Below are 57,671 nucleotides of genomic sequence, written 5' to 3'. Positions count from 1 at the left end.
GATGTCGTCTCCCCACTTCATGAACGTGCGGATCGCGGTCGGCGCCGTGTAGAGGATCGTGACGCCGTACTTCTGCACGATCTCCCAGAACCGGCCCTGGTGCGGGGTGTCCGGGGTGCCCTCGTACATGACCTGCGTCGCGCCGTTGGCCAGCGGGCCGTAGACGATGTACGAGTGCCCGGTGACCCAGCCGATGTCGGCGGTGCACCAGTAGACGTCGGTCTCCGGCTTGAGGTCGAAGACGGCGTGGTGGGTGTACGCGGCCTGGGTGAGGTAGCCGCCGGAGGTGTGCAGGATGCCCTTCGGCTTCCCCGTGGTGCCCGAGGTGTAGAGGATGAAGAGCGGGTGCTCCGCCTCGAAGGCCTCCGGGGTGTGCTCGGCGGACTGGCGGGCGACGATGTCGTCCCACCACACGTCGCGGCCCTCGGTGAAGGCGGTCTCCTGGCCCGTACGGCGGACCACGAGGACGTGCTCGACCTGCGGACACTTGGCGACGGCCTCGTCGATGGCGGGCTTGAGGGCGCTCGGCTTGCCCCGGCGGTAGCCGCCGTCGGCCGTGACGACCAGCTTGGCGTCGGCGTCCTGGATACGGGAGGCGACGGCGTCGGCCGAGAAGCCGCCGAAGACCACCGAGTGGGCGGCGCCGACGCGGGCGCAGGCCAGCATCGTGATGGCGGCCTCGGGGATCATCGGCAGGTAGACGGCGACCCGGTCGCCCTTGCGGACGCCCAGCTCGGTCAGGGCGTTGGCCGCCTTGGAGACCTCGTCCTTGAGCTCGGCGTACGTGATCGCGCGGCTGTCGCCCGGCTCGCCCTCGAAGTGGATGGCGACCCGGTCGCCGTGGCCGGCCTCGACGTGGCGGTCGACGCAGTTGTACGCCACGTTCAGCTCGCCGTCGGCGAACCACTTGGCGAACGGCGGGTTCGACCAGTCGAGCGTCTCGGTCGGCTCGGTGGCCCAGGTCAGGCGCTTGGCCTGCTCGGCCCAGAAGCCCAGCCTGTCCGCCTTGGCCTGCTCGTACGCCTCCGCCGTCACGTTGGCGTGCGCGGCCAGCTCGGCGGGCGGCGAAAATCGACGCTCTTCCCGAAGCAGATTGGCCAGGCTTTCGTTGCTCACGACATCTCCCTTTCCCAGGGCGTCCTCTGTGCGTATGTGTCCCGCGTCATAGCTCATCAGTCAGATGCCCGGGTGACAAGAGCCTCCGGACAATTGGTTTAGACCTGTTGGGCGAATGGCGTGCGGGGGCCCCTTCTTCCCGAGCGGTGGGAGAAGGGGCCACACAGTCTCACGGACGGGGGAAGCGGAAGGTTCAGGGCACGCGGGTTCCGGCCGCGGCCGCGGGCGCGGCCGGAGGTGAAGCGTCCGGAGCGCCCGTGCGGTCAGGACGCGCGGGCCGTCTCCCGCGGGCCCGTCGGCATGACCTGGGTGAACACGTCGTCGTAGCTGTGCACCTCGTCCGTCCCCGAGAGCAGGTACGCCTGCGCCTCGCCCACGTGGAAGTACATGCCGTGCAGCGTGAGCGTGCCCTCGGAGAGCCGCCGCGCCACCGGCTCGTACGCCCGCAGGTGATCCAGCTGCTGGACCACGTTCGTCAGGCAGAGCTGCTCGACCGCGTCGGCCGGAAGGCGTCCGGAGATCCGGGCCCAGGCGTGTCTCCGGCTCACCATCCGCTCCAGGCTGGGCCGCCCGTGGCGCAGCCAGCGGCGGAGCGGAGTCGGCGGGTCGTCGGGACCGCTGTTCAGGAGAGCCTGCATCGCGCCGCAGCCGGAGTGGCCGCAGACGGTGATCGACGCGACCCGCAGCACCTCCACCGCGTACTCGATCGCCGCCGCCACCGAGTCGTCGCCGCTCTCCTCGCCGGGGAGGGGGACGAGATTGCCGACGTTGCGCACGGTGAACAGGTCACCGGGACCGCTCGACGTGATCATGCTGGTGACCAGCCGGGAGTCGGCACAGGTCAGGAACAGCTGTGAAGGCGTCTGGCCCTCCCGGGCGAGCCGCGCCAGCTCGTCCCGTACGAGCGGGGCCGTGTTCCGCTGGAACTGGCCGATGCCGCTGGCCAGATGCAGCCCCGTCGCGCGCCGGGGCTCGGCCGGCTCCGTCGACTCGTCGGGCGCGTCCGGCCGGTCGGCCGGCTGCACCCCGCACTGGTGGTTGTGCCACGGCGTCCAGGGCCGGCAGCAGGTGTGCGCATCGGCGGCCGACGCGGTGGCGGGGGCCGGCTCGGCGATCCGGGTGCCGGACGGTCCTGTCGTCTCGACCGTCCCGCCGTGGGCGAGGTGCCCGGCGGTCCAGTCGCTCAGCGTCTCGTACGCCGCGTGGTCCATGAAGGACCCGTCGAGCTCGACCACCACGTCGGAGCCGTACGGCAGTTGGTGCAGGGCGCGGCTCAGCCGGGGGACGGCGAGGAAGGTCAGCTGGCCCCGCACGCGCAGCAGGTGGCGCCCGTCCTTGTCGTCGCGGGTGATCCGGGTGCGGGCGAGCCGGTGCAGGGCGACCGCGACGGCCACGGCGATGCCGAGGGCGACGCCCTCCAGGATGCCGACGAGGACGACGCCGGCCACCGTCACCGCGTAGACGACGACCTCACGGTGCTGGGTGACGGTACGGATGTGGGTGATGCTGACCATCTGGATGCCGACCACCATGACCAGCGCGGCGAGCGCGGGCAGCGGGATCAGATCGAGCAGGGGGACGAGCAGCAGGGCCGCGAGCACGATCCACAGGCCGTGCAGCATCGTGGAGGCGCGGGTCTTCGCGCCCGCCGACACGTTGGCGACGCTGCGGACCGCGACACCGGCGACCGGCAGCCCGCCGAGCGCCCCGGAGACCACGTTGGCCGCGCCCTGACCGGCGAGTTCACGGTCGAGAGCGGCACGCGGAACACCCTGCCCGCCGTCCGGCCGGGCGGCGACCAGCTTGTCGACCGCCACGGCGGACAGCAGCGACTGCACACTGGTCACCAGCGTGATCGTCAGCACCCCGGCCGCGATGCCGAGCACCGGGCCCTCGGGCAGGCCGGGCAGCGCGTGGCTGCTCCAGGACGGCAGGTCGACGCGGGGTACGGCGATCCCGGCGAAGGTCGCCACCGCCGTGGCCCCGGCCACCGCGACGAGCGCGGCGGGAAGCTTCCGGGCGAACCGTCCGGCGCGGCCCGGCAGCCGGGGCCAGCACAGCAGCACGGCCACGGTGAGGGCGCTGAGGGCGAGGGCGGCCGGGTGGATGTCCGCCAGCTGGGCGGGCAGGCCCAGGACGTTGTCCACGGCGGAGCTCTGCGGAGTGCCGCCGAGCACGATGTGGAGCTGGGCGAGGGCGATGGTGACGCCGATGCCGGCCACCATGCCGTGCACGATCGCGGGGGAGACGGCGAGCGCCGAGCGGGCCACGCGGAGTGCGGAAAGGGCGAGTTGGGTGAGTCCGGCGAGGACGGTGATCGCGCAGGTGGTGCGCCAGCCGTACCGCTGGATGAGCTCGGCGGTCACGACGGTGAGGCCGGCGGCGGGGCCGCTCACCTGGAGAGGGGCGCCTCCGAAGCGCCCGGCGACGATGCCGCCGACGGCGGCGGCGACCAGACCGGCCTGGAGCGGGGCTCCGGTGGCGAGCGCGATGCCGAGCGAGAGCGGCAGGGCGATCAGGAAGACGGCGACCGAGGCGGACAGGTCGGCGCCGTGGATGCGGAAGCGGCGGGGTCCGTCCGGCGGGCTGTGGGGCCGCTGGACTTCGGGCCGGTTGGTGATGCGGTCAGGGGTGCAGAGGGTCATTCCCGTCTCCTCCGGGGCAGCGCGGTCGCGGTTCGTGCGGGACGAACTGGGGGGCTCGCGGCCGTGGGTCACGGCGTGCAGCGGCGGGATTCCGGCGGGACCCCGCCCAGGGCGAGGATCAACGCTCGGTAAATGGATCGTAATGGAGAGTAAAGTCTCCGGCATTATTTTCGGGGCAAACAGGGCAATGATTCACCGGTTCCGGTGATAGGCGAACGGATTGCCGCTTGTCGTTTCATCTCCCCAGGGCGAGTGGTGCGACGTTGACGCGGCTCGTACGGAACGTGCTCTGAGGAGAGGTGGGCGGATGCCAGCCGCCGGGAGAAGGACCGCAGTCCACAAGGCAGTCCCCAGGAAGACGCTCGCCGCCGGTGCCCTCGCCGTCGCCCTGATCACCGGCCTCGCCGGCTGCTCGGGCTCCGACGGCGACGCCACGAAGGGGGCGCCGGGCGGCGCGGGCGCCAAGAAGGGGCCGGCAGCGGCCCCGCCGAACGCGGTCCAACTGATCGGCGACGGCTCCACGGCCTTCACCGGCGCCCAGCCCCGCCAGCCCGTCTGGCAGCGCCTCAAGCCGGGCGAGACCCCGCCGCAGTTCGTCGTCTTCTCGTGGGACGGCGCCGGCGAGGACAGCCAGAAGCTCTTCTCGCACTTCCGCTCCGTCGGCAAGAAGTACGACGCCGCCATGACGTACTTCCTCAGCGGCGTGTACCTGCTGCCCGAGGAGAAGCGGAAGCTCTACCAGCCGCCGCAGCACAGGGCCGGGCGCTCCGACATCGGCTTCAACGACACCGAGGGCATCCGCGCCACCGTCCGCGAACTGCGTGCCGCCTGGCTGGAGGGCAACGAGATCGGCACCCACTTCAACGGGCACTTCTGCGGGAAGGAGAGCGGCGTCGGCAACTGGTCGGTCGAGGACTGGAAGAGCGAGATCGACCAGGCCAAGTCCTTCGTCAAGAACTGGAAGACCAACGCGGGCCTGCGGGCGGAGCAGCCGCTGCCCTTCGACTACGAGAAGGAACTCGTCGGCGCCCGCACCCCCTGCCTCGAAGGCCGGAAGAACTTCGTGCGGGCGGCGGCGCAGATGGGCTTCCGCTACGACACGAGCGGCGTCAACGACCAGATCTGGCCCAAGAAGGACACGGGCCTCTGGGACCTGTCGATGCACCTCGTGCCCGTCCCGGGCCGCGCCTTCCAGACGCTGGCCATGGACTACAACTTCCTGGTCAACCAGTCGCCCGGCACCACCCAGGGCGACCCGTCCCAGCACCGGTACTGGGGTGACCAGATGCGGGACGGCCTGGTGCAGGCCTTCGAGCGCTCCTACCGGGGCAACCGCGCGCCGCTCGTCATCGGCAACCACTTCGAGTCCTGGAACGGCGGCACGTACATGCGCGCCATCGAGGAGACCATCGCCACGGTGTGCGTGCAGAAGGACGTCAAGTGCGTGTCCTTCCGCCAGCTCGCCGACTGGCTCGACGCCCAGGATCCCGACGCCATCGCCAAGATGCGCACCCTGAAGGTCGGCGAGGCCCCGCCGGGAGGCTGGGCGGGCTTCCTCGCGGCCCCGTCGGCCGTCCCCGCAGCGGGCGCCAAGCAGGCCGAACGGCCCTGATCCCTTCGCACCGCCGCACGATCCCGGGGGCCGACCTGCGCCGGCAGGTCGGCCCCCTTCGTGGGCGGTGCGGCCGTCAGCCGAGGCCGGGTGCGGCGGCCATCGGATCGCCGAGCACGAACTCGGGGTCGACCTGCGCCGCCAGATCCGCTCCCGTCTTGGCGTTGCCCCAGCTCTCCGCGTTGCGCAGGTGGAAGTGGACCATCTGGCGCGTGTAGCGGTCCCAGTCGCGGTCGGGGTACGAGTCGTCCGCCGCGTCCTGGAGGGCCTGGAGCGACATCCGGTTCTCCACCTCCAGGTGCTCGAAGCGGGGCGGTCGGCCCTTCTCCATGGCGCGGACCCAGTCCGAGTGGCCGACCGTCACGAGCAGGTCGTCGCCGACCTCCGCACGCAGGAAGTCGAGATCGTCCTCGCCCTGCACCTTGTTGCCGACGACCTTGAGCGCGACGCCGAAGTCCCGCGCGTACTCCTTGTACTGGCGGTAGACCGAGACGCCCTTGCGGGTCGGCTCGGCGACCAGGAAGGTCATGTCGAAGCGGGTGAAGAGGCCGGAGGCGAAGGAGTCCGAGCCCGCGGTCATGTCGACGACCACGTACTCGTCCGGGCCGTCGACCAGGTGGTTGAGGCAGAGCTCCACCGCGCCGACCTTCGAGTGGTAGCAGGAGACCCCGAGGTCCGACTCCGTGAAGGGACCGGTCGCCATCAGGCGGATGTCGCCGTCGTCGAGCCGGACCGGTCGCGCGCAGGCCTCGTAGACCGGGTTCTCCTCGCGGACCCGCAGCAGCCGCGAACCCTCCCCGGGCGGCGTCGTCTTGATCATCGTCTCGGCGGAGACGATCCGCGGATTCGTGCCCCGCAGGTACTCCTTGATGAGCGGGAGGTGCGCGCCCATCGCGGGCAGCGCGGCGGCCTCCGCGTCCGGCAGGCCGAGCGCGGCGCCCAGGTGCTGGTTGATGTCGGCGTCGATGGCCACGACCGGGGCTTCGTTGGCGGCGAGGTGGCGGATGAAGAGCGAGGACAGCGTGGTCTTGCCGCTGCCGCCCTTCCCCACGAAAGCGATCTTCATGTTCACCTAGGGTAGCGGCATGAACGCGGCCCGTGGTCAAGGTGCGTGAAGAAGACCACTCCATCGTGGGGCGGAGCGCCGGGGCGCGTAGCCTCCCTACCTATGAGTACGCACGCCTCTGACCCCTTGGCCGCCCTCGGCTCCCTGCCGGGCGTCGCCGACGCGGTGGACTCCGTACGCAAGGCCGTCGACCGGGTCTACGGCCACCGTGTGATGCGGCGCCGCAGCAACGAGATCTCCTCCGAGGCGGCCCTGCGCGGAGCGCGCGGCTCGGCCGCCCTCTCCGGCGCCGACTGGGCCCTGGAAGAGGTCCGCCGCCGCACCGACTTCGGCGCGGACCCCGAGGCCCGCACGGTCGGGGCCGCCCTGCGGCTCGGCGCCGAGGCCGGGCAGCTGCTCTCCATCTGGCGCCAGTCGCCGCTGCGGGTGCTCGCCCGCCTCCACCTGGTCGCGGCCGGCGACCCGGGCTCGGGCGCATCCGGCGGGGGCGCGGCCGGTGACTCCGTGGGGCGCCCGCGGCTGGACGGCGAGACGGTCGACGAACCGCTCGTCACGTCCCCGCTGCCGTCGCCCGACGAGGTCGCGGGACGGCTCGAAGGGCTCGCGGAGCTGATCGTCGCGGGCAGCGAGGCTCCGGCGCTCGTGACGGCCGCCGTGGTCCACGGCGAGCTGCTCGCGCTGCGCCCCTTCACCTCGTACAACGGTCTGGTCGCGCGGGCGGCGGAGCGGATCGCGCTGGTCGGGAGCGGCCTCGACCCCAAGGCGGTCTGCCCGGCGGAGGTCGGCCACGCGGAGCAGGGGCGGGCGGCGTACCTCGCGGCCTTCGAGGGGTACCTCTCGGGGACCCCGGAGGGCGTGGGCGGCTGGATCGCGCACTGCGGGCGCGCGGTCGAACTCGGTGCCCGTGAGTCGACGGCCGTCTGTGAGGCGCTTCAGCGCGGCGCGGCCTGAAATGGGTTGCGGCGGTACCAGTTCTGGTACCGCCGCTGGCACGTCCACCCAGTTACCATGCGTCCTCGATATGTGCCCATCAGGCCGGGTGCTTTGCCCTTGGCCTGGTGCGGCTGGCCCGTAATCGACGGGTCGACGTCGCGTGGGTGCTTGGTTTCTGTGCTAGGTCCGTGGGGCCTTCATGCTCAACAGGTGATCCTCTCGGATGTCCTCGGTCTCGCGGGCCTGATTCCTTTCTACTCCTGTCCGAGTGGAAGCGAAAGTGCTGGCTCCGCTTCTTTGCTTCTCATTCAAATCCGGGCAAAGGCCTCGGCCGGTCGAGGGGCCCGGGCCGCCTGTCGCCGGCGCGAGGCGTACCAGACCAGTCCGGCGCCCAGGGCCGCCGCGCCGACGGCCGCCGCCGCGACGAGCGTGGGGCGGGGCGGCATCCGGAACGCGGGAAGCCGCTGCTTCAGCCGCACCGGCTTCTCGAAGGCGAGAACCGGCCATTCCCGGGCCACGGCCTCCCGGCGCAGCGCCCGGTCGGGATTGACCGCGTACGGATGGCCGACGGCCTCCAGCATGGGGATGTCGGTCGCCGAATCGCTGTACGCGAAGCAGCGTGAGAGGTCGTAGCCCTCCGACGCCGCGAGGTCGCGGACCGCCTCGGCCTTCGTCGGGCCGTAGGCGTAGTACTCCACCTCCCCGGTGAAGCAGCCGTCCTCGCCGACCACCATCCTGGTGGCGACGACCCGGTCGGCCCCGAGCATCTCGCCGATCGGCTCGACGACCTCGGCGCCCGAGGTCGAGACGATCACGACGTCGCGGCCCGCGGCGTGGTGCTCCTCGATGAGCGAGGCAGCCTCGTCGTAGATGATCGGGTCGATCAGGTCGTGAAGGGTCTCGGCGACGAGCTCCTTCACCTGGGCGACGTTCCAGCCTTTGCAGAGCGCGGAAAGATATTCGCGCATCCGCTCCATCTGATCGTGATCGGCCCCGCCCGCCAGGAAGACGAACTGGATGTACGCCGTCCGCAGGGCGGCGCGGCGGCTGATCAGTCCGCCCCGGTAGAAGGACTTGCTGAAGGTCAGCGTCGAGGACTTCGCAATGACCGTCTTGTCCAGGTCAAAGAAGGCGGCTGTGCGCGGCAAGGAGTGGTTTTCCACAAGGCTGAGCATAGGTGGCGGCCATTCGGCGTACGCTGGGGCGTGTGGGTTTGCCTGAGAAGGCTCTCGGGTACACCATGGAAGTCACGGATCGTTCGCGACCGTGCTAACCCGGCCCGGCTCCTCCCCCCCCGAGTCGGCCGGAAAGACGACCCCCGCTCTCCCCCCCGGCGGGGGTCGTCGCATGTCCGGAGCCGTTTCGGCGCTGTGGGACATCGTCCACTCCCTTCCTTTCGGCCGTCGGCCGTGATCCGGCCTGAGCTCGGCCCGACCCTCGATTCATCACTCACGGTAACCGGCGGGCTGCGTTCCGGGCAGTCCCCGGAGAGGTGACGAAGATATTCACAGGGCTTCGGATATCCACAGTTTTTCGGTGACATCCCCAAGATTTCCGGTACGGCCCCACGGTGATTCCTGTCGCGAAGTTCGCGGTCGGCGGGAATCACGAGAGGGCGTGTGCCATGGAGACGTTCAGGACATCCAGGACCGGGGCGGCGGCGTCGGCTTCGGCGCCGGGCAGAGCGGAGGCGCAGGGCGGACCGGAGGCGCAGGGGGCCGACGAGCCGCGCCGCGCCGGGCCGCTGATCGTCACCGAGGATCTGGGGCTGCTCGACGACCTCCTGCGGCTGTGCGCCGCTGCCGGAGTCGAGCCCGAAGTGCACCACCGGGTGCCGGAGCGGCGGGCGAGCTGGACCGATCCGCCCCTCGTCCTGGTCGGCGACGATGTCGCGGCCCTCTGCCGGGGAGCGGTGCGCCGCCCCGGGACCGTTCTCGTCGGCCGTGACCACGACGATCCGGCGGTGTGGCGACTGGCCGTCGAGATCGGCGCCGAGGGCGTGCTCAGGCTGCCCGACGCCGAGGCCGTCCTCGTCGACCGCATCGCCGACGCGGCCGAAGGCGTGGGCCGGCAGGCGCTGACCGTCGGGGTCGTCGGCGGGCGCGGGGGCGCCGGCGCCTCCACCCTGGCCTGCGGGCTCGCGCTCGCCGCCGCGCGGACCGGGCGGCGCACCCTGCTCGTCGACGGCGATCCGCTGGGCGGCGGACTCGATGTGCTGCTCGGCGGCGAGCGCGAGGAGGGCAGGCGCTGGCCCGACTTCGCGGCCTCGAAGGGCCGGCTGGCCGGCGGCGCCCTGGAGGAGTCCCTGCCGTCCGTGCGGGGAGTCCGGGTGCTCAGCTGGGGCAGGGAGCCCGTGGACGCGGTGCCGCCCGAGGCCGTGCGGTCCGTGCTGGCCGCGGCTCGCCGCCGGGGCGGAGTCGTGGTCGTCGACCTGCCGCGCGGAACCGACGCAGCGGCCGCGGAGGCGCAGGCGCAGCTCGACCTCGGACTGCTCGTCGTTCCCGGCGAGTTGAGGGCCGTCGCGGCGGCCCACCGGGTCGCCTCGACGCTCTCCGTGGGCGTGCGCGACCTGCGGGCCGTGGTCCGTGGCCCGTACGCGGCGGGACTCGACGAACGATGGGTGGCCGACGCCCTGCGGTTGCCACTGGCCGGTGAACTGCCCTACGACCCGGGGATCGTGGAGGACCAGGACGCGGGGCTGCCGCCGGGCGCCGAGCCCCGTGGGCCGCTCGGCCGGTTCTGCGACGCGTTCTGGACGCGGGCCCTCGGCTCCGGCGGTGCGGTGTGACCGGGGCGGGAGGCGCCGTCGGCGGCGGTGCCGGGCTGCTCGACGCCGTGCGGCAGCGACTCGCTGCCAGCGGGTCCGATCCCACCCCGGCCCGGGTGGCGGCGGCGCTGCGTGCCCAGGGGCGGCTGCTCGGCGACGCGGAAGTGCTCGGCGCCGCGGAGGAGTTGCGGTGCGAACTGATCGGCACCGGCCCCCTGGAACCGCTGCTCGCCGACCCTGCCGTCACCGACGTCCTGGTCTCGGCGCCCGACCGGGTGTGGGTGGACCGGGGCGCCGGTCTCGAACGGGCCCCGGTGTCCTTCTCCGACGCCGCCGCCGTACGCAGGCTCGCCCAGCGTCTCGCGGCGGTGGCCGGACGCAGGCTCGACGACGCCCGGCCCTGGGTCGACGCGCGGCTGCCCGACGGCACCCGGATGCATGCCGTGCTGCCACCGGTGGCGGTCGGCTCGACCTGCCTGTCGCTGCGGGTGGTGCGGCCCCGCGCCTTCACCCTGGAGGAGCTCGCGGCGGCCGGCACCGTGCCGCCCGGCGGCGCCCCGATCCTGCGCGCCCTGATCGACGCCCGGGTGTCGTACCTGGTCAGCGGCGGCACGGGGACGGGCAAGACCACGTTGCTCGCCTCGCTGCTCGGCCTGGTGGGAGAGCGGGAGCGGATCGTCCTCGCCGAGGACTCGGCGGAGCTGCGGCCGGACCACCCGCATGTCGTGCGTCTCGAGGCGCGGCCCGCGAACCAGGAGGGCGCCGGTCTCGTCACGCTGCGGGACCTCGTCCGGCAGGCGCTTCGGATGAGGCCCGACCGGCTGGTGGTCGGAGAGGTCAGAGGGCCCGAGGCGGTGGACCTGCTCGCCGCCCTCAACACAGGTCATGAAGGCGGCTCTGGAACTGTCCACGCCAACACCGCGGCGGACGTACCGGCGCGACTCGAGGCCCTGGGGACGGCGGCGGGGCTCGACCGGGCCGCCCTGCACAGCCAGTTGGCAGCCGGTCTGTCGGTCGTGCTGCACCTGGCGCGGGACCGGGGCGGGCGGCGGCGGATCGCCGAGGTGCACGTCCTGGAGCGGGACCGGGACGGTCTCGTGCGGACGGTTCCGGCGCTGCGGTGGGGCGCGTCCGGTTTCGCGCGGGAGCGTGGCTGGGAGCGGCTGGGCTCGCTGATCGGAGCGGGCTCGTGGTGACGACGGAACTGCTGCCGGTCCAGGCCGTGGCCCACGGCGCGGCGGGGCTCTGCGCGGGCCTCGCGCTGGGGTGGGCGGCCGAGCGGCGCCGTGGGGTGAACAGGGCACGGGCGGTGCTCGTAGGCGGCGGGTCCGACGGCTCCGGCGCTCGCCGAGCCCGGGGTGGCCGGTGGCCGGCCGTGGGCGCGCGGTGGTGGGCCGTGGTGCGCGGACATCGGGCGTGGCTGTGTCTGCCGGTGGCGGGGGCCGTCGCGGTGCTCGGCGCGTCGCCGCTGCCCTTGGTCGCGGGGGCGGTCGCGGTGCCGCTGGTGGCGCGGCGATGGAGGGCGGTCGAGCGGCGGAGGGAACGGGAGGCGAGGGGCGAGCGGGTGGTGGCCTTGTGCGGGGCGGTCGTCGGGGAGCTGAGAGCCGGGTGGCAGCCCGCCCAGGCACTGTCCTTCGCGGCCCGGGAGACGGGAGCGCTGGGCGGTGAGGAGGCGGCGGTGCTGGCGGCGGCCCGGTTCGGCGGGGACGTGCCGGACGCGCTGCGCAGGGCGGCAGGCCAGGACGGCGCCGGCGGGCTCGCGGGCATGGCGGCCTGCTGGCAGGTGGCCGTGGACGGGGGCGCGGGCCTGGCCGCCGGGCTCGACCGGCTGGAAGCGGCCCTGCGGGAGCACCACGAGCGGCGGGAGCGGTTGCGGACCGAACTGGCCGGCGCCTGGGCGACGGTGGCGGTTCTCGCGCTGCTCCCGGTGGCGGGCGTCGCCCTCGGCGCGGCCCTTGGCGCCGACCCCCTGCGGGTGCTGCTGCACACGCCGGCGGGCCTGGGCTGCCTGGCGGTGGGCGGGGCGCTGGAGGCGGCCGGACTGTGGTGGGCCGCACGGATCGTACGAGGAGGGGAGCGGGCGTGATCGCGGCCTTTCAACTGGCGGTACTCGTGGTCCTGGCGCTGGTCTGCTGCGCGCAGGCCGCCCGGGAGGTGGTGAACGGCCGGCGGGCGCGTGGCGTGCGGCGGCGGGTGAGAAGCCTGTTCCCTGCACCGGCGCCACGGGCCGTGAAGTCCCGGGCGGGGCTGCCCCGGTGGGTGGGGCACTGGCTGGCGCCACTCGCGGCGGCCGGCCTCGGCTGGGCGCTGTTCGGCGGGCTCGGCGGCCTGCTCGCCGGGGCTCTGGTGGCAGCCGGGGTGCGGCGAGGCGAGGCCAAGAGTTCCGCCACCTCGGCGATCGACGACGAGGAGGCGGCACGGCATCTCCCGCTTGCGGCCGACCTGCTGGCCGCCTGCGCCTCGGCGGGAGCCGGACCGGGGGAGGCGGCGGAGGCCGTCGGCCGTTCCGTCGGCGGGCCGCTGGGTGAGCGTCTGACCCGCACCGCGGCCGAACTCCGGCTCGGCGGTGAACCGGCCGAGGTGTGGCGGAGGTTCGGCGCGACACCGGGCGCCGCAGGGCTGGCCCGCTGCATGGAGCGGGCCGGTTCCTCGGGTGCGCCGGCGGCGGAGGCCGTCGCCCGGCACGCGGCGGCGCTGCGGTCGGCCCGCGCCCGTACGGCGGAGGCCAGGGCGCGCCGGGCGCAGGTCCTGATCAGCGCCCCCGTGGGGCTCTGCTTCCTGCCCGCCTTCCTGGCGGTGGGAGTGGCCCCGGTGGTGATCGGCCTCGCGACGGGACTCCTGGACGGATGAACGGCGAACACGGCGGACACGGCGGACACGGCGGACACGGCCGGGCACGGACGGACGAGGCATGACGAAACGCGACAGGCGACGACGGAACGAGGAGCACGGCATGGCAGGCACGGGAGACATGGCAGGCAGGGCGGCGGCGGTGGTGTGTGGATGGTGGGCGCGGCGGAAGGCGGCGGCGCGCCGGGACGCGGGGATGACGACGTCCGAGTACGCGGTGGGAACGATCGCCGCGGCGGCGTTCGCCGCGGTTCTGTACAAGATCGTGACGAGCGGGGCGGTCTCGGGGGCGCTGGAGTCGGTGATCGGGAAGGCTCTCGATGCGTCGTTCTGACCGGGGGTTCGTGACCGTGGAGGCGGCGATGGTGCTGCCCGTCCTGGCCCTGTTCACGGTGACGCTGCTCTGGGCGCTGGCGGCGGCCGCCGCGCAGATCCGGTGCGTGGACGCGGCACGGGCCGGAGCACGGGCGGCGGCCCGCTCCGAGCCGGTGTCCTCCGCCGAGTCGGCCGCCCGGGCCGCCGCGCCCGAGGGAGCACGGGTGTCGGTGACGCGGGCGGGGGAGCTGTGGCGGGTGACGGTGGAGGCCAGGGCGCCCGGTCCCCGGGGCCTGGGCGTCACGTTGCGGGCGGACGCGGCGGCCCTCGCGGAGGACACGGTGGCCGACGGCGCGGCCGGCGGAGGTCCGGGGCCCGGAGCTGCGTGGTGACCGGCTCGGCTCCGGGCACGGGAGGCCGGGGGTCCGACCGGGGTGCGGCGACCGTGTGGGCGGCGTTCGCGGCCTGTGCGCTGTGCGTGGTGTTCGGGGCGGTGCTCATGCTCGGACAGGCGGTGGCGGCCCGGCACCGGGCCGGCGGGGCCGCCGACATGGCGGCCCTGGCCGCCGCGGACCGGGCGCTGTGGGGCGAGGCCGAGGCGTGCGCCGTCGCCGCCCGGGTGGCCGCCGCGCAGAGTGCCGAGCTGGTGCGGTGCGCGGTGCGGGGCGAGCGCGCGGAGGTGACCGCCCGGGCGGCGCGCGGCCCCTACCGGCCCGAGGTCAGGTCGCGGGCGGGCCCTGGGGGCCCTGCGGGGCCGCGGCAGGGCCTGCGGGACCCTCCGGGCCTTCCGGGGCCGCAGAGGGCTCCGGGGCCGCCGGGGCCGCCGGGGCCTCCCGGAGGATCTCCGTGAGGAGGCGGACGGCGCCCCGCTTGTGGAGCGGATCGTTGCCGTTGCCGCACTTCGGGGACTGGATACAGGAGGGGCAGCCCGCCTCGCACTCGCAGGAGGCGATGGCCTCCCGGGTGGCGGTCAGCCAGGCGCGAGCCGTGTGGAAGGCGCGCTCGGCGAATCCCGCGCCGCCCGGATGGCCGTCGTACACGAAGACGGTGGGCAGCAGGGTGTCGGGGTGCAGCGGCACGGACACGCCGCCGATGTCCCAGCGGTCGCAGGTCGCGAACAGGGGCAGCATGCCGATGGAGGCGTGTTCGGCCGCGTGCAGGGCGCCTCCGAGGATCTCCGGGGTGATCCGGGCGGCGTCGAGCTGGTCCTCGGTGACCGTCCACCACACCGCCCGGGTGCGCAGGGTGCGGGGCGGCAGGTCGAGCTTCGTCTCGCCGAGGACCTCGCCCGTGATCAGCCGACGGCGCAGGAAGGAGACCACCTGGTTGGTGACCTCGACGGAGCCGTAGCAGAGGCGGCCGGCTCCCCAGGGGATCTCGGTGTCGGTGTCGAGTACGGCGATGGAGGTGGTGTCGCGGGCGGTGGTGGAGTACGGCGGGACGGCCCCCTCCACGAGGGCCACGGAGTCCTTGAGGTCCAGCTCCCGCACCAGGTAGGTGCGGCCCTGGTGGAGGTGGACGGCGCCCTCGTGGACGGCGGTGTGGGAGGCGGCCTCGTCGACGGTGCCGAGGAGGCGGCCGGTGCCGGCCTCGACGATCCGGACGGGGCTGCCGCCGCCGCCCCGGATGTCGGTGAGGTCGGCGGCCCGCTCGCGGCGGGTCCAGTACCAGCCGGTGGAGCGGCGGCGCAGCAGACCGGCGCCCTCCAGCTGGGGCAGCAGGTCGGGGACGGCCGGGCCGAAGAGGGCCAGGTCCGGTTCGGTGAGCGGGAGCTCCGCGGCGGCGGCGCACAGATGGGGGGCGAGCACGTAGGGGTTGTCGGGGTCCAGGACGGTCGACTCGACCGGCTGGTCGAAGATCGCCTCCGGATGGTGGACCAGGAAGGTGTCCAGCGGGTCGTCGCGGGCGACGAGGATCGCGAGGGCGCCCTCGCCCGAGCGGCCGGCGCGGCCCGCCTGCTGCCACAGGGACGCCCGGGTGCCCGGGTAACCGGCGATCAGGACCGCGTCCAGGCCCGAGACGTCCACGCCCAGCTCCAGGGCGGTCGTGGCGGCCAGGCCCAGGAGCTCGCCGGAGTGCAGGGCCCGCTCCAGGGCGCGGCGCTCCTCGGGCAGGTAGCCGCCCCGGTAGGCGGCGACACGCCGGGCGAGGGACCGGTCGGTCTCGGCGAGCCGCTCCTGGGCGATCACCGAGATCAGCTCCGCGCCGCGCCGGGAGCGGACGAAGGCGACCGAGCGGACGCCCTGGCGGGTCAGGTCGGTCAGCAGGTCCGCCGTCTCCGCCGTGGCGGTGCGGCGTACGGGCGCTCCGCGCTCGCCGTGCAGCTCGGTCAGCGGCGGCTCCCACAGCGCGAAGACCAGCTCGCCGCGCGGGGAGGCGTCGTCGGAGACCTCGGTGACCTGCAGGCCCGTGAGACGGCCGGCGGCCACGGCCGGGTCGGCGGAGGTGGCTGAGGCGAGGAGGAAGACCGGCTCGGAGCCGTACCGGGCGCAGATCCTGCGCAGGCGCCGCAGCACCTGGGCGACGTGGGAGCCGAAGACGCCCCGGTAGGTGTGGCACTCGTCGATCACGACGTAGCGCAGGGACCGAAGGAAGGAGGACCACCTGGGGTGGGACGGGAGGATGCCCCGGTGCAGCATGTCGGGGTTGGTGAGGACGTAGTTCGCGTACTGGCGGACCCACTCGCGTTCCTCGACCGGGGTGTCGCCGTCGTAGACGGCGGGGCGGATCCGGTTGCCGAGCGGGGCGGCCAGTTCCCGCACGGCGCGTCGCTGGTCGGCGGCGAGGGCCTTGGTGGGCGCGAGGTACAGGGCGGTGGTGCCGCGCCCGTTGGCGGCCTCGGAGCCGTCCAGGAGGGTGCTGAGGACCGGGGCGAGGTAGGCGAGCGACTTGCCCGAGGCGGTTCCGGTGGAGATCACGACGGATTCGCCGTCGAGGGCGTGCTCGGCGGCCTGCGCCTGGTGGGCCCAGGGGTGCTCGATCCCGGCCGCCTCGATCGCCGCGATCACCTCCGGGCGGATGCGGTGCGGCCAGACGGCATGACGACCCTCCCGGGCGGGCATGTGCTCCGTATGAGTGATGCGCGCGGCCCGGCTCTCGCCCGAGGAGAGCCGGTCGAGGACCATGCCGGGGGAGGGTCGGTTGCCCATGTCTCCGGCGGGACGACGGGGGCGCTGATTCTTGGCCATCGGCACCGAGTGTGTCACTGCCATGACGGACAATGCTTCCAAGGCGTCGTGCATGGCTGCTGGTAAGTGATTGAATGCCATCGCGGCTGACGATCAGTTCCCTGACTCCGTCCGGGAGACCCCGGGGGACGATCGTTCGATAGCAAGGTGCTGGAGGATCCGTGGACCTGTCCCTGTCGACTCGCAATGTGTCCGGCGCTGGTGGTGACCGTACGGTCGTCGAGGTCGGTGGCGAGATTGATGTGTATACCGCGCCCAAGCTGCGCGAGCAGTTGGTCGAGTTGGTGAACGACGGCAGCTACCACCTGGTTGTCGACATGGAGGGCGTGGACTTCCTGGATTCCACGGGCCTCGGTGTGCTCGTCGGTGGTCTGAAGCGCGTCCGCGCGCATGAGGGCTCGCTGCGTCTGGTCTGCAACCAGGAGCGCATTCTCAAGATTTTCCGGATCACGGGTCTCACCAAGGTGTTCCCGATCCACACCTCGGTCGACGAGGCCGTCAACGCCGTCGACTGAGCCCAGGGGGTTCGTATGGCCACCGTTGAACTCCGCTTCAGCGCTCAGCCCGAGCACGTCCGTACGGCCCGCCTGGTGGCGGCCGCGGTGGCGCGCCGGGCCGGCGTGGACGAGGCGGTCCTCGACGAGGTGCGTCTCGCCGTGGGTGAGGCCTGTTCCCGAGCGGTCGGGCTGCACCGCAGCAACGGCGTCACGACCCCCATCAGGGTCGTGCTGACCGAGGAGGAGAAGACGTTCTCCATCGAGGTCGGCGACGAGGTGCCGGGCGCGGGGGTGGCGGCGGCCGACGCCGCCGGTGTCCCCGGCGCGCGGTCCGAGGCTCCGGCCGAGGACTTCGACGACGCCGACGGTGAGGACGAGATGGGTCTCGCGGTGATCCGCGGGCTCGTCGACGACGTCGAGGTGAGTGCCGGCGAGTTCGGCGGCACGATCCGGATGAGCTGGCCGGTGAGTTCGGCGGACGTTCTGTCCTGACCCGTAGGCGTGTACCCGTACGCGTAAGCGTGTACCTGTAGAGGAAGAGGCCCCGCATCGCGGGGCCTCTTCCTCTTCCCGGGCGGCGATTGGTGCATCCGCGCGGGTGGGCCTCCGGCATCCCCGTATGTCCCGGTGTGTCTCCCTATGATCCGTCCCCATGTACCCCACTTCTCTCGCCGCGGCGGTGCTCACGAGCGGGAACCGGACGATCGTGATCGTCGTCGGCGCCGTCGCCCTCGCCGCGCTGGTCGTCGCCCGGCTCCTCGTCCGACAGGTGCTCGCCGCCGGTGAGGGCACCGAGAAGATGAGGGAGATCGCCGCAGCCGTGCAGGAGGGGGCCAACGCCTACCTCGCGCGGCAGCTGCGGACCCTCGCCGTCTTCGCGGCCGCCGTGTTCTTCCTGCTGATGCTGCTGCCCGCGGACAACTGGTCGCAGCGCGCGGGACGCTCCCTGTTCTTCCTGGTCGGGGCGCTCTTCTCGGCGGTCACCGGCTACATCGGCATGCGGCTCGCCGTACGGGCCAACGTGCGGGTCGCCGCGGCGGCCAGGGAGGCCACGCCGGCGGAGGGCGAGCCGGCGAAGAGCCTGACCGAGGTCGCCCACCGGGCCATGCGGATCGCGTTCCGCACCGGCGGGGTCGTCGGCATGTGCACGGTGGGCCTCGGGCTGCTCGGGGCCGCCTGTGTCGTCCTCGTCTACGCGGCCGACGCGCCCAAGGTCCTGGAGGGATTCGGGCTCGGTGCCGCGCTCATCGCCATGTTCATGAGGGTGGGCGGCGGCATCTTCACCAAGGCCGCCGACGTCGGCGCCGACCTGGTCGGCAAGGTCGAGCAGGGCATCCCGGAGGACGACCCGCGCAACGCGGCCACCATCGCCGACAACGTGGGCGACAACGTCGGCGACTGCGCGGGCATGGCGGCCGACCTCTTCGAGTCGTACGCCGTGACCCTGGTCGCCGCGCTCATCCTCGGCAAGGCGGCCTTCGGCGACCACGGCCTCGCGTTCCCGCTGATCGTGCCGGCGATCGGCGTGGTCACCGCGGTGATCGGCATCTTCGCGGTCTCCCCGCGGCGAGCCGACCGCGGCGGGATGACCGCGATCAACCGCGGGTTCCTCGTCTCGGCGGTGATCTCGCTCGTCGGCGTCGCCGTCGCCGCCTTCGTGTACCTCCCGTCCTCGTACGCCGAACTGCAGGGCGTCACCGAGCCGGGCATCCGGGACCACGCCGGCGATCCCCGCGTCCTCGCGCTGGTCGCCGTCGCCCTCGGCATCGTCCTCGCCGCCCTGATCCAGCAGCTCACCGGCTACTTCACGGAGACCAGCCGACGGCCGGTCAGGGACATCGGCAAGTCCTCGCTCACCGGCCCCGCGACCGTCGTCCTCGCGGGCGTGGCCCTCGGCATGGAGTCCGCGGTCTACACGGCCCTCCTGATCGGCCTCACGGTGTACGGGGCGTTCCTGCTCGGCGGATCCTCGATCATGCTGGCGCTGTTCGCGGTGGCGCTCGCCGGGACGGGGCTGCTGACCACCGTCGGAGTGATCGTCGCCATGGACACCTTCGGCCCGGTCGCCGACAACGCCCAGGGCATCGCGGAGATGTCGGGGGACGTCCAGGGCGCCGGGGCCCAGGTCCTCACCGACCTGGACGCCGTCGGCAACACGACGAAGGCCATCACCAAGGGCATCGCCATCGCCACCGCCGTCCTGGCGGCCGCGGCGCTCTTCGGCTCGTACCGGGACGCCATCGCGACCTCGGTCGCCGAGGTCGGCGCGAAGGCGGACGCGGTGACGCTCTCGATGGACATCTCGCAGCCCAACAACCTCTTCGGTCTGATCCTCGGCGCGGCGGTCGTCTTCCTCTTCTCGGGGCTCGCGATCAACGCGGTGTCCCGGTCGGCGGGATCGGTGGTGTACGAGGTGCGGAGGCAGTTCCGCGAGCACCCGGGGATCATGAACTACACCGAGAAACCGGAGTACGGACGGGTCGTCGACATCTGCACCAAGGACGCGCTGCGCGAACTCGCCACGCCCGGGCTGCTCGCGGTGATGGCCCCGATCGCGGTCGGCTTCGCGCTGGGGGTCGGCCCGCTCGGCGCGTACCTCGCGGGGGCGATCGGCACGGGCGCGCTGATGGCGGTCTTCCTCGCCAACTCCGGTGGTGCCTGGGACAACGCGAAGAAGCTGGTCGAGGACGGCAACCACGGCGGCAAGGGCAGCGACGCGCACGAGGCGACCGTCATCGGGGACACGGTCGGCGACCCGTTCAAGGACACGGCGGGCCCGGCGATCAATCCGCTCCTGAAGGTGATGAACCTGGTGGCGCTGCTCATCGCCCCGGCGGTCGTACGGTTCGGCTACGGCGGCGATGCCAGCGCCGGACTGCGGGCGGCGATCGCGGGGGTCGCGCTGTTCGTCGTCATCGGAGCCGTGCGGGTCTCCAAGAGGCGCTCCGTGGCCGTGTCCTGACGTGTCGTCCGTCTCATTACCGCATGTTTACGGGGCTGATGTGACGTCTCTCCCTTGGTTCAAAAGGCTGCAATCCGGGTCGAATCAGTCGTACGAAAGGTGGAAGTAGCCCGTTCGGCGTGTATGTTCCGGGGCCGAGAGCCTTGGAAGGGACCGATCCGGTGAACAAGAAGCTTGCGGCCGTACTGTCCGGCGGCGCGGTGCTCGTACTCGCGCTGTCCGGTTGCAGCGAAGACGAGGGCGACAAGGTGGGTGACTGGGCGAAGACGTTCTGCGACCAGGCGAAGCCTCAGATCCAGAAGCGGGCCGACGCCCACCAGATCATCATCTCGACGGCCGCCGACAGCAAGCCCGCCGAGATCCAGGCCGCCGACTCGAAGGCGTTCCAGGACATCGCCAACGCCGACCGTGCGCTCGCCAAGGCCGTCGAGAGCGCCGGGGTCCCGCCCGTCGAGAACGGTCAGAAGATCCAGCAGGACGCGATCAGGGAGCTCAACGCCACCGCGGTGGCGTACGAGGGGCTCAAGAAGCAGGTCGACGCGCTGGACCCGACGAACCAGCAGAAGTTCGCGGACGGCCTCCAGAGCGTCGCCGACGGCCTGACCAAGATCGAGAAGATGGACCAGGACGCCCTGTCCAAGCTGGAGGAGGGCGAACTGGGCCAGGCGATGGCGAAGCAGCCCGGCTGCCAGAAGCCCACCGCCTCGGTCCCGCCGAAGACCTCCGGCTCCGCCTCGCCGCAGCCCGGCTCCACCTCCTCGGACTCGGACAAGGGATCGGACGCGGAGCCCACGGGCGAGGCCTCCACGAAGCCGAGCACGAAGCCGAGCACGAAGCCGAGCACGAAGGCCTCGGGCACGAAGACCGAGGAGTAGGCCCCGGCTTTCGCGGACCGCCGCCCGCCGTGGCCGGGTCGGGCGCCCCGATGTCGGTGGCGGCGGTCACAATGGGGCGGTGAGTACGACCAGCCTGCCTCCCCGCCTCCCGGTGCCCGCGCACGCCGCCCGTCTGCGCGAGGCCCTGCTCGCCGCCGACTTCACCGCCGACGGCCTGCTCGACCTGCTCGGCGCGCCGGCCTACGCGGCGCTCGCGCGCAGCGAGACCGTGCCCGCCCTGCGCGCCACCCGTGGCGGCTCCCCGCTGGAGAGCCTCGTCCGGCTCTTCCTGCTCCAGCAGGCCGTCGCGCACGACCGGGCCGCCGCCGCGCTGCCGCTCGCCGAGGCCCTCGCCGACGGCTGGGTGGTCCGCGAGGGCGACACCGTGTCCGCGACGGTCGACGTCAGGCCCTACGGCGGGCCGGACGGCGAGGACTGGTTCATCGTCTCCGACCTGGGCTGCGCCGTCGGCGGTGCCGGGGGCATCGGCAAGAAGGCCGAGGGCGTCGTCCTCGGCGTCGGCGGCGCCTCCACCACCCTCGCCGGCATCACCGTCCGTGCGCCGGTGGCCTCCGCGCTGGACCTCGGCACCGGCTCCGGCATCCAGGCGCTGCACGCCGCCCAGCACGCCACCCTGGTCACCGCGACCGACCTCAACCCGCGGGCCCTGGACTTCACCCGGCTGACGCTCGCCCTGTCCGGGGCCAGGGAGGCCGAGCTGCTCACGGGCTCGCTCTTCGAGCCGGTCGACGGGGACACGTACGACCTGATCGTCTCCAACCCGCCGTTCGTGATCTCGCCCGGCGCCCGGCTCACCTACCGGGACGGCGGGATGGGCGGCGACGACCTGTGCCGCACGCTCGTCCAGCAGGCGGGCGAGCGGCTCAACGACGGCGGATACGCCCAGTTCCTCGCCAACTGGCAGCACGTCGAGGGCGAGGAGTGGCAGGACCGGCTGCGGTCCTGGGTGCCCGCGGGCTGCGACGCCTGGATCGTGCAGCGCGAGGTCCAGGACATCACCCAGTACGCGGAGCTGTGGCTGCGGGACAGCGGCGACCACCGCGGCGACCCGGAGGCCTACCGGCTGGCGTACGAGCGCTGGCTCGACGAGTTCGAGTCCCGCAAGACGCGCGCGGTGGGCTTCGGCTGGATCACGATCCGGCGGAACGCGGCGGTGGCGTCCGGCGAGGTCGAGCCGTCGATCCTCGTCGAGGAGTGGCCGCACCCCGTCGAGCAGCCCCTCGGCCCCACCGTCCGCGCCCACTTCGAGCGCCAGGACTACCTGCGCGCACACGACGACGCCGCGCTGCTCGCCGACCGGTTCACCCTCGCGCCCGAGGTGGTGCAGGAGCAGGTCGGGCTTCCGGGCGCCGAGGACCCCGAGCACGTCGTGCTCCGGCAGAACCGTGGCATGCGCCGCGCCACCAGGGTCGACCACGTCGGCGCCGGTTTCGCCGGGGTGTGCGACGGCACCCTCAGCGCGGGCCGCATCCTCGACGCGATCGGGCAGCTGATGGGGGAGGACCCGGTCATACTGCGGGACCGCACCCCGCAGGCGATCCGGCTGCTCGTCGAGGAGGGCTTCCTGCTTCCCGCCGGAGCCGGGGAGTACGGCGAGCAGTACGGCGAGGAGAGCGGCGCTTGATACGGATCGAGCTGGACGAGGACTCGCTCGGGGCGACCCGGATCGCGATCAGCCCGCTGCGGGACGCGTTCTGCTCGATGCACCTCGCGCTGCCGCACCGGCACCCCTCCTGGCCGTACCAGGAGTGGGTCGGGCAGGCGCGCGAGGTGTGGCGGGAGGACGACCGGCTCCGCCCGCTGTGGGACCTGTTCGTCGAGGGGCGGTTCGAGGTCTCCGACTTCCTGCTGCCCCGGCCGTTCGGGACGGTCGACGTCCACGAGGAGCTGGCCGCGCTGCGGGCCACCGACCCGGAGTTCGTCCGCGCCCAGGTGGACGTCTGCTACCCCGGCATGTCCGACGAGCCCTTCGTGCGGCCCTACCTGAAGGACCCGGAGGCGGCCTGCGCGGCGCTCGCCGACGCGTACGCGGCCTACTGGGAGGGCGCGATCGAGCCGTACTGGCCGACGATGCGGCGGCTCGTCGAGGACGAAGTGCTCGTCCGGGCCAGGACGTTCGCGACGGAGGGCGTCGACGCGCTGTTCGCGGGCCTGGAGACGCGGGGGCGGTGGCAGCCCCCGGTACTCGAACTGACCAAGTACATCGACGCGGAGTACGCGCCCGGGGAGCGGCGTCTCGTGCTCGTGCCGCTGGTCTTCGCGGAGGGCTGCCGGCTGTACTCGACCGACGACCCCGAGGTGTTCGCGCTCAGCTTCCAGGCCCGGGGCGCCGCCGCCCTGCGCGAACCGCCCGAGCCCGTCGCAGAGGACAGGCTGGGCCTGATGCTCGGCCGGGGCCGCGCGGCGGTCCTGCGCGAGCTGGGCGGGCCGCTCACCACGGCGGGGCTCGCCGACCGGCTCGGCCTCGCGCCGAGCACCGTCTCCGAGCACCTGTCGGTGCTCGCGGAGGCCGGCATCGTCACGCGGCACCGCGTCGGACGCTCGGTGTACTACCAGCTCACGGACACGGGCCGGTCGCTGCTCGCGCTGCTGGCCGGGGAGGGCGTGCTGCGCGCGGTCGCCTGAGAGCCGGAGGGGGCGAACGACGATTCGGGAGCTCCCGAATCGATGGCCCGGCCCCCCTCCCCGCTTCTACCGTCCGGCGCATGCTCGCAATCGAGGCGGACGCGCTGCGCCGCACCTACACCAGCAGGACCGGGTGGCCGAAGTCCCGGCGCACCGAGACCGAGGCCGTGCGCGGGGTCACCTTCGAGGTGGCTCCGGGGGAGCTGTTCGGCCTCCTGGGGCCCAACGGCGCCGGCAAGACGACCACCATCAAGATGCTCAACACCCTGCTCCTGCCGACGTCCGGCACCGCCCGGGTGTTCGGCCACGACGTGGCCCGCGACCCCGTCGCCGTACGCCGTCGCATCGGGTACGTCTTCGGCGGCGACCGCGGCCTGTACGACCGGCTCTCCGCGCTCGACAACCTCCGGTACTTCGCCGAGCTGTACGGGGTCGGCGCCCGCGAGCAGAAGCGGCGCATCGCCGAACTCCTCGACCTGGTGGGCCTGTCGGGCCGGGAGAAGGAGCGGGTCGAGGGCTATTCGCGCGGCATGCGGCAGCGCCTCCACATCGCCCGCGGTCTGCTCCACTGCCCCGACGTCCTCTTCCTCGACGAGCCGTCCATCGGCGTCGACCCCGTCGCCGCCCGCGACCTGCGCCGCACGGTCGCCGACCTGGCGGCGGCCGGCACGACCGTCCTCCTCACCACCCACTACATGGCGGAGGCGGACGAGCTCTGCGACCGGATCGCCGTCATCGCGGGCGGCCGGATCCGCGCCCTCGGCACCCCCGAGAGCCTCAAGTCCCTGGTGCGGGAACGGGACGTGCTGGAGGTCGAGGCCTACGGCGTGGACGAGGAGCGGCTCGACCGGCTGCGGCGCGTGCCGGGCGTGCGGGGGGTGGCCGCGGAGGACCGGGGCGCGCTGCAGATCATCACGGTGCAGACCGGTCGCGGGGCCGCCGAGCTGCACGGGCCGGTCCTGGCCGCGCTCGACGGCGTACGGATCGGCCGGGTCACGAGCCGTGAACCGTCCCTGGAGGACGCGTACATCGCGATCGTGGAGGAGGCGGCGGGCGGCACCCCGCAGGAGGTGGTGCCGGCATGAACACCGGCCCCCTCGTGAAGCGCGTACCGCGGCTGGTCCTCGTCGGGGTGCGCACCCATGTCTCGTACATGTCGCGGTCGCCGCTCGAGATCACCTTCGCCGTCCTCGTCCCGCTCGTGTACGCGACCCTCGCCGTCTACCTGTTCCGGGCAGCCGGAGACCCGGACCGGCTGCTCACCGCCTCGGTCGGGGCCGGACTCATGGGCATCTGGGGCTCGGTGCTCTTCGGTTCGGGCGGTGCGGTGCAGAACCAGCGCTGGCTCGGCACCCTGGAGACCCTGGTCGTCGCGCCGACGCCGCTCGCGCTCGTCCTGCTGCCGATCACCCTCGCGACCGCCGTCATCGGCACGTACGCGATGGGCGCGACCGTCCTGTGGGGCGTGCTGCTCTTCGACGTGCCGCTGGACTTCGCGCACCCGCTGCTCTTCCTGGTCGCCGTCCCGGTGTGCGTGCTCGCGCTCGGCATGACCGGCCTCCTGCTCGCCGCGACCTTCGTCCTGCTGCGCAACGCGAACGCGCTGGCGAACCCGCTCGACACCCCCGTCTGGCTGCTGTCGGGGCTGCTCGTGCCCGTGACCGTGCTGCCCGCCTGGACGCACCCGGTCTCCTGGGCGCTGCCCACCACCTGGGGCGCGCGGGCCGTGCACGCGGCGACCTCCGGCGGGGACGTGGTCGCGCCGCTGCTCGCCGCCGTCGCGCTCGGGGCCGGATACGCCCTGGCCGCCGTTCTCGTCCTCGGCCGTGTGGAGCGCCGGGCGCGGGCCGCGGCCACCCTCGCCCTCACGTGAGTTCCCTCCTCCTGAAAGGCCAGAGAGCCATGTTCCGCTTCCTCGGCACCGCGCGGCTCGTCGTCGTCGGCGGGGCGATCTCCTACCGGGCGCTGTTCAACTGGACGACCCCGCCGATGTTCATCGGAACCCTGCTGGTCGGGCCGCTGTTGCAGGTCTTCTTCTTCGTCTTCCTCGGACGGGAACTGGGCGTCGCCGACGACCGTTTCCATCTTGTCGGCAACGCCGTCCTCGCAGCTTCCGCCTCCTGCGTGTACGGCGGCACGATGGCCGTCGCCAACGAGCGCCGGTACGGCACGCTCGGCGCCGTCCTGCTCTCACCCCGCCACCGGGTCCCGCTGTGGGCCGGACGCGCCCTCCCGTACGTGCTCAACGGGCTGTTCGTCAGCGCCTTCGTGCTCGCCGCCGCTTCCCTCGTCCTCGGGCTGCCCGTGCCCACCCGGGCCCTGCCCGGCCTCGCCCTGGTGCTGCTCGTCGCCGCGGGTGCCTGTTCGGCGTTCGGGCTCGCCCTGGGCGCGCTCGGACTCCGCTTCCGGGACGTGTTCCTGGTGTCGAACGTGGCCAGTTCGGGGCTGCTCCTCCTGACCGGGGCCGCCGTGCCCCGGGAGACCCTGCCGCAGTGGATGAGGGCCGCCGGTGAGCTGCTGCCGCTCACGCACGCGGCGGACGCGGCGCGCGGGCTGACCGCGGGTGCCGGACTGGACCGGGTCCTGCTCGGGGCGGAGCTCGCGGTGGGCGCCGGGTGGGCGCTGGTCGCCGTCGCCCTGCTCGCGCTCTTCGAGCGGGGCAGCAGGCGCCGGGCCACGCTCGACACGATGTGACCCGACCCGACCCGATCCCACCCGACCCGATCCCACCCGACCCGATGTGACATGACGCGGACCGATGTGACGGAAGAGCAAGTGAGGGGTGGGTCACTACCGGCCATCTTCGTGAATGCGTACGGAACGCTCCGCGTCGTTCACCCGGAATTCGCGCCCACGACTCCCGGAGGTGTCAGCCTCGGCTCCGGGAAGCGAACACCGCACGTGGACGGAACGGGGTACGGGCATGGAGAGCGGGCCGGCGATCTTCGCGGGAGCGGCGTTCACGCTGTTCGGAGGCGCGCTGCTGCTGTGGACCACCGTGCGCACGCTGCACCGCGAGCCCGTCGTGTACGGGGTCGCGCCCGGTACCGCCGTCGCGCTGACGAGCGTCTTCGGCGCCGCCTCCCTCGTCCTCGGCGTCTGGTGCTTCGCCAGGCTCTGATCCCTCCCGCGATCTCTCTCCCCGACCTCCGGCGCGGGGGTCCCGCCCCGCCCGACCGGGAGTCCGGGCGGCAGGAATGCCAGGACTCGGGTTACCGTTCGAGTGGCCGTTGCGGGCTTTCGCCGTTTGACACGGGGGCGGGTTGTACCGTCACACTCCGCAGCGACGGGAGCGTCACCGTCCGTGCCGCTGCCGTGCGTGCCAGCACCGTACGTGCCAGAGAGTGTCGATCCGGAGAGAAGAGCGAAGTTGTCCCCGACCAGCGAAGCCGCACACGGCGGCCGCCGACTCGTCATCGTCGAGTCGCCTGCCAAGGCGAAGACGATCAAGGGCTACCTCGGCCCCGGCTACGTCGTCGAGGCGAGCGTCGGGCACATCCGCGACCTCCCCAGCGGCGCCGCCGAGGTGCCCGAGAAGTACACGGGCGAGGTCCGCCGGCTCGGAGTCGATGTCGAGCACGACTTCCAGCCCATCTACGTCGTCAACGCCGACAAGAAGGCGCAGGTCAGGAAGCTCAAGGAGCTCCTGGCGGAGTCCGACGAGCTCTACCTCGCCACCGATGAGGACCGCGAGGGCGAGGCCATCGCGTGGCACCTCCAGGAAGTCCTGAAGCCCAAGGTCCCGGTCCACCGGATGGTCTTCCACGAGATCACCAAGGACGCGATCCGCGAGGCCGTCGCCAACCCGCGCGAGCTGAACCAGCGCATGGTCGACGCCCAGGAGACCCGTCGCATCCTCGACCGGCTGTACGGCTACGAGGTCTCGCCGGTCCTGTGGAAGAAGGTCATGCCGCGGCTGTCCGCCGGCCGTGTGCAGTCCGTCGCCACCCGGCTCGTCGTCGAGCGGGAGCGCGAGCGCATCGCCTTCCGTTCCGCCGAGTACTGGGACCTCACCGGCACCTTCGGCACCGGCCGCTCCGGTGACGCCTCCGACCCGTCCCAGCTGGTCGCGCGCCTCGCCTCGGTCGACGGCAAGCGGGTCGCGCAGGGCCGTGACTTCGGTGCCGACGGACGGCTCAAGAGCGAGAGCGTGCTCCACCTGGACGAGGCGAACGCGCGGGCACTCGCCGCCGCGCTCGCCGACACCGCGTTCGCGGTGCGCTCGGTCGAGTCGAAGCCGTACCGCCGTTCCCCGTACGCCCCGTTCCGGACCACCACCCTCCAGCAGGAGGCGAGCCGCAAGCTGGGCTTCGGTGCGAAGGCGACCATGCAGGTGGCGCAGAAGCTGTACGAGAACGGCTTCATCACCTACATGCGTACGGACTCCACGACCCTCTCCGACACCGCCGTCGCGGCGGCGCGGGCGCAGGTCACGCAGCTCTACGGCGCCGACTACCTGCCGGAGAAGCCCCGCGTCTACGCGGGCAAGGTCAAGAACGCGCAGGAGGCGCACGAGGCGATCCGCCCCTCGGGTGATCGTTTCCGCACCCCGGCGGAGACCGGCCTGACCGGCGACCAGTTCCGGCTGTACGAACTGATCTGGAAGCGGACCGTCGCCTCCCAGATGAAGGACGCGACCGGCAACTCGGTCACCGTCAAGATCGGCGGCCGGGCCGCCGACGGCCGCGACGCCGAGTTCAGCGCGTCCGGCAAGACGATCACCTTCCACGGCTTCATGAAGGCGTACGTGGAAGGCGCCGACGACCCGAACGCGGAGCTCGACGACCGCGAGCGGCGTCTGCCGCAGGTCGCCGAGGGCGACGCGCTCAGCGTCGAGGAGATCACCTCGGACGGCCACGCGACCAAGCCGCCGGCCCGCTACACCGAGGCCTCGCTGGTCAAGGAGCTGGAAGAGCGCGAGATCGGCCGCCCGTCGACGTACGCGTCGATCATCGGCACCATCCTCGACCGCGGCTACGTCTTCAAGAAGGGCACGGCGCTCGTGCCGTCCTTCCTGAGCTTCGCCGTCGTCAACCTCCTGGAGACCCACTTCGGGCGGCTCGTCGACTACGACTTCACCGCCCGGATGGAGGACGACCTCGACCGCATCGCGCGGGGCGAGGCCAAGTCCGTGCCGTGGCTGAAGCGTTTCTACTTCGGTGAGGGCCAGGGCACGGGCGAGGGCGGTGCGGCGGACGCCGGGAACGGCGACGGCGACCACCTCGGCGGCCTCAAGGAGCTCGTCACCGACCTCGGCGCCATCGACGCGCGCGAGATCTCCTCCTTCCCCGTCGGCAACGACATCGTCCTGCGCGTCGGCCGCTACGGCCCGTACGTGGAGCGCGGCGAGAAGGAGGCCGAGGGCCACCAGCGCGCCGACGTCCCCGACGAGCTCGCGCCCGACGAGCTCACCGTCGAGCTCGCCGAGGAGCTGCTCGCCAAGCCGAGCGGCGACTTCGAGCTGGGCGCCGACCCGGCCACCGGGCACCAGATCGTCGCGAAGGACGGCCGCTATGGCCCGTACGTCACCGAGATCCTGCCCGAGGGCACCCCGAAGACCGGCAAGAACGCGGTCAAGCCGCGGACGGCCTCCCTCTTCAAGTCGATGAGCCTGGACACCGTCACCCTGGAGGACGCGCTCCGGCTGATGTCCCTGCCCAGGGTCGTCGGCGCGGACGCCGAGGGCGTCGAGATCACCGCGCAGAACGGCCGCTACGGCCCGTACCTGAAGAAGGGCACGGACTCGCGGTCGCTCACCGACGAGGAGCAGCTCTTCACGATCACCCTCGAAGAGGCGCTCGCGATCTACGCCCAGCCGAAGCAGCGGGGCCGGGCCGCGGCCAAGCCGCCGCTGAAGGAGCTGGGCACCGACCCGGTCAGCGAGAAGCCCGTGGTCGTCAAGGACGGGCGCTTCGGCCCGTACGTGACGGACGGCGAGACCAACGCCACCCTGCGCACCGACGACAGCGTGGAGACGATCACGCCGGAGCGCGGTTACGAGCTCCTCGCGGAGAAGCGCGCCAAGGGACCGGCGAAGAAGGCCCCGGCGAAGAAGGCCCCGGCCAAGAAGACGGCCACCAAGACGGCGGCGAAGAAGACCACCGCCACCGCCGCCAAGAAGACGGCGGCGAAGAAGACGACGACGGCCAAGAAGACGACCGCCGCGAAGAAGACGGCGGCGGCGAAGCCGGAGTAGTCCTCGCGGGCGAAGCCGGAGTGGTCCTCGCAGGGCATGAAGGGTGGGGTGGAGGCGCGTGCCTCCACCCCACCCTTCGCCCTGTCACAGGCTCGTCCTGATGTTCGGGCGCGGGCCGCGAGGAGCAAGGCCGTCCGGATAGGGTGGACGGATGACGCGAGCAGAGCAGCCAGACCGCCTCGGCGATTCCGACGCCGCACTCGTCGCGGATTCACGGGAGCGTGCCGTACGCGCCCTCTTGCGCCATCAGCCGCTGCGCCGGCTGTGGAGCGCCCACCTCGCAGGCGGCACCGGTGACGCCCTCGCCCTCCTCGTCCTCGTCCTCCTCGGCCTCCAGGCGGCCGTGTCCGAGGGCGCGCTCGGCGGGGGAGAGCGGGGCGCCGCGTTCGCCGTGGCCGCCGTCGTCGGCGCCCGCCTCCTCGCGTCGGTCCTCTTCGGAGCCGTCCTCCTCGGCCCGCTGACCGCGCTCACCGGGCCCGGCGGCCCGCTCGACCGGCGCTGGACCATGATCGGCGCCGACGGCGTCCGGATCGCGCTGCTCGTCGTCGCACCCCTGTGGATCGACTGGACCCCCGGCAGCGCCCTCTGGTACCTGCTCGGCACCGTCTTCGTCACCGGAGCCGCCGAACGGCTCTGGACGATCAGCCGCGAAGGCGCCGCGCCCGCGCTGCTGCCCGCCCCGCCGATCGAGGGCGGGGCCGTACGCCCGCTGCCCGACCACCTCGGCGCGCTGCGGCGGCTCTCCCTGCGCACCGGCTTCCTCGCCGTCCCCGCCGCCGCGGCCGTGCTGTTCGCCGCCACCCTCGTCGGCGACCTGCTCGGCCTCGGGATCGACTGGTTCTCGCAGCACCAGGCCGCCCTCGGCTCGTACGTCGCCGCCGGCCTCTTCGCCGCCTCCACCGCCGTCCTGTACGCGATGGCGCTGCCGGGCGGAGAGACGCCCCGGCCCCGTTCGCCGCTGGAGGGCCTGCGCCGGCCCGCCGCCGAGAAGGGCCGTACCGGAGCCGTCCCACTGCTCGTCCTCACCTGCGCCACGGTCGCCGGGGCCATCGCCGCCGCCGCGTCCGTCTCCGTGCTCCACGCGTACGACCTGGGCGGCGGCCCCGTCACGTACGCCCTCCTGATCCTGGCGCTCAGCGGCGCGACCGCCGTCGGCATCCGCACCGCGGGCTCCGTCCTGCCCGTGCTGTCCCGGCGCCGCCTGCTCGCCCTCGTCACCGCCGTCACCGGCGTCGCCCTCATCGCGATGGGCCTGGTGCCGGACACGGCGACCGTGCTGTTCCTCGCCGTCCTCGCCGGATACGCGGCCGGAGTCGCCGGGAACACCGGCCACGTCCTCGTCGACCAGGAGTCCGAGGAGCCCCGCAGGGCCCGGACGACCGAGCACCTCCAGGCCACCGCCCGCGTCGGCATGGGCATCGGCGCGCTCGCCGCCCCGCTGCTCGCCGCCGCGATCGGCCCGCACCGCCTCGCCTCCGGCGAGTTCGTCTTCGCGCACGGCGGCGCCGCCTTCACGCTCGCGCTGATCGGCGCCCTGCTGCTGCCCGTCGCCGCGCTCGTCCTCGCGAAGACCGACGACCGGGCGGGCGTCCCGCTCCGCCGCGACCTGCGCGACGCGCTGCGCGGCTCCGACCCGGTGCAGGCGCCCTCGCGGACCGGCTTCTTCATCGCCCTGGAGGGCGGCGACGGCGCCGGCAAGTCCACCCAGGTCCAGGCCCTCGCCGAGTGGATCCGCGCCAAGGGCCACGAGGTCGTCGTCACCCGCGAACCCGGCGCCACCCCGATCGGCAAGCGGCTCCGCTCGATCCTCCTCGACGTGTCCTCGGCGGGGCTCTCGAACCGCGCCGAGGCCCTGCTGTACGCGGCCGACCGCGCCGAGCACGTCGACTCCCTGGTCCGGCCGGCCCTGGAGCGGGGCGCCGTCGTCCTCTCCGACCGGTACATCGACTCGTCCGTGGCCTACCAGGGCGCGGGCCGCGACCTGTCCCCGACGGAGATCGCCCGCATCTCGCGCTGGGCGACCGACGGCCTCGTCCCGCACCTGACCGTGGTCCTCGACGTCGCCCCCGAGACCGCGCGGGAACGGTTCACCGAGGCGCCCGACCGCCTGGAGTCCGAGCCGCCGGAGTTCCACGCGCGCGTACGGGCCGGTTTCCTCGCCCTCGCCGCCGCCGACCCCAGCCGCTACCTCGTCGTCGACGCGGGCCAGGAGCCCGAGGCCGTCACCACCGTCGTACGCCACCGGCTCGACCGGATGCTGCCGCTCTCCGAGGCCGAGGTGAAGGCCGTCGAGGAGGCCCGCAGGAAGGCCGAGGAGGAGGCGCGCCGCCGGGCGGAGGAGGAAGCCGCCCGCAAGGCCGAGGAGGAGCGCCTGGAGCGCGAGCGCCAGGCGCAGCTCGCCAAGCTCCGCGCCGAGGAGGAGGAGCGCAAGCGGCGCGAGGAGGAAGAGGCGCGCCGCCTGGAGGCCGAACGGCAGGCGGAGGAGGCCCGGCGGCAGGCCGAGGAGGCCCGGATCGCGGCCGAGGCCGCCGCCGAGGAGGAGCGGAAGCGGCTCGCGGCGGAGGAGAAGGCCCGCCAGGAGGAGCAGGAGCGACTCCGCAAGGAGGCCGAGGAAGAGGCCCGGCTGCGGGCCGAGGCGGAGGCACGCCGCCTGGAGAAGCAGCGCAAGGCCGAGGAGGCCCTGCTCCGCGCCGAGGAGGCCCGCCGGATGGCCGAGGCCGCCGCCGCCGCGAAGGCGGCGGAGGAGACCGCGGCCAGGGCGGCCGCGGCGAAGGTCGCTGCCGAGGCCGCCGCGAAGGCCGCGGCGGAGCGTGCGGCAGCCGAACGGGCGGCGGCGGAGATGGCCGCCGCGCAGCGGGCCGAGGCGGCGAAGGAGGCGCGCCGGCGGGCGGCCGCGGAGAAGCAGGCGCAGGAGAAGGCGGCCGCGGCGAAGTCCGCCGCGGAGGAGAAGGCCGCTCGCGAGAAGGCCGCGGCCGACGCCGTGGAGCTCTCCGCGAACGAGGTCACCCAGGCGACACCCGTCGTGAAGCCGGACCCGCGGGACCCGCGTACGGCCGTGCGGCAGGACGGGAGCAGGGCGGGGAAGCGGCTCGCGAAGCCGGGCGGGGAGTCGGACGCGCCCACCGTCTCGCCCGACGAGGTCACCGTCGCCACACCGATCGTGAAGATCGCCGAGCCGGAGGACGAGACGTCCGTGATGCCCCGGATCCGCGAGGAGCGGGAGCGCGGGGGCAATGACGAGACGGCGGTCCTGCCGCCGGTGCGGGACGCCGAGACGACCTCCGTGCTGCCTCTCGTACGGGACACCCCGCCGTCCGACCCCGTCGACCGGGTCCCGCCGGGCATCTTCCGGGACGCACGGGACACCCGGGACGCGCAGGACGCACGGGCTTCGCGGGACGCGTCGCTCGGTGCCGACGACCGGACCCGTGAGCTGCCCCAGCTCGACGAGAACGGCCGGCCGCGCCGCCGCTCCGACTGGGCCGAGGAGACCCCACTCGACGATCTCCCGACCCTCGCGGACGAGCTGTTCGGCCCGCACGACGACGAGGACGAGGGCCCCCGCCGCCGCTGACCCCGGCCGGGGCGGCCGTCCGGCGGGGGTTGTCAGAGGACTGCCCCACAATGGGAGGCGTACCTGAGGAGGGGCAGACATGGCCGTATGGGACGACCTGGTCGGACAGACACGGGTCGAGGAGCAGCTGGCCGCCGCCGCGCGGGACGCCGACGCGTTCGTCACCGCCCATGCCGCGGGGGAGCCCGAACCCGACACCTCCCAGATGACCCACGCCTGGCTCTTCACCGGTCCGCCGGGGTCCGGTGTGGAGACCGCCGCGCGGGCGTTCGCCGCCGCGCTGCAGTGCGTGAGCCCCGACCGGGCGCTCGGCGGGGCGCCGGGCTGCGGCTTCTGCACCGGCTGTCACACGGCGCTGGTCGGCACCCACGCCGACATCACCACGGTCACCGCCGTCGGCGCCGTGGTGCGCGTCGAGGACATGCGCGACACCGTCCGCAAGTCGTACACCGCGCCGGCCAACGGCCGCTGGCAGGTGATCCTGGTGGCCGACGCCGAGCGGCTGAACGAGAAGTCGGCCAACGCGGTCCTGAAGGCCGTGGAGGAGCCCGCTCCCCGTACCGTCTGGCTCCTCTGCGCGCCCTCGATCGAGGACGTGCTGCCCACGATCCGCTCCCGCTGCCGCCACCTCAACCTCCGGACGCCTCCGGTGGACGCGGTCGCCGACGTACTCGTGCGGCGCGACGGCATCGACCCCGAGACGGCCCACGCCGCCGCCCGGGCCACCCAGGGACACATCGACCGCGCCCGGCGGCTCGCCACCGACGACCGGGCCCGGGCGCGCAGGGCCGCCGTCCTCAAGGTGCCCCTGCGGGTCGACGACGTCGGCGGCTGCCTCAAGGCCGCCCAGGAGCTGATCGACACGGCGACGGAGGACGCCGACCAGGTGGCGGAGGAGTCCGACGCCAGGGAGACGGAGGAGCTGAAGGCGGCTCTCGGCGTGGGCCCCGGCGAGCGGCTGCCCCGCGGCACGTCCGGCATGATGAAGGACCTGGAGGCGGACCAGAAGCGGCGCAAGAAGCGGACGCAGATCGACAGCCTGGACCTCGCCCTCACCGAACTGACCGGCTTCTACCGTGACGTCCTCGTCCTCCAGCTGCGCTCAGGAGCGCCCCTGGCGAACACGGACGTACGGGACGCCCTGGAGCGGATCGCCCGGGACACCACCCCGGAGCGCACCCTCCGCCGGATCGAGGCGGTCCTTGCCTGCCGCGTGGCCCTCGACCGGAACGTGGCCCCGCTGCTCGCGGTGGAGGCGATGACGCTGGCGCTGCGCGGCTGAACCGGAGCGGGACGGCCGAGCCGGGGCGGTTGGTGGACACAGCACGATTGGACACGGTCCGTACCGGTCCGGATACGCTCCGGCAATGGACTCCAGGCGTTTGCTCCGTACGTCCGCCACGGCCCTCGCGGCCGCCGGGCTGATCCTCTCCGGCTGCACGAGCGGAAGCGACGCGGCGGCGTCCCGCACCACAGCGGCCCGCTCGGCCCCGTCGAGCTCACCCGACGCCGAGGCGCTGCGGAAGTACTACGCCCAGAAGCTGACGTGGCGCGACTGCGGAGTCACCGGCTTCCAGTGCGCCACCCTGCGCGCCCCGCTCGACTACGCGAAGCCGGACGGCGGTGAGATCGCGCTGGCCGTCTCCCGGGTCCGGGCGACGGGCCCCGGCAAGCGGCTCGGTTCGCTCCTGGTCAATCCGGGCGGCCCCGGCGGCTCCGCCGTCGGCTACCTCCAGGGGTACGCGGGCATCGGCTACCCGGCGCCCGTCCGCGCCCGCTACGACATGGTGGCCGTCGACCCCCGCGGAGTCGCCCGCAGCGAGCCCGTCGAGTGCCTGACGGGCCCGCAGATGGACACGTACACGCAGGTCGACCAGACCCCCGACGACGCCAAGGAGACCGCCGCGCTCAGCGCCGCCTTCAAGGAGTTCGCGGCCGGCTGCGAGAAGCGCTCGGGGAAGATCCTGCCGCACGTCTCCACCGTCGAGACGGCCCGTGACATGGACATCCTGCGGGCGGTGCTCGGCGACGAGAAGCTGAGCTACGTGGGGGCCTCGTACGGCACGTTCCTCGGCGCCACCTACGCCGAACTCTTCCCCGGCAGGGTCGGCCGCCTCGTCCTCGACGGGGCGATGGACCCGTCGCTGCCGGCGGTCGAGCTCAACCGCGACCAGACCGGCGGCTTCGAGACCGCGTTCCGGGCCTTCGCCGCGGACTGCGTGAGCAAGCCGGACTGCCCGCTCGGCACGGAGTCGGTCGCGGCGGCCGGCGAGGCCATGAAGAAGTTCTTCCGCGACGTGGACGCCGAGCCCGTCCCCACCGGCGAGAGCCGCCCGCTCGGCGAGTCCCTCGCCACCACCGGCGTGATCGCCGCGATGTACGACGAGGGCGCCTGGCCCCAGCTGCGCGAGGCCCTCACCCGGGCGATCGGCGGCGAGGGCTCGGGCCTCCTCGCCCTGGCCGACAGCTACTACGAGCGGGAGGCCGACGGCACGTACGCCAACCTCATGTTCGCCAACGCCGCCGTGAACTGCCTGGACCTGCCGCCGGCCTACACCGGCCCGGCCGACGCCGAGAAGGCCGTCCCGTCCTTCGAGAAGGCCTCCCCGGTCTTCGGCGAGGGCCTCGCGTGGGCGGCCCTGAACTGCACCTCCTGGCCGACCCCGGCCACCGGCCGGCCGCACCGCATCACCGCCGAAGGCGCCGCCCCGATCCTGGTCGTCGGCACCACCCGCGACCCGGCCACCCCGTACAAGTGGGCCCAGTCCCTCGCCGGCCAGCTCTCCTCCGGCACGCTCCTGACGTACGAGGGCGACGGCCACACGGCGTACGGCCGGGGAAGCGACTGCGTCGACACGGCCGTCAACACCTACCTCCTGGAAGGCACGCCTCCGCAGGACGGAAAGCGCTGCTCATAGCCATGATCCGAGGGTGGTCGGAGCACCCCTGGAAACTGTGTAGACTTGGCCGCGCTGCTGCACCCACCATGGGTCTGCACGGCAAGCCGCCTTAGCTCAGCTGGCCAGAGCAACGCACTCGTAATGCGTAGGTCTCGGGTTCGAATCCCGAAGGCGGCTCGGAATTACCCCAGGACTCACTCGCCGTGACCTGGGGTTTTTTCATGCCTTCTGCCTGAGCGGACATGCGGCAGCGGGGATCCGAGACCTCGCGCGTGAGCATGCGTGAGCGAAGGGGCTGCGAACCCGTGGACACGGGTCTCGCCCGCCGGTCGTCTCGGGTCAGCGGCCCGTCGCGACACAGCGGAGGTAGCGGCGCAGGCTGAATGCACGACGGTGCTCCGTGCTCGCGATGGCGAGCCGGGTGGCCATCAGGTCGTGGGTTGTGGTGGCGTCGGTGAGCTTGGCCTGAGTGATCTCCGCTTCGTGGCGCTTCTTCTCGGCAGCGAACTGCTGACGGATCGTGGTCCGCTCCTGGGCGCTTACAGCCGTGGGAGCCGACTGCCGGGCCCGTTGCTCCAGTGAGGCCCGCCAGCTTTCGAGTGCGCGCGCCCGTACCTCGCCGACGCCCGGAACCTTGACCTGATGGAGGCCTGGCGAAGCTTGTCCTGGGCGTGGGGTCAGTGGCGATCGAGACCAGGGCGAGGTAGATGACCCAGGACGAGAAACGGTCCATCGTGGGGCCGAGGGGCCGAATTCCGAGCTGGTGCGGGTCGGGGACTGGTAGTGGCGGTGACCGCTCTCCGTTGCTCCCTGACCCTTGAGCGCGGGCACGTACATTCCGTCGTAGTCGACGAGGCGGAGTGTCCTGCGCGACGGGGGCCCAGCACCACGGCATGGGATGCGTGCGAAAACCTGACCCCCCAGGGAGACCGATCGTGCGCCACCGTGCTGCTCAGTGATCGGAATCGGAGGAGGTCGACTGCAGTCGCCCTCTCTCCCTCGGCAGCGGGGGACGGCCCACCCTCCGCTGTCTCCTGCTGGACGGCCGAAGCGCGCATGCCGGCTGTTCTGGCGTCCAACGTGCTGCGGGAGCTGAGACAGTACGCTGAGTTCAGCGGGATCGGGCCCGCCCGCATGGTGTCCGGGAGGTGCGTCATGACTGCCGAGATGGCAGCCCCTGCGTGGATGCACGAGCAGATCACGGCGGAGCAGTACGACTCCTGGTCCGAGGAGCAGTGTGCGGGGATCGAGATCGTGGACGGGATGGTCGTCCTGAGTCCCAGTGCGTCCAAGCGCCACAACCGGCTTGCTCGGATCCTGGCGAATGCCTTGGAGGCGGCTGCGGGGCCTGACTGGAACGCCGATACCGACTTCGATGTCCGTCTCCAGGACGTCCCGCTCACGAATCGGCGCCCGGATGTCGTTGTGTACCGCGCCGACACGATCGACATCACGCCCACCCGCCCTGAGCACGTGCTCCTGGTCGTGGAGGTTGTCTCACCGGGATCGGAGACCACCGACCGGATCGTGAAGACGGACCAGTACGCCAAGGCCGGTATCGCCTTCTACTGGAGGGTCGAGCAGGCCGTTACCGGCGTCCCTCTCGTGTACACCTACGTTCTGGACCCTGCTGCCAGGGCCTACCGGGACGGGGAAGTGTTCACCGGCGTCGTCAAGGTTTCGGCACCCTTCGCAATGGAGGTCGACCTCGGCAGAGTCTGACCCCCCTCCTGTAGGCGACCCGGTTTGCGTGAGCGGCTGCGCGAGCGGACTGGATGGCACCGGAGTGGGGCAGCCGTCAGGCCGATTAGGGCTGCAAGCCTCGGATCAGCGGAAACGGGATTCGGCGGCACCGCTCGGCACGTCCAGGATGATCGTGCGGGCCTCGTCATGCGGAGGTCTCGGGTTCGAATCCCGAAGGCGGCTCGGAATTACCCCAGGACTCACTCGCCGTGACCTGGGGTTTTTGATTTGCCGAATGCGACGGCGGAGCCTTGCGCGGGCCGTCCGGCTGTCCGTGGTCTCAGTAGCGGGTGCGGGTGGGGCAGCCCGCTGGCGCTGAGGCTGGCACGTGTCGACCATCCGCCGCATGGCCTCCCGTGACAACTCGGAGCGCCCCACTTCCACGGGGGAGGCCCCCGGTGAACTCCGGGGGGCCTCTGCGTCTTCGTCGGTCAATCGGTCTGAGGCTGCAACTGGGCGACAAACGCGTTCAGTTCGACCAAGCGCATGCGACGGGAGCGGCCTACCTTGACGTACCGCTCAGAAGATCAGGTCGTAGGTGTTCCAGCCGCCGCCGACGAGGGAGCGGGAGGAGCCGGGGACGAGGCCGGACAGGGGCTTGTACGCGCCCTGGTAGAGCCAGAGCTTGCCGTCCCTGTCCCGTGCGACGAGATCGGGGCGATCGTCACGTCCGAGTTCGGCGGTGCCCGCGATCGCCGTGTACGTGTTCCACCCGCCGCCGACGCGCTGGCGCTGCTGGAAGGGCGGGGAGGGATAGGGGCCGTAGCGGTTGTACTTCCACAGCACGCCGTCCTTGTCACGGCCCAGGGCCCCGTCGTGGGCGCCCGACATGGTCAGGGCGGTGTACGTGTTCCAGCCGCCGCCCACCCGCTGTCGCGGTCCGTACAGCGTGTTGTGCTCCGCCTTGTAGCGCCACATCACGCCGTCCCTGTCCCGGGCGACCAGACTGCCGTCACCGACGCCGACGAGGGCCGTGTAGGTGTTCCAGCCGCCGCCCACCCGCTGCCGCGGCGCGAAGGGCGCGGAGGGCTTGCCGGTGCCCGCGTAGTACCAGAGGACCCCCGCCTGGTCGCGGGCGACGAGGCCGCCCCGGCCGTCCGCCGTGGCGGAGGTGAGCGGGGCGACGGCGGTGTAGGCGTTCCAGCCGCCGCCGACCCGCTTGCGCGTCGCGAACGGCCGGGAGACGTCGCCCGTGCCCTCGTACCGCCACAGCACGCCGTCCTTGTCCCGCGCGTGGACGGCGCCGCGCTGCCCCGGCGGAGGCGTCCCGGGGACGAAGTCGAGGCCGAGCGTGCCCTGGGCCACGGTCGCGCCCGTGCTGTCCATCAGCGCGACCAGGGCGTTCGGGTGGCCCAGGACGGTCGCGGTCCGGTCGGCGTCCAGGGTGACGGTGTAGGTGAGGGTCTCGGCGGCCGGCACCGCGGGAAGGTCGAGGGAGGGCCGGGTGGGCGGATCATGCAGGACGGGCGGGAAGTAGGGCATGTTCCACGCGCACTCCCCGTACGAGACGCCGTTGACCGCGCAGACGGAGCGGATCACGTCCTGGCTCACCGGCGAACTGCCCGGCTCGTCCTCGGTCAGCCAGGTGTCCAGTTGGAAGGAGGCGGTCACCGGCCCCTTGACGCCCGCCGGCAGCGTGGCCGTGAACCGCAGCGTCACCGGCCCTTCCTCGCCGGCCGGAACGGTCAGCCGACCGCCCTCCTGGACGACCGTCCCGACCTCCGCCGCCGTCGGGCCGGCGGCGGTCGCCGCCGGGGACGCGGCGAAGGCCGCCGAGCCCCCGAACGTCGCCGGCGCCAGCGCCGCGACCAATGCCGCCGCCACCACGGCCGTACGCACACGTGCCACGTGGACCTCCTCGATCTCCGGAAGCACCCCTGCGCTCCCCGTCCACCCGTTCGACACGGCGAGGTCGCGAAAGGTTGTACTGCACCTGGACGTCGAGCGACCTCCGGATGGCGAGGCTGCACCGGGTTGCGGAGGGTGGGTGCTGGCTCCACCTCTTGCCCCTGCCCGCATGGCCGTGCATCACCTGCCCCGTCGAAGCCGTTGCGGTCTCGGTCGAGGTCTCAGTTCGCGTGCGGTCCATGGGCGTCCCCCACCTTCCGCCTTCGATCGTGCAGCCGCCTGACCAGCGGCGCAGCTTCCTCGGCAGACGGTGGCGGACGCCCCCGGAACTGGGACAGGGCGGGCGGGTGGGCCCGGGATGCGCGGGCGGTCGTGAACGCAACGTTCTCAAACCCGCCGGGCGGCGGGGGTCGAATCGTTCGGGCAGGTGATGTGGGGTCCCGGCGGCGCTGCCTAGGCTCGCTCCTGTGACGCGACTCGACCACGCGTCGTCCCCAGGAGGGCTCCCATGCCGCAGCACCAGCTTTCACTCCCGGCCCGTCTGTACCTCCTCGCGTGGAACACGGACACGCAGAAGCTCACCAGCACCGACACCATCGGCTACGTGGTGCGGGCGGGGGCGCTGGCGGAGCTTGCGCTGCGCGGGTTCATCGTCGACGCCGGTGGCAGGCCCGCCGTGGGCGCGGGGGCGTCGACGGGAGAGCCGGCGCTCGACGAGCTGGCCGAGTTGATCGCCGGCTCCCGGCCGCTGGCCTGGAAGGGCTGGATCAACCAGGGCGTGAAGCCCACTCTCACCGCCGTGCGGGAACAGCTCGCGGAGGCCGGTCATCTGAGCCTCGACACCCATCGCCTCGGCGGCGTCGTCCCCGTGACGACCGTGAACCTGCGCCTCACCGAGGCGGGCGACACCCTGCGGCATCAGGCCGTAAGGACGCTCCGCGGCCAGGAGCCCGCCGACGCGCTGCCCGACCGCGATGCCGCTCTGATCACGCTGGCCGCGGCGGGCGGCCTGCGCACCGTCGTCAGCGAGGCGGACACCTGGGCGTACCGGCAGCGGCTCGCGGCACTCGCCGGGCGCGGCGGCCCGGCCTTCGAGGTGCTGCGCGGGATCCTGCCGGAACTCCGCGAGACGGTCGAGATCGCCCACGCGGGGTGAGCGGCCCGGCGCCGCCGGGCGATCCGGGGCTCCCTAGAGTGACCGGGGCGTCGCACCGGTCAGACGGACGTCCTGACGGAGGAGAGACCGTGATCCGCGTAGTCGTGGTGGACGACGAACAGCTCGTCCGTTCCGTGCTGCGCCTCATCCTGTGCTCCGCGGGCGACATCGAGGTCGTCGCGGACTGCGGCGGAGGACAGGCGGTGCCCACCGTCGTCGCCCACCGGCCCGACGTGGTGCTCCTCGACATCCGGATGCCGGACGAGGACGGCCTGACCGTGCTGCGCGGACTGCGGACCGCGCTCGCGGGGCGGCTTCCCGCCGTCGCGATGCTGACCACGTTCGACGCCGACGAGTACCTCGGGCCAGCCCTGCGGCTCGGCGCCACGGGGTTCCTGCTGAAGGACACGGAGCCGGAGCAACTGGTCCGGTCCGTACGCGTGCTGGCCGGCGGGAGCAGTGTGCTGGGCCCCGGCGTCACCCGTACCGTCGCCGACCATTACACGGACCCCGCGTCCGCCGGCGGCGACCAACAGGCCGTGCGGGCCGTGCGGTCGCTCACGGCGCGCGAGCGGGACGTGCTCGCGCTGCTCGGCGAAGGGCTCTCGAACCTGCAGGCGGCCGAGCGTCTGGGGCTCGCCGGCAGCACGGTCAAGGACCACGTCAGCGTGGTGCTCGCCAAGCTCGGCGGCGTCAACCGGGTCCAGGCCGCGGTCATCGCCGACCGGGCCGGACTCGTCGGCCGTGCGCACCTCGGCCCTACGTACCCCGGCCGACCGAACCTCGGTTGCGGAGGAGCGGGTTGAACGCTCTTCCGGCGTGGCTTCCGTCCTGGCTTCCGGCGTGGCTTCCTTCCTGGTTTTCGTCCTGGCTTCCGTCCTGGCTTCCCGCGTCGCTGACCACGGTCGCCCCGGTCCTCGCGTGCGGTGTCGAGGCGGTGCTCGTCAACGGCGTCCCGCCCGGTCCCGAACTCGGGTCGGCGCTGTTCGCCGCCGCGGCCCTCCTGCTGCGCCGCCGCCTGCCGGTGACCGTGCTGCTCGCCACCCTGCCGGGGCTCTACATCGGTTACGCCGCCTTCGCCCCGCTCATCGCCCTGTACACCGTCGCCTGCCGGCGTGCCGACCGCCGGCTCCTGGTGCTGTGCGCGGCGCTGGTCGCCGTCGCCCACCTCGTCCCGTACCCGCTCGCCGACGACCTGGTGCCGTCCCCGTCCCGGGAGCTCGCGCTGCGGGTCATCGACGCGTTCGTGAGCGCCGGGGCGCCCGTCGTGTTCGGCCTCTTCGTCACCACCCGCCGTGAACTCGCGGCCCGCCTGGCGGAACTCACCCGATCCCGGGGCCGCGAGGACCGGCTGCTCGCGGAGCGGGTGCTCGCCACCGAACGGGTCCGGCTGGCCCGCGAGATGCACGACGTCGTCGCCCACCAGGTGTCCCTGATCAGCCTCCAGGCGGGCGCCCTCAAGGTGGGCGCCCGGGACCCCGTGTCCCGCGACGCCGCCGCCACGATCCGCGAGCTGTCCGTCCGGACCCTCGTCGAACTGCGCCAGCTGGTGGGCGTCCTGCGCGCGGCGGGCGGGAACAGCGAGCAGCTCAGCCCGCAGCCCCGCCTCTCCGACATTCCCCGGCTGATCGAGAGCGGCGGGGTCGCCGTCGACTGCGCCATCGCCGACGGCCTGGAGGACCGGTTCCCGGAGGCCGTGGAGCGGGCCGTGTTCCGTACGGTCCAGGAGACGCTGACCAACGTACGCAAGCACGCTCCCGGCGCCCGGACGGCGATAGCGGTCCGGGCGGAGGACGGGGGGCTGCGGGTCGAGGTCCGCAGCGGACCGCCCGATCCGACGGTCCCGCGGCCGGACCTGCCCCACGGTGGCCACGGCCTGATCGGTCTCCGCGAACGGGTCCAACTCCTGGGCGGCGCCTTCGAGGCGGGGCCGACGCGCGACGGCGGCTTCCTGGTCAGCGCCTGCCTTCCGCCGACCGCCGGGCGGTGAACGGCCGGCTCGTTCCGACAGGTGGGCGCCTGTGGCGGGCGCGGGCGGGAACCCCGTACAACACCACGAGCAACCAACCGGTACGCGGATCGAGAGGGCAGCATGAGCACCACCACAGAAGCCACCGGCGAACCGTCGGACACGGGTGACCTCGCCGTCACCGAGCGGACCCGGCTGCGGCGCATGCGGGAGAAGGGCAGCCACCGTCGCGCCGATCTGGACGCCGTGCTCGCGGCCGGTTTCCTCTGCCACCTCGGCGTTCCCGTCGACGGTACGACGATGGTCGTGCCCACCGCGTACGGTGTGGAGGGCGACGTGCTCTACCTTCACGGCTCCGTCGCCAGCCGCAGCCTGGTCCAGGCGCCGGGCACCACCGTCTGTGTCACGGTCACCCATGTCGACGGGCTCGTCCTCGCCCGGTCCGTCTTCGAACACGGCGTCAACTACCGCTGTGCGATGGTCTACGGCATACCCCGGCTCGTGACCGACCCGGCGGAGAAGCTGCGCGGACTCCGGGCGCTGACCGAGCAGAGCTCCCCGGGACAGTGGGAGTACGTGCGGCAGCCTAGCCGCAAGGAACTCGCCGCGACCTCCGTCCTCGCGCTCGATCTCACCGAGGCCTCGGTGAAGACCCGCAGCGGCCCGCCGGACGACGGCGACTCCGAGGACGCGGCCCTCGGCCTGTGGGCGGGGGTGCTGCCGGTGGTGACCACCTTCGGCGAACCGGTCACCGACCCCGTGCTTCCCCCGGATCTCGCGCCGCCCGCTCATGTGGCCGCGCGGGCGGGGAGTGTCCTGGGGGCGTGAGCCGGAGGTCCATGCGGCGCAGGTGCTCCGCGTCGGACAGGGCGTCCATGGAGGTGATCCGGCCGTCCAGGACCGTGAAGGCGAGGACCATCTCCGGTTCTCCCTCCGCGGGCCATGCCAGGCCCGCCGCACCGTCCACCAGGGCTTTCCCGGCCGTGCCCGCCCGGCCCGCCAGGGCCTCCGCGACCGCCGCGGGGCCGTGCGCGCCCGTCGCCCCGGCCCGTACGGCCGCGGCGTCGGCCCGCAGCACCACGTCCGGGTCGAGGAGGGCCGTGAGGGCGGCCGCGTCGCCGTTCCGCGCGGCGGTCAGGAAGGCCCCGACGACCTCGCGCTGACGGGGCAGGTCCTGCTCGGGCATGTCCTCGGCCTCCCGCAGCCGGTGCGCGGCGCGGGCCGCGAGGCGACGGGTCGCGGCCGGGGTGTGGTCGAGGACCCGGGCGATCTCCTCGTACGGGACGGCGAACTCCTCGTGCAGCACGAAGGCGAGGCGTTGCGGGGGTGTCAGCCGGGCCAGGACCGCTTGTGGAGGTTGCTCGGGGCCGATGCGGTCGTCCCGCGGGGCCGGTTCCCCCGCGGCCCAGGGGTCCCAGGGGTCCCACCGTCCTCCGCGGTGCGTCTCGCGCGCGCGGAGCCGGGCCAGACAGGCGCGGGCGACCGCGGCGGCCGGGTCCTCCGGCCGCCGCCAGGTCGTCCGCGCGTCCTCCACCGCCTCCTCGGCCTCGGTGGACGTGCCGAGCAGGCGGTGAGCGACCGCCCGCAGACGCGGGCGGTCCTTCTCGAAGGGGGTCTCCGGCGCGCCGGGGAGGACGCCTTCGTCGTTCTCCGGCGCGCCGGGGAGGACGCCTTCGTCATTCACGGTCTTCGCCGTTCACGGTCTTCGCCCTTCACGGGATGACGACCTCGGATAACCGGCCTCCCTCGGGTGCCCGGTCAGTCGCCGTGGCCCGTGCCACCGCTGCCGAAGCCTCCGCTGGAGATGCCGCCCCACTTGCGCTTCTCCTCCGACGGCGGCTCGGGGGACGTCTCCGTGCCCGAGGTGCCCGAGCCCTTGAGCTGGTAGGGCATGAGCCGGTGTTCGCCGTCGGTCTGCGGCATCTCCGCCGGCCTGCGGTATTCGGTCGTCTCACCCGGGGGCCGCTCGGTCTCCGGACGGTGCGGCTGTTCGTCGGGCCTGGGCGTCCGCGACTCGCGGTCGCGGACCCGGAACCCGAGCCACACCGCCCCGATCAGTACGAAGACGACGACGAGTCCCGCGAGGAACTGGCCGAGCCCGGACTGCCAGACTCCCGCGGCCAGGGTCTGGGCTGCGCTGAGAGTGTTCATACAACAGGATTACCCGGTTCCACTTCTTTGGATGCGTCGAGCGGGACACCTGCCTCGATTTTCGGAGCGAGCGTTGAAACATTTGCGCGGCCCCACCGCGTCAATGAGGTGTACGGCGACCACAGCACGTGACCGCGACGGATAAGGAGGGGCATGAGAAAGTCCCGCGCGGACGAGTTCCAGGAGTTCGCCTCCGCACGCACGGGCCATCTGTTTCGCTCGGCATGCCTGCTGACCAGCGGCGACACCCATCTCGCCGAGGACCTCACCCAGGAGACGCTCGGCCGGATGTACGCCCACTGGGGCCGCATGGCCAGGGTCGGGAACCCCGCCGCGTACGCCCAGACCGTGCTCGTACGCACGTTTCTCAGCCACCAGCGGCGCCGCTCGGCCACCGAGCGTCCGCTCGGCGAACTGCCCGACCGCGCCCCCGACACCGGCGAGGACCCGGCGCTCCGGGTCGCGCTGCTCGACGCGCTCGCCCAGCTCGCACCCAAGGACCGGGCGGTCGTGGTGCTGCGGTACTGGGAGGACCGCAGCATCGAGGAGACCGCCGACGCCCTGCACGTCAGCTCCGCGGCCGTACGGACCCGCTGTGTGCGGGCGCTGGGCAAACTGCGGCAGCGGCTCGGCGGGAGCCTGACGGAGTTCGCCGCCCGCTGATCCGTTCGCTGAGCGAGGCCGCTCGGCACCTCACCTCTCTCTCCGCTTCTCTTTCCGCTCCCTTCCGCCATCCATCACCCCCGACCGGAGACGGTGAATTCGACATGCCCCAGAACGTTGATCCCCAGTACGACGGTTTCGAGGAGGAGCTCGGCGCGGTCCTGCGCCGCACCGGCGACGGCTTCGCCGTCGACGACCGGCGCGAGCTGGTCGCGGGCGGGCTCAAGCGCGGCCGCCGCCGCCTGGTCCGCCGCCGTCTCGCCGTGACCGGCGGCGCCCTCGCGCTCGCCGCCGTCGGCATCGGCGCGGTGTACGGCGGCTCGCTGCTCTCGCCCGTCGGCGGCTCCGAGCAGGTCTCCGTCGCGGGACCCAAGCCCACCACCGACCCGGCCGGGCCCGAAGCGGGCGAGCCGGTGATGCCCCAGATCCCGGTCGAAGAACTCGCGGCCGTCCTCAAGGCCCACACTCCGGCCGGCACGTGGGAGATCGACAACCTGGGTGGCACGGGCCAGTCCGTCGCGGGCGTCTACGACGACGGCCAGGGCAAGGCGGGCGTCACCGTCGGCCTCTTCCGCGCCGGCGACACCACCGAGTCGGGCGAGGGGCAGGTGACTTGCCCCTCGCAGGCCGACGTCCCCCACGACGACTGCACCAGCGAGCGACTGCCGGACGGCGCGCGCCTCATGGTCTTCCAGGGATACGAGTACCCCGACAGGCGCGAGGAGACGAAGCAATGGCGGGCGGTCCTGCTCACCAAGGACGGCTTCCTCATCGACGCGAGCGCGTACAACGCCGCCTCCGAGAAGGGCGCCGAGATCAGCCGCGAGAACCCGCCCTTCTCGCCCGCCCAGATGAAGGCCCTGGTCACCGCCGACGCCTGGAACCCGCTGCTGAAGCAACTCCTCACCGAGCCGGAGATGAAGAAGCGCGGCGACGCGCAGCTCCCGCCGGCGCCGAGCGCTCCCGCTCTCCGGGCCACCCTGCGCTCCCTCCTGCCCGAGGGCCTCACGGCGGCCGACATGGACGCGCCGTACGGCCACGCCTACCTCGTCGTCGACGACGCCGAGGGGCGCGGCCTCGTCACCGTCACCGTCCAGCCCTCCGCCGAGCAGCTCAGGGGCGTTCTCTTCGGCGGTGCGGACGTCACCACCCTGCCCGACGGCCGCAAGGTGAGGACCATCAAGCAGCCCGGCGAGAAGGGCGGCGCCGGGGTCGTGCGGTGGACCGTCGACACGATCACCCCGGACGGCTTCCGCGTCTCGGTCTCCGCCTACAACGCCAAGGGACAGCACGAGGAGGCCACGCGCGCCGAGCCCGTGCTGACCACGGACCAGCTGAGGACGATCGCGCTGAGCCCTCTGTGGAAGAAGCTGCCGCTGAAGTAGCCGCCGGGTGTCCGGAGGGGGCGCGCCCGGAGAGGTTCCCGTGCACGCCTACTTCGCGTCCGCGTACCGCTCGACCGTGGCCGTCGTGAACGGGAACCGCACCGGCGTCTCGCCGAACGCGATCCGGCCCGCCTCGTCCCCGGCCCCCCGGATCGCCTCCGTGACCGCCTCCGCCTCCTCCGCGGGGCAGTGCACGATGACCTCGTCGTGCTGGAAGAACACCAGCTCCGCCCGCATCCCCGTGAGGGACCGCCGCAGTGCCGCCAGCATCAGCAGCGCCCAGTCGGCCGCGCTGCCCTGCACCACGAAGTTACGGGTGAACCGACCCCTCGCCCGCGCGTTCCCCGAGGCGTACCCCGGCGTGAACTCGCCCTCCACCGCCTCCGGTTCGCCGCCCTCCTGCGGCAGGCCCGCCTCCTCGTCCTCGCCCGCGCCCACCGCGCGCGGGCTGGTTCTGCCCAGCCAGGTCCGTACGAGCCGGCCCTCCTCGCCCGCCTTCGCCGCGTCGTCGACATAGGCCACCGCGCGCGGGAACCGGCGCCGCAGCGCCGCCAGGTTCTTCAGTCCGTCGCCGCTGGTCTGCCCGTAGATAGCGCCGAGGAGCGCGAGCTTCGCGTGCGCGCGGTCGCCGGAGAACGCCCGGTCCGACAGCCGGGTGTACAGATCGTCGGGGTGCCCCGCCACCTCCATCAGGCCCGGGTCGCGGGAGATCGCGGCGAGCACCCGCGGCTCCATCTGGTCGGCGTCGGCCACCACCAGGCGCCAGCCCGGGTCCGCGACCACCGCCCGCCGGATCACCTTCGGGATCTGCAGGGCCCCGCCGCCATTGGTCGTCCAGCGCCCGCTGACCGTGCCCCCCGGGAGGTACTCCGGCCGGAAACGCCCGTCCCGCACCCAGTCCTGCAGCCACGACCAGCCGTGCGCCGTCCAGATCCGGTACAGCTTCTTGTACGCGATCAGGGGCTCCACCGCCGGGTGGTCCAGCTCCTCCAGCTCCCACCGCCGGGTGGATTTCAGCCGGACGCCGGCCCCCGCGAAGGCCTTCACCACATCGGCGGGCAGGTCGGGCCGGACCCGGCGGCCGAACGCGGCGGACACCTCGTCCGTCAGCTCGGCGAGGCGGCGCGGTTCGCCCCCGCCCGCGTACCGCTCGCCCAGCAACTCGTGCAGCAGGTCCCGGTGCACGTCCGCCCGCCACGGCAGCCCGGCCCTGTGCATCTCGGTGGCGACCAGCATCCCCGCCGACTCGGCGGCCGTGAGCAGCCGCATCCTGCCCGGGTGCTCCGCCCGGTCGTGGCGGCGCAGCTGCTCCGCGTAGACCGCGAGGAGGCCGTCGAAGGGGACGGAGACCACGGGACGGGGCTCGAAGAGGGAGTCCTGCGAACCCGGCTCGGCGCCCCGCTGCGGCGGATCGGGCGGCACCGGCCCGTTCTGCAGGCGTGCCCAGGCCGCCGCCGCCGAACGGGGCTCGCCGAGTCGCCCCTCGTGCCCCAGGAGCAACTGCTCGGCGGCCTCCATGTCGTAGCACCGCTCGACCCGCACTCCGGCGGCGAGCAGCCGTGGGTACACCTCGGCCGTCGACCGCCACACCCAGCGGGCCACCTCGGGCCGGGCCCGTACGGCCGCCACCAGGTCCGGCTCGCGCCGCACCTCCCCGGCGGGCAGCCCGTCCGGACCGAGGGGCACGAGCAGCGCTCCGTCCCCCTCGGCCTCGGCCGCCAGCGCCCACCTCTCGCTCATGGGTACGAGTCTGGCACCCGCCACTGACAGCGCCCCGGAGGCAGGCCGGGCGCTCGCGAGCCGGGCCGCTACGCCGCCGCGTGGAACAGGGCCGCCGCCTCGCCCCGGGAGCCGACGTCCAGTTTGTTCAGGATGTTCGCGACGTGGAACTTCACCGTCGACTCGCTGATGTGCAGCTCCTCGGCGATCCGCCGGTTGCGGTGTCCGAGGGCCAGGTGCTTCAGGACCTCCACCTCCCGATCGCCGAGACCGGCCAGTGGGTGGGCCGCTTCGACCGGCGCGGCCGGCGCCGCCAGCGGGAGCACCGCCGTGATCGTCGTGCCCCAGCCGGGGACCGCGTCCATGTCGAGCCGCCCGCCGAGCACGTCGAGCCGGTCCCGGATCGTGCCCGCCCCCAGGTCGCACGGGGCGAGCGCGCCCGCGCCGTCGTCCCGCACGGAGGCCCGCAACTCGTGCTCGGTCAGCTGCCATCCCACGTGGATCCGGCGCACCGAGTCCTGTTCGAGCACGATCAGGAGCAGCGCGCGGACGATGGCCCGCGCGCTGTGCGCCACGTCCGCCGCGAGCGAGCGGTCCGAGTCCGGCGCCCCCAGCTCGAGCCGGACGGGACTGTGCCGCAGCATCGGCCGGAGTTCACCGGCGAGCCGCTCGAACGCGTCCTGGGCGGGCTCCTCGGCGAGCGCCCGGTCCCGCCGCTGCTCCGCCCGCATGTCGATCAGCGCGGCGGCGGCCAGGTCGGTCGCGGTCGCCCGGGCCGTCGTGTCGTCGAGGGCGCGGCTGCGCAGCACGCCGAGGACGCCGGAGAGCGCCGCCGTGTGCGAGGTGGTCAGCTCCGCGATCACCCGGGCCCGGGTGTCGGCCGCCGCCCGCGAACGGGCGAGGGCCCCCGGCACGGCCTCCGTCGCGAACCGGTCGAAGTGGGCCGACACCAGGTCCCACAGGGCCTGCGCCGCTGTGAGGGCGCCCGCGTCCACCGGGGCGGCGCCGTCCTCCCGTACGAGGACGAGGACCGCTCCGCGCCGGGTCGCGTGGCTGGTGACGGCGACGACCTCGCGCTCCCGGCCGCCGATCGTCGCCGTGCCCTGCCAGGGGCTCCCGGGCACGCCCGCCACGAGCAGCGGCGCCAGTTCGGCGGCGGTGAGCAGCTCCGTACCGCCGAGGGTCTTGAAGGGGGAGTGGGCGCAGTGGGTGGAGAGTTCGGCCGCGTCCACGTGCGGGACGAGGGGGCCGAGGGCGGCCGACACCTTGGGGAGGATCTCCCCGAGCGGCTGCCGGATGATCTCGTACGCGGTGGCCAGCGTGAGCGCGTCCATACGGGGAGCGTACGGCGCGAGGGGCGGGGCGCGACTGGTCTTCCGGCCAGGTGGTACCGGCCGTTGGGAGGGCGGGGAGCGGGTGGCCGAGGGCGCAGTCTTGGGCTCGTCGAAGAGATCGACGAGCGGGAAGCGTGAACAGGCAGCGCTGGAGGCTGAGATGGAAGCGATCGTGTACGAGGAGTTCGGCGGCCCCGGGGTGCTGCGCCACACGACCGGCGTCGCCGTGCCGGAGCCCGGCCCCGGCGAGGTCCGCGTCAAGGTCGCGGCGGTCGGGGTCAACCCGGTGGACTGGAAGCGCCGTTACGGCTGGGTCGAGGCGTTCTACCCGACGACCTTCCCGGCCGTCCCCGGCCTGGAGTTCGCCGGCACCGTCCACGGACTCGGCGAGGGCGTCACCGGTCTCGCCGTCGGCGACGAGGTCCTCGGCTGGACGAAGACCGGCGCCTACGCCGAGTACGCCGTCGCCGGCATCGTCGCCCCCAAGCCGGCCGGGCTCTCCTGGGAGGCCGCCGCGAGCCTCCCGGTGGCGGGGGAGACGGCACAGCGCGTCCTGGACCTGATCGGCGTCCGGGCGGGCGAGACGCTGTTCCTGCACGGCGCGGCGGGTGTCGTCGGCTCGGTGGGCGTCCAGCTCGCCGTCGCCGCCGGGATCACGGTCGTCGGCAGCGCGTCCGAGGCCAACCACGCCTATCTGCGCGGGCTCGGCGCGATCCCGGTGACGTACGGGGAGGGCCTGGCCGACCGGGTGCGGGCCGCCGCCCCCGACGGCGTCGACGCGGTCTTCGACGCGGCCGGGCACGGTGTGCTGCCGGTCGCGATCGAACTCCTCGGCGGGGAGGGCGCGGCCCGCAAGGAGCGGATCGCGACGATCGCGGACGTGGAGGCGGAGAAGTACGGGATCGCGTTCTCCGGGGTCGTGGGCGACCCGGACGTCGTACGGGCCGGGCTCACGGCCCACGCCCGCCAGGCGGCGGAGGGCACCCTCGCGGTCCGGCTCGCGGACACCCTGCCCCTGAAGGAGGCGGCGCGGGCCCAGGAACTGAGCGAATCGGGTCACGTACAGGGGAAGTTGGTCCTGATCCCGTGAGGACCGGCACGGCGCGGCGGACTGGTGAGAGGATCCGTTCGCCGCGACTGCCGGATCCCCACGTGGAAGGTGCGAACGACGATGATGTACGCGATACCCCTCGGGGACGACGGCGCGGAGCTGCGCCCGCTCGAACCGTGGCAGGCCGAGGAGTTCCTGGCGCACATGGACCGGGGACGCGAGTTCATCGGCGCGCGCAACGGACTCCCCGACGTCGTGACCGACCTGGAGTCGAGCCGCGCCTTCCTCCGTGCGTACGCCGAGAAGGCGGCCGCCGACACGGGCCGGATCCACGGCATCTGGTCCGACGGCACCCTCGTCGGCGCGGTGATCCTCCGGACCCTGGACACCCGCGCCGGCAAGGCGGAGGCGGGCTGCTGGCTGGAGCCGGCGGGCGTCGGCAAGGGCCTGGTGACCCGGGCGGCACGGGCGCTCGTCGACTGGGCGATCGAGGTACGGGGCATCCACCGGGTGGAGTGGGTGGTGGCCTCCGGCAACGAGCCCAGCATCGCCGTGGCCCGGCGCCTCGGCATGACGAGGGACGGCGTCCTGAGGGAGGACTACTCCTACCGGGGCAAGCGCCACGACATGGAGGTCTGGTCGGTCCTCGCACCGGAGTGGCGGGCGGCGAAGTCCGCGGCGGCGGCCGAGGGCTGAGGCTGCCCGGGGGCGTGCGCGGCGCATAGCACCGGGTACGCGCGCGTGGGCGGGGCGTCCGGCGGGCCCGTGCGCGTATAGCGCCGGGTACGCGCGTAGGTGGGGCGGTGACCCGGCTCCGACCCCGGTCACCGCCCCGTCCGTCCACCTTCGCCGGTCAGCGGGTCAGGCGCCACGCGGGGAGGGCCGACGCGGCGACCGCGACCGTCGCGCACGCGCCCGCCGCCGCACCGACCGTCCCCCACGGGAGGGCCAGGGCCACCGGCGCCGACAGGGCGGCCAGGCCCGCGCCCAGGGTGCCGAGGACGAGCGCGGTCACCACGAGGCCCAGCAGCGTGCCGATCGCGACGGCGAGCGTCGCCTCGCCCGTCACGACCCGCAGGATCTGCGCCCGGGTGGCTCCCGCGAGCCGCAGCGAGGACAGTTCCCCACGGCGTACGGAGGTCGCCATGAGCAGCGTGTTGGCCAGACCGATCACCGTGTAGACCAGGGCGATCCCGAGGACGAGGATCATGCCGAGCCGGTTCTGCGGGTTGCCGCCCTCCCGGTGGCCCGCGGCGGCCCACGCGTCGGCGGACCTGACGGTGCCGCCGCTCGCCTCCAGGGCCCGGACCGTGGCCGTACCGCCGCCGCGTGCGTCGATCCGGTCGGGGTCGGCGCCGGGCGCGTTCGCGCGGGTGACGTACGGCCCGTTGTCGCCCGTCCCCAGGGCGAGGACGGCCGCCACCCGGAGCCGTACGGGTCCGGTCCCGTCCGCGCGCCAGACCTCGACGGTCTCGCCCACCCGGTGCCGCTCGAACTCCTCGTTGACGACGATCGACCGGTCGTCGAGGTCCCGCAGGTCGCCGGCGACCACGGGCAGCCGGGCAAGGCCGGCGAAGGCCGCCGGGTCGGCCACCGCCGGCGCCTGGTACTTCACGACGGCCTCGGCCCCGTCCCGTACGAAGACGGAGGTCGTCCCGGTGGCCGACACGAGGGCCCCGGGCGGGGCCGTCACCGGCTTCAGACCGGCGCCGGCCACGACGTACTCGGCGGCCGTCTGTTCCCGCGCCTCGACCCCCTTCGCCCGCGTGACGCTCGTCGCCGAGCCGAACAGCGTCCCGGCCAGCGCCACGGTCACGAGGACCGGCGCGGCGACGGCGGCGGTACGACGTACGGAGGCCGCGCTGTTCTCCCGTACCAGCGTCCCCACCGCTCCCCGCAGCCGCAGCAGCCGCGCCACCGGTCGGACGAGCAGCGGCGAGAGCAGGGCGACACCGGTGATCAGGAGCATGGGAAGGGTCGTGTACGTCTTCCGCTTGAGCAGCGCGGACGGCTCGGTGGCGTACGTCCAGACCAGGAGTCCCAGACCGGACAGGAGCAGGCCCGTACCGAGGAGGGCGCGGCCGAGCGGCAGGGTGTCGGCGTCGACGTCCGCCTCGCGGAGCGCCGCCGTCGGGCCAACCTTCCCGGCGCGCCGGGAGGCGGCCACGGCCCCGGCGAGGGCGACGGTGACACCCGTCCAGAAGGCGGCGTGGAAGGGCCAGGTCGCCCCGCCGACCGTGAACCAGCCGGGGGCCAGACCGCCGTCGACCAAGGATCTCGCGAGCAGGGGCGCCCCCAGGGCGCCGAGCGCGCACCCGGCGGCGGAGGCGAGTACGCCGAGCGCCGCGGCTTCGGCGAGGAGGAGCCGCCGGATCTGTCCGGGGGTGGCTCCGGCGGTCCTGAGCAGCCCGAACTCGCGCCGGCGCAGTGCCACGGCGAACGCGAAGGTGGAGGCGACGACGAAGACCGAGACGAAGGCGGTGACGCCGCCGGAGGTGCCGAGGAGGGCGTTGAGGGCGACGAGCGCGTCGGCGTCCCGCTCGGGGTCGGGGTCGGCGCGGACCCGGTCGGCACCGGTGAGGACCTGGGCGCGGTCGCCCACGAGGGCCCGGACCTCGGCGGCGGGGGCGTCGACGCCGACGGCGTCGGGGCGGCCGGAATCGGGGCGGCCGGCGTCGGAGGGGGTGACCGTCCAGCGGGCGCGCAGCTCGCGCAGCACATCGTTGTCCACAGGCTGTGGACGGTCGAGTCGCTGCTCCACGGACACGGTCGACGGCCCGCGCCGCACGTCGAGCGTCAGCCGGTCCTGACCCTGCACCACGACGGGCGAGGAGGCGAATCGCTGGGGAGAACGTTCGGGCGCGTGAAAAGTGGCGGAGAGGCCGAGCCCCATGGTGGCGAGCAGCCCGACACCGAGGGCGAGCGCGACGAACCCCCCGAGGAAGGAGGCCCAGCGGGCCCGGAGCCCGGAGAGGACGACGGTCAGCACGAGGACCTCCGGGCGGTGACGGAAGAGGAGTCGGCCGTTCCGAAAGAGGCGGGCGCTTTGGACGAGGCCGCCGTCTCCGTCTCCGTCTCCGTCTCCAGCGCCGTCATCCGTGCCGTGACCGTCTCCACCCTCGGAGCCCGCAGCTCGCCCGCCACCCGGCCGTCCACCAGGAAGACCACCCGGTCCGCGCGGGCCGCCGCCACCGGATCGTGGGTGACCATGACGATCGTCTGCCCGTCGCGGTCGACGAGTTCCCGCAGCATGTCGAGCACCTCGCGGCTCGTCGTCGAGTCGAGCGCGCCGGTCGGCTCGTCGCCGAAGAGGACGGCGGGCCGGGTGATCAACGCCCGGGCGATGGCGACCCGTTGCTGCTGCCCGCCGGAGAGTTCGCCGGGCCGGTGCCGCTCCCGTCCCGCGAGCCCGACGCGGGCCAGCGCCTCCCGTACCTCCGTACGGGACGGGCGGCGGCCGGCGAGCCGGAGGGGCAGGGCCACGTTCTGCGCGGCCGTCAGGGCGGGCAGCAGGTTGAAGGACTGGAAGACGAAGCCGATCCGGTCCCGCCGCAGCAGGGTCAGACGCCGCTCGCCGAGCCCTTCGAGGGAGGTGCCGCCGACCTCCACCCGCCCGGCGGTGGGCCGGTCGAGCCCGGCCGCGCACTGGAGCAGCGTGGACTTGCCGGAACCCGAGGGGCCCATGACGGCGGTGAAGGTCCCGGCGTGGAAGTCGAGGTCGACGCCGTCGAGGGCGCGGACGTCCCGGTGGTGCCGGGTGAGCCCGCGGAGCCGTACGGCGGTGGTGGTGGCGGTGCCAGTGGCAGCGGTCGTGGTCATGGCTCAAGCGAACCGTTTCCGCCGCCGCCGATCACGACCACTGCCGGGCGTCCGCGAGGTAGGTCTGGCCCTACCCCTCCCGTACGGCCTTCACGAACACGTCGAGCACGTCGAGGGGTTCGCGGCCGCCGAGCAGCGCCCGCAGATCGCTCTCGACGCCCGTACCGTCCATGAAGCCGTGGGCGATGGCCGAGTACGTACTCGCCAGCATCGGCACCTGGAAGGGCACGGCCCCGGAGGCCGCGACGGCGGCGCGGGCGTCCGCGAGGGTGCCGGGGGCGTACGTGGCCCCCAGGGCCGCCGCGAGGTCGGCGCCGCCGAGGGGGCGCTCGCCCACGAGCTCGTACACCCGGTTCCGGTGGGCGGCCGGGTCCGTCGCCACGGGCACCGCGACGTCGGCGAGGTCGGCGCGGGCGACGGCGGCGAGCCGGCCCTCGCCGAGGGGGCCGGTGATGCGGTTGTCGGCGTCGGGCGTGGCGATCCAGGTGAGGAACTCGGCGTACAGGCCGTTGCGGAGGATCGTCCAGTCGAGGGTGGGGGAGCGCCGCAGCCGCCGCTCGGTCCAGCGGTGCGCGAGCGCGTACGTGAGGTGGTCGCCGTCGCCGGAGAGGCTCGTGTAGACGACGTGCCGGACGCCCGCCCGCTCGGCGGCGGAGATCGCGGCACCGTGCCGGGCGACGACCGTGTCGTCCTCCCCGTAGCCGGCGGATATCAGCAGGAGCGTGTCCACCCCGGCGAAGGCCGCCGGGAGCGTCTCGGGCGCGTCGAAGTCGAGGCGGCGGGTGCCGGGCAGCCCCGCGCGCGTACCGAGGACGACGTCGGCACGGCCGGCGAGCCGTTCGGCGACGAGCGAGCCGAGGGCGCCGGAGACGCCGGTGACGAGCAGCATGGTTTCCCCCGAGGGTCGTGATGGCTGAGACCATCGTGGGGGGACGGGGAAGGTCGCGGAAGGAGGCACATTGATGTCGGAGGGGCACACGGAGGTAACCACCGAGCCCTTGGTGAGCTGTGCCGAGGACTGCGGGGTACGGGACGTGCAGGACCGGCTCGGCGACAAGTGGAGCGTGTTCGTCGTCGTCGAACTCGCCGCCGGGGCACGGCGGTTCAGGGAGCTGCAGCGGCTGCTCACGGGCATCTCGCAGCGGATGCTGACCCTGACGCTGCGCCGCCTCGAACGGGACGGCCTCGTCTCGCGGACGGTGTACCCGACGACGCCGCCGCAGGTGGAGTACGCGCTGACGGAGACCGGGCGCAGCATGACCCATCTGATCAAGCAGCTCGTGGACTGGTCGCTCGACCACCGGGCGGTGATCGCTCGCGCGCGCGAGCAGTGGGACGCCAGGGGCGCGGGAGGCACGACGGCTGACGCGGCGACGGGCACGACGAGGGGTACGGAGTGAGTACGGGCGAGGGCACGACCATCGGCAAGGCCTTCGAGGCGCTGTACGCGAGCGACGACGGGTCGCTCGACACGGCGGCGTCGCTGCTGGCCGCCGACCCGGGCGCGGACGCGGAACTCACGCGGAGGGGAGAGGAGTTCCTCCGCACGCTGTGGACGAGGGGCTGGCAGCCGGCGGACGTCGTCCGGATGGCGCGCCGTGACCTGTCGGAGGAGCACATCCGGGTCCTCACCGGCCTGATCCGGTCCGAGACGGCCCGGTACGGGACGCTGCCGCGCCGCTGGCAGGCCCAGCTCGACGCACTCGACGCCGTACCCACCCGGTCGACGGACCGCTTCTCGTACGCGACGACCGTCCTGGAGCTGTACCGGCTCCTGGTCCGGCTGCCGCGCCTGGACGCCGTCGGCCCCGTCCCGGGCGAGACGCTGCCGCCGGCGGCGGCCGGGGAGCCCCGGATGCTCAGCCGGATCAGGGCGCTGCTCGCGAAGGCGGAGGCGACCGGGTACCCGGAGGAGGCGGAGGCGCTCACCGCCAAGGCGCAGGAGCTGATGGCCCGGCACAGCCTGGACGAGGTGACGCTCGCGGCGGGGGCGCCGTCGCCGGAGACGCCGGGGGCGATCAGGATCGGGGTCGAGCCGCCGTACGAGCAGGCGAAGGCGATCCTCCTCGACGCGGTGGCGACGGCGAACCACTGCCGGGCGGTGTGGAACGAGGCCTACGGCTTCTCGACGGTGGTCGGTTTCGAGGGGGACCTCGACCCGGTGGAACTGCTGTACACGTCGCTGCTGGTGCAGGGGACGGCGGCGATGACGCGGGCGGAGGCGGAGCAGCGGGCCGGCGGACGCAAGCGCACGAAGTCCTTCCGGCAGTCCTTCCTGCTGGCGTACGCGAACCGGCTCGGGACCCGCCTCTCGACGACGTCCCGCCGGGTCGCCGCCGAGACCCCGACCCTCCTCCCCGCCCTGGCCTCCCGCGACCTCGCGGTCACCACCCGGACGGACGAACTCTTCCCGGAAACCCGCGCGACCCGGGTCAGGGCGGCCTGGGACGAGGCGGGCTGGACACACGGCGCGTCGGCAGCGGACAGAGCGGGCCTCCACCCGAACCGCCGGGGCCTACGAGGCTGACGGCCCCGGCCGTGGCGACCGGCGTCGCCCGCCGGCATGGACCCCCCCGGCCGGCGCGCGGGGGCCCGCCGCCGAGCCCCAGCCGGTGCCGTAATCCGCCCAGCCCAGCCCAGCCCAGCCCGGCCCAGCCCAGCCAGCCCCGCCCCGCCCCGGGCGCCGTGCTC

General features: G+C 73.5%; 46 protein-coding genes, 1 tRNA gene and 1 pseudogene (1 of these 48 running past the window's edge). 35 read left to right on the top strand and 13 right to left on the bottom strand.

Annotated features, from left to right (window positions below):
* On the bottom strand, positions 1-1,116 hold the 5' portion of the coding sequence (gene acs / locus IO20_RS0128105) for an acetate--CoA ligase (protein ID WP_030554417.1). Its footprint begins 840 nt before the window's first position; only the first 1,116 of its 1,956 coding nucleotides appear in the window; the start codon lies at positions 1,114-1,116; the stop codon falls past the left edge of the window.
* Between the two features lie 263 nt (positions 1,117-1,379).
* Positions 1,380-3,761, bottom strand: a complete 2,382-nt coding sequence (locus tag IO20_RS0128100; RefSeq protein WP_030554418.1) for a SulP family inorganic anion transporter — start codon at positions 3,759-3,761, stop codon at positions 1,380-1,382.
* A 307-nt stretch (positions 3,762-4,068) separates the two neighbouring features.
* Here IO20_RS0128100 and IO20_RS0128095 point away from each other — a divergent pair, with 307 nt between their 5' ends.
* Positions 4,069-5,373, top strand: coding sequence for a polysaccharide deacetylase family protein (locus IO20_RS0128095; RefSeq protein ID WP_030554420.1), 1,305 nt, complete (start codon positions 4,069-4,071; stop codon positions 5,371-5,373).
* A gap of 76 nt (positions 5,374-5,449) precedes the next feature.
* On the opposite strand, the gene IO20_RS0128090 is transcribed toward IO20_RS0128095, so the two are convergent.
* Complete coding sequence (locus IO20_RS0128090; RefSeq protein ID WP_030554421.1) at positions 5,450-6,439, bottom strand: ATP-binding protein; 990 nt, start codon at positions 6,437-6,439, stop codon at positions 5,450-5,452.
* A 102-nt stretch (positions 6,440-6,541) separates the two neighbouring features.
* On the opposite strand from IO20_RS0128090, the gene IO20_RS0128085 reads away from it, so the two are divergent.
* Positions 6,542-7,390 (top strand): Fic family protein, encoded by an 849-nt coding sequence (locus IO20_RS0128085; RefSeq protein WP_030554422.1) that lies wholly within the window; start codon positions 6,542-6,544, stop codon positions 7,388-7,390.
* A 290-nt stretch (positions 7,391-7,680) separates the two neighbouring features.
* Here the strand turns inward: IO20_RS0128085 and IO20_RS0128080 are convergent, their stop codons facing one another.
* The gene (locus IO20_RS0128080; protein ID WP_030554423.1) at positions 7,681-8,547 is read right to left on the bottom strand and encodes an HAD family hydrolase; all 867 of its coding nucleotides are present in this window, start codon (positions 8,545-8,547) and stop codon (positions 7,681-7,683) included.
* Between the two features lie 449 nt (positions 8,548-8,996).
* On the opposite strand from IO20_RS0128080, the gene ssd reads away from it, so the two are divergent.
* The 7 genes and pseudogenes from ssd to IO20_RS42200 all read left to right on the top strand — a co-directional run.
* The gene (gene ssd / locus IO20_RS0128075) at positions 8,997-10,160 is read left to right on the top strand and encodes a septum site-determining protein Ssd (RefSeq protein ID WP_245685072.1); all 1,164 of its coding nucleotides are present in this window, start codon (positions 8,997-8,999) and stop codon (positions 10,158-10,160) included.
* Positions 10,157-11,335 (top strand): TadA family conjugal transfer-associated ATPase, encoded by a 1,179-nt coding sequence (locus tag IO20_RS0128070; RefSeq protein WP_030554425.1) that lies wholly within the window; start codon positions 10,157-10,159, stop codon positions 11,333-11,335. Before ssd ends, IO20_RS0128070 begins: the two co-directional genes overlap by 4 nt.
* Positions 11,332-12,225 carry a type II secretion system F family protein gene (locus IO20_RS0128065; RefSeq protein ID WP_051874711.1) on the top strand — a complete coding sequence of 298 codons (894 nt, stop codon included), beginning with the start codon at positions 11,332-11,334 and terminating at the stop codon, positions 12,223-12,225. The genes IO20_RS0128070 and IO20_RS0128065 overlap by 4 nt, the downstream gene beginning before the upstream one ends.
* Positions 12,222-12,989, top strand: coding sequence for a type II secretion system F family protein (locus IO20_RS0128060; protein ID WP_245685071.1), 768 nt, complete (start codon positions 12,222-12,224; stop codon positions 12,987-12,989). The genes IO20_RS0128065 and IO20_RS0128060 overlap by 4 nt, the downstream gene beginning before the upstream one ends.
* A gap of 121 nt (positions 12,990-13,110) precedes the next feature.
* Positions 13,111-13,323 carry a DUF4244 domain-containing protein gene (locus tag IO20_RS42205; RefSeq protein WP_030554428.1) on the top strand — a complete coding sequence of 71 codons (213 nt, stop codon included), beginning with the start codon at positions 13,111-13,113 and terminating at the stop codon, positions 13,321-13,323.
* A complete protein-coding gene (locus tag IO20_RS0128050; RefSeq protein ID WP_245685070.1) occupies positions 13,310-13,696 on the top strand; it encodes a TadE family type IV pilus minor pilin in 387 nt (128 codons plus the stop codon). Before IO20_RS42205 ends, IO20_RS0128050 begins: the two co-directional genes overlap by 14 nt.
* Positions 13,690-13,983: pseudogene (locus IO20_RS42200) on the top strand (Rv3654c family TadE-like protein); the annotation flags it as partial. The gene IO20_RS0128050 and the pseudogene IO20_RS42200, both read left to right, overlap by 7 nt.
* Before the next feature lie 40 nt (positions 13,984-14,023).
* Here the strand turns inward: IO20_RS42200 and IO20_RS0128045 are convergent.
* Positions 14,024-16,573 carry a DEAD/DEAH box helicase gene (locus IO20_RS0128045; protein WP_030554431.1) on the bottom strand — a complete coding sequence of 850 codons (2,550 nt, stop codon included), beginning with the start codon at positions 16,571-16,573 and terminating at the stop codon, positions 14,024-14,026.
* Between the two features lie 80 nt (positions 16,574-16,653).
* On the opposite strand from IO20_RS0128045, the gene IO20_RS0128040 reads away from it, so the two are divergent.
* The 16 genes from IO20_RS0128040 to IO20_RS0127965 all read left to right on the top strand — a co-directional run bounded on the left by IO20_RS0128040 (position 16,654) and on the right by IO20_RS0127965 (position 37,864).
* Complete coding sequence (locus IO20_RS0128040) at positions 16,654-17,007, top strand: STAS domain-containing protein (RefSeq protein ID WP_015034520.1); 354 nt, start codon at positions 16,654-16,656, stop codon at positions 17,005-17,007.
* Positions 17,008-17,022: 15 nt separating this feature from the next.
* The gene (locus IO20_RS0128035) at positions 17,023-17,481 is read left to right on the top strand and encodes an ATP-binding protein (RefSeq protein WP_030209224.1); all 459 of its coding nucleotides are present in this window, start codon (positions 17,023-17,025) and stop codon (positions 17,479-17,481) included.
* A 160-nt stretch (positions 17,482-17,641) separates the two neighbouring features.
* The gene (locus IO20_RS0128030) at positions 17,642-19,951 is read left to right on the top strand and encodes a sodium-translocating pyrophosphatase (protein WP_030554432.1); all 2,310 of its coding nucleotides are present in this window, start codon (positions 17,642-17,644) and stop codon (positions 19,949-19,951) included.
* Positions 19,952-20,112: 161 nt separating this feature from the next.
* The gene (locus IO20_RS0128025) at positions 20,113-20,826 is read left to right on the top strand and encodes a hypothetical protein (protein WP_037636409.1); all 714 of its coding nucleotides are present in this window, start codon (positions 20,113-20,115) and stop codon (positions 20,824-20,826) included.
* A gap of 79 nt (positions 20,827-20,905) precedes the next feature.
* On the top strand, positions 20,906-22,471 hold the full coding sequence (locus tag IO20_RS0128020; protein ID WP_031127733.1) for a N5-glutamine methyltransferase family protein: 1,566 nt from the start codon (positions 20,906-20,908) through the stop codon (positions 22,469-22,471).
* Positions 22,468-23,472, top strand: coding sequence for an ArsR/SmtB family transcription factor (locus IO20_RS0128015; protein WP_030554435.1), 1,005 nt, complete (start codon positions 22,468-22,470; stop codon positions 23,470-23,472). Before IO20_RS0128020 ends, IO20_RS0128015 begins: the two co-directional genes overlap by 4 nt.
* 80 nt (positions 23,473-23,552) lie before the next feature.
* Positions 23,553-24,557, top strand: coding sequence for an ABC transporter ATP-binding protein (locus IO20_RS0128010; RefSeq protein ID WP_030554437.1), 1,005 nt, complete (start codon positions 23,553-23,555; stop codon positions 24,555-24,557).
* Positions 24,554-25,345, top strand: coding sequence for an ABC transporter permease (locus IO20_RS0128005; RefSeq protein ID WP_030554438.1), 792 nt, complete (start codon positions 24,554-24,556; stop codon positions 25,343-25,345). The genes IO20_RS0128010 and IO20_RS0128005 overlap by 4 nt, the downstream gene beginning before the upstream one ends.
* Positions 25,346-25,374: 29 nt before the next feature.
* A complete protein-coding gene (locus tag IO20_RS0128000; protein WP_051874700.1) occupies positions 25,375-26,166 on the top strand; it encodes an ABC transporter permease in 792 nt (263 codons plus the stop codon).
* A 229-nt stretch (positions 26,167-26,395) separates the two neighbouring features.
* Positions 26,396-26,593, top strand: coding sequence for a hypothetical protein (locus tag IO20_RS0127995; protein WP_030554441.1), 198 nt, complete (start codon positions 26,396-26,398; stop codon positions 26,591-26,593).
* A 249-nt stretch (positions 26,594-26,842) separates the two neighbouring features.
* Positions 26,843-29,668: a type I DNA topoisomerase gene (topA, locus tag IO20_RS0127990; RefSeq protein WP_030554443.1), complete on the top strand. Its 2,826-nt coding sequence runs from the start codon at positions 26,843-26,845 to the stop codon at positions 29,666-29,668.
* 151 nt (positions 29,669-29,819) lie between these two features.
* Positions 29,820-33,242, top strand: a complete 3,423-nt coding sequence (gene tmk / locus IO20_RS0127985) for a dTMP kinase (protein WP_030554445.1) — start codon at positions 29,820-29,822, stop codon at positions 33,240-33,242.
* 79 nt (positions 33,243-33,321) lie between these two features.
* Positions 33,322-34,524 (top strand): DNA polymerase III subunit delta', encoded by a 1,203-nt coding sequence (locus tag IO20_RS0127980; protein WP_030554446.1) that lies wholly within the window; start codon positions 33,322-33,324, stop codon positions 34,522-34,524.
* Between the two features lie 85 nt (positions 34,525-34,609).
* Complete coding sequence (locus tag IO20_RS0127975) at positions 34,610-36,160, top strand: alpha/beta hydrolase (protein WP_030554448.1); 1,551 nt, start codon at positions 34,610-34,612, stop codon at positions 36,158-36,160.
* 85 nt (positions 36,161-36,245) lie between these two features.
* Positions 36,246-36,319, top strand: a tRNA-Thr gene (locus IO20_RS0127970).
* Between the two features lie 978 nt (positions 36,320-37,297).
* Positions 37,298-37,864, top strand: coding sequence for a Uma2 family endonuclease (locus tag IO20_RS0127965; RefSeq protein ID WP_030554450.1), 567 nt, complete (start codon positions 37,298-37,300; stop codon positions 37,862-37,864).
* Between the two features lie 540 nt (positions 37,865-38,404).
* On the opposite strand, the gene IO20_RS0127960 is transcribed toward IO20_RS0127965, so the two are convergent.
* Positions 38,405-39,733 (bottom strand): PLL family lectin, encoded by a 1,329-nt coding sequence (locus IO20_RS0127960; RefSeq protein WP_157850811.1) that lies wholly within the window; start codon positions 39,731-39,733, stop codon positions 38,405-38,407.
* 508 nt (positions 39,734-40,241) lie between these two features.
* Here IO20_RS0127960 and IO20_RS0127955 point away from each other — a divergent pair.
* The 4 genes from IO20_RS0127955 to IO20_RS0127940 all read left to right on the top strand — a co-directional run bounded on the left by IO20_RS0127955 (position 40,242) and on the right by IO20_RS0127940 (position 43,686).
* The gene (locus IO20_RS0127955) at positions 40,242-40,889 is read left to right on the top strand and encodes a GOLPH3/VPS74 family protein (protein ID WP_031127732.1); all 648 of its coding nucleotides are present in this window, start codon (positions 40,242-40,244) and stop codon (positions 40,887-40,889) included.
* Between the two features lie 89 nt (positions 40,890-40,978).
* Positions 40,979-41,695 carry a response regulator gene (locus IO20_RS0127950; protein WP_051874701.1) on the top strand — a complete coding sequence of 239 codons (717 nt, stop codon included), beginning with the start codon at positions 40,979-40,981 and terminating at the stop codon, positions 41,693-41,695.
* Positions 41,696-41,826: 131 nt separating this feature from the next.
* Complete coding sequence (locus tag IO20_RS0127945; RefSeq protein WP_342668794.1) at positions 41,827-42,879, top strand: sensor histidine kinase; 1,053 nt, start codon at positions 41,827-41,829, stop codon at positions 42,877-42,879.
* A 102-nt stretch (positions 42,880-42,981) separates the two neighbouring features.
* Positions 42,982-43,686 carry a pyridoxamine 5'-phosphate oxidase family protein gene (locus IO20_RS0127940; RefSeq protein WP_030554458.1) on the top strand — a complete coding sequence of 235 codons (705 nt, stop codon included), beginning with the start codon at positions 42,982-42,984 and terminating at the stop codon, positions 43,684-43,686.
* Here IO20_RS0127940 and IO20_RS0127935 read toward each other — a convergent pair.
* Positions 43,607-44,542, bottom strand: coding sequence for a sigma factor-like helix-turn-helix DNA-binding protein (locus IO20_RS0127935; protein ID WP_078946179.1), 936 nt, complete (start codon positions 44,540-44,542; stop codon positions 43,607-43,609). The two genes, IO20_RS0127940 and IO20_RS0127935, sit on opposite strands and share 80 nt — an antisense overlap.
* A 74-nt stretch (positions 44,543-44,616) precedes the next feature.
* Positions 44,617-45,009 (bottom strand): DUF6479 family protein, encoded by a 393-nt coding sequence (locus tag IO20_RS0127930; RefSeq protein WP_030554461.1) that lies wholly within the window; start codon positions 45,007-45,009, stop codon positions 44,617-44,619.
* A 153-nt stretch (positions 45,010-45,162) separates the two neighbouring features.
* Between IO20_RS0127930 and IO20_RS0127925 the strand changes: the two genes are divergently transcribed.
* Positions 45,163-45,672, top strand: coding sequence for a SigE family RNA polymerase sigma factor (locus IO20_RS0127925; RefSeq protein ID WP_030554463.1), 510 nt, complete (start codon positions 45,163-45,165; stop codon positions 45,670-45,672).
* A 104-nt stretch (positions 45,673-45,776) separates the two neighbouring features.
* Complete coding sequence (locus IO20_RS0127920) at positions 45,777-47,057, top strand: hypothetical protein (protein ID WP_030554465.1); 1,281 nt, start codon at positions 45,777-45,779, stop codon at positions 47,055-47,057.
* Between the two features lie 48 nt (positions 47,058-47,105).
* Here IO20_RS0127920 and IO20_RS0127915 read toward each other — a convergent pair whose 3' ends face one another.
* Positions 47,106-48,797, bottom strand: coding sequence for a bifunctional 3'-5' exonuclease/DNA polymerase (locus tag IO20_RS0127915; protein ID WP_030554468.1), 1,692 nt, complete (start codon positions 48,795-48,797; stop codon positions 47,106-47,108).
* A 68-nt stretch (positions 48,798-48,865) separates the two neighbouring features.
* Positions 48,866-50,110, bottom strand: coding sequence for a helix-turn-helix transcriptional regulator (locus IO20_RS0127910; RefSeq protein ID WP_030554469.1), 1,245 nt, complete (start codon positions 50,108-50,110; stop codon positions 48,866-48,868).
* A 160-nt stretch (positions 50,111-50,270) separates the two neighbouring features.
* On the opposite strand from IO20_RS0127910, the gene IO20_RS0127905 reads away from it, so the two are divergent.
* Positions 50,271-51,200 carry an NADP-dependent oxidoreductase gene (locus tag IO20_RS0127905; RefSeq protein WP_030554471.1) on the top strand — a complete coding sequence of 310 codons (930 nt, stop codon included), beginning with the start codon at positions 50,271-50,273 and terminating at the stop codon, positions 51,198-51,200.
* Positions 51,201-51,284: 84 nt separating this feature from the next.
* Positions 51,285-51,857 carry a GNAT family N-acetyltransferase gene (locus IO20_RS0127900; RefSeq protein ID WP_030554473.1) on the top strand — a complete coding sequence of 191 codons (573 nt, stop codon included), beginning with the start codon at positions 51,285-51,287 and terminating at the stop codon, positions 51,855-51,857.
* Between the two features lie 157 nt (positions 51,858-52,014).
* Here IO20_RS0127900 and IO20_RS0127895 read toward each other — a convergent pair whose 3' ends face one another.
* The 3 genes from IO20_RS0127895 to IO20_RS0127885 form a co-directional block, all read right to left on the bottom strand.
* Positions 52,015-54,150, bottom strand: coding sequence for an ABC transporter permease (locus IO20_RS0127895; protein WP_030554475.1), 2,136 nt, complete (start codon positions 54,148-54,150; stop codon positions 52,015-52,017).
* Complete coding sequence (locus IO20_RS0127890) at positions 54,144-54,980, bottom strand: ABC transporter ATP-binding protein (protein ID WP_078946180.1); 837 nt, start codon at positions 54,978-54,980, stop codon at positions 54,144-54,146. The genes IO20_RS0127895 and IO20_RS0127890 overlap by 7 nt, the downstream gene beginning before the upstream one ends.
* 70 nt (positions 54,981-55,050) lie before the next feature.
* Positions 55,051-55,869: an NAD(P)H-binding protein gene (locus IO20_RS0127885; RefSeq protein ID WP_030554478.1), complete on the bottom strand. Its 819-nt coding sequence runs from the start codon at positions 55,867-55,869 to the stop codon at positions 55,051-55,053.
* 73 nt (positions 55,870-55,942) lie between these two features.
* Between IO20_RS0127885 and IO20_RS0127880 the strand changes: the two genes are divergently transcribed.
* Positions 55,943-56,380: a winged helix-turn-helix transcriptional regulator gene (locus IO20_RS0127880; protein ID WP_051874702.1), complete on the top strand. Its 438-nt coding sequence runs from the start codon at positions 55,943-55,945 to the stop codon at positions 56,378-56,380.
* Positions 56,377-57,507 (top strand): DUF2786 domain-containing protein, encoded by a 1,131-nt coding sequence (locus tag IO20_RS0127875; protein ID WP_030554482.1) that lies wholly within the window; start codon positions 56,377-56,379, stop codon positions 57,505-57,507. Before IO20_RS0127880 ends, IO20_RS0127875 begins: the two co-directional genes overlap by 4 nt.
* The last annotated feature ends 164 nt before the right edge of the window (positions 57,508-57,671 follow it).

This window comes from Streptomyces exfoliatus (assembly GCF_000725545.1).
Taxonomy (GTDB): Bacteria; Actinomycetota; Actinomycetes; order Streptomycetales; family Streptomycetaceae; genus Streptomyces; species Streptomyces exfoliatus.
This window is presented reverse-complemented; position numbering and strand designations above follow the sequence as displayed.

What these genes read in the sequence shown, in the direction of transcription:
- IO20_RS0128085 (WP_030554422.1), top strand. Translation starts at nt 6,542, where the DNA reads ATGAGTACGCACGCCTCTGACCCCTTGGCCGCCCTCGGCTCCCTGCCG.
- IO20_RS0128030 (WP_030554432.1), top strand. Translation starts at nt 17,642, where the DNA reads ATGTACCCCACTTCTCTCGCCGCGGCGGTGCTCACGAGCGGGAACCGG.
- IO20_RS0127915 (WP_030554468.1), bottom strand. Translation starts at nt 48,797, where the DNA reads ATGAGCGAGAGGTGGGCGCTGGCGGCCGAGGCCGAGGGGGACGGAGCG.
- IO20_RS0128050 (WP_245685070.1), top strand. Translation starts at nt 13,310, where the DNA reads ATGCGTCGTTCTGACCGGGGGTTCGTGACCGTGGAGGCGGCGATGGTG.
- tmk (WP_030554445.1), top strand. Translation starts at nt 29,820, where the DNA reads ATGACGCGAGCAGAGCAGCCAGACCGCCTCGGCGATTCCGACGCCGCA.
- IO20_RS0128010 (WP_030554437.1), top strand. Translation starts at nt 23,553, where the DNA reads ATGCTCGCAATCGAGGCGGACGCGCTGCGCCGCACCTACACCAGCAGG.
- IO20_RS0127940 (WP_030554458.1), top strand. Translation starts at nt 42,982, where the DNA reads ATGAGCACCACCACAGAAGCCACCGGCGAACCGTCGGACACGGGTGAC.
- IO20_RS0128090 (WP_030554421.1), bottom strand. Translation starts at nt 6,439, where the DNA reads ATGAAGATCGCTTTCGTGGGGAAGGGCGGCAGCGGCAAGACCACGCTG.
- IO20_RS42205 (WP_030554428.1), top strand. Translation starts at nt 13,111, where the DNA reads ATGGCAGGCAGGGCGGCGGCGGTGGTGTGTGGATGGTGGGCGCGGCGG.
- IO20_RS0127920 (WP_030554465.1), top strand. Translation starts at nt 45,777, where the DNA reads ATGCCCCAGAACGTTGATCCCCAGTACGACGGTTTCGAGGAGGAGCTC.
- IO20_RS0128100 (WP_030554418.1), bottom strand. Translation starts at nt 3,761, where the DNA reads ATGACCCTCTGCACCCCTGACCGCATCACCAACCGGCCCGAAGTCCAG.
- IO20_RS0127975 (WP_030554448.1), top strand. Translation starts at nt 34,610, where the DNA reads ATGGACTCCAGGCGTTTGCTCCGTACGTCCGCCACGGCCCTCGCGGCC.
- IO20_RS0127900 (WP_030554473.1), top strand. Translation starts at nt 51,285, where the DNA reads ATGTACGCGATACCCCTCGGGGACGACGGCGCGGAGCTGCGCCCGCTC.
- IO20_RS0127905 (WP_030554471.1), top strand. Translation starts at nt 50,271, where the DNA reads ATGGAAGCGATCGTGTACGAGGAGTTCGGCGGCCCCGGGGTGCTGCGC.
- IO20_RS0128005 (WP_030554438.1), top strand. Translation starts at nt 24,554, where the DNA reads ATGAACACCGGCCCCCTCGTGAAGCGCGTACCGCGGCTGGTCCTCGTC.
- IO20_RS0127885 (WP_030554478.1), bottom strand. Translation starts at nt 55,869, where the DNA reads ATGCTGCTCGTCACCGGCGTCTCCGGCGCCCTCGGCTCGCTCGTCGCC.
- IO20_RS0127955 (WP_031127732.1), top strand. Translation starts at nt 40,242, where the DNA reads ATGCCGCAGCACCAGCTTTCACTCCCGGCCCGTCTGTACCTCCTCGCG.
- IO20_RS0127880 (WP_051874702.1), top strand. Translation starts at nt 55,943, where the DNA reads ATGTCGGAGGGGCACACGGAGGTAACCACCGAGCCCTTGGTGAGCTGT.
- IO20_RS0127925 (WP_030554463.1), top strand. Translation starts at nt 45,163, where the DNA reads ATGAGAAAGTCCCGCGCGGACGAGTTCCAGGAGTTCGCCTCCGCACGC.
- IO20_RS0127965 (WP_030554450.1), top strand. Translation starts at nt 37,298, where the DNA reads ATGACTGCCGAGATGGCAGCCCCTGCGTGGATGCACGAGCAGATCACG.
- IO20_RS0127890 (WP_078946180.1), bottom strand. Translation starts at nt 54,980, where the DNA reads ATGACCACGACCGCTGCCACTGGCACCGCCACCACCACCGCCGTACGG.
- IO20_RS0127995 (WP_030554441.1), top strand. Translation starts at nt 26,396, where the DNA reads ATGGAGAGCGGGCCGGCGATCTTCGCGGGAGCGGCGTTCACGCTGTTC.
- IO20_RS0128035 (WP_030209224.1), top strand. Translation starts at nt 17,023, where the DNA reads ATGGCCACCGTTGAACTCCGCTTCAGCGCTCAGCCCGAGCACGTCCGT.
- IO20_RS0127930 (WP_030554461.1), bottom strand. Translation starts at nt 45,009, where the DNA reads ATGAACACTCTCAGCGCAGCCCAGACCCTGGCCGCGGGAGTCTGGCAG.
- IO20_RS0127910 (WP_030554469.1), bottom strand. Translation starts at nt 50,110, where the DNA reads ATGGACGCGCTCACGCTGGCCACCGCGTACGAGATCATCCGGCAGCCG.
- IO20_RS0128045 (WP_030554431.1), bottom strand. Translation starts at nt 16,573, where the DNA reads ATGGCATTCAATCACTTACCAGCAGCCATGCACGACGCCTTGGAAGCA.
- IO20_RS0128000 (WP_051874700.1), top strand. Translation starts at nt 25,375, where the DNA reads ATGTTCCGCTTCCTCGGCACCGCGCGGCTCGTCGTCGTCGGCGGGGCG.
- ssd (WP_245685072.1), top strand. Translation starts at nt 8,997, where the DNA reads ATGGAGACGTTCAGGACATCCAGGACCGGGGCGGCGGCGTCGGCTTCG.
- IO20_RS0128095 (WP_030554420.1), top strand. Translation starts at nt 4,069, where the DNA reads ATGCCAGCCGCCGGGAGAAGGACCGCAGTCCACAAGGCAGTCCCCAGG.
- IO20_RS0128080 (WP_030554423.1), bottom strand. Translation starts at nt 8,547, where the DNA reads ATGCTCAGCCTTGTGGAAAACCACTCCTTGCCGCGCACAGCCGCCTTC.
- IO20_RS0127980 (WP_030554446.1), top strand. Translation starts at nt 33,322, where the DNA reads ATGGCCGTATGGGACGACCTGGTCGGACAGACACGGGTCGAGGAGCAG.